This window comes from Variovorax saccharolyticus (assembly GCF_030316765.1).
Classification (GTDB): domain Bacteria; phylum Pseudomonadota; class Gammaproteobacteria; order Burkholderiales; family Burkholderiaceae_C; genus Variovorax; species Variovorax saccharolyticus.
In genome coordinates, this window is the sequence record NZ_JASZYT010000006.1 from 279,656 (window position 1) to 335,037 (window position 55,382).

The window sequence follows — 55,382 nt, forward strand, 5'->3', positions numbered from 1 at the left end:
CGTAGAGCGGCCAGGCTTCGGCGGGAGCGACCGTGCGCTGCGCCGCCAGCAGCGCCGGCGCCAGGCGCAGCATCGCGCCGGCGGTGGGCAGCACCTCGTGGCGCGCCGCGGCCCGCGGCAGCCGGTCGCCGTAGGCGGCGAAGGCATTGCCGGCCAGCGCCCAGCCGTCCGGGACCACGACGCCCTCGGGCGCCAGCAGCTCGGCTTCGCTGGCGCTGATCTCGACCCCGAAGTCGTAGCCGGCTGCATAGACCTGGTCCATGCGCGCATCGAGGACCGCCACCACGCGCGTGCTGCCGAAGCGATGACGGGCTTCCTCGGCCACGGCCTGCAAGGTGTCGATCGGCAGCAGCCGGACGCCGGCCCCGAACCCGAGGCCCTGCGCCACCGAGCAGGCGGTGCGCAGGCCGGTGAAGGAACCAGGGCCGCGGCCGAAAGCGATGGCGTCGAGTTCGCCCAACGTCAGTCCGGCGGCAGCCAGCAGTTGCTGGATCAGCGGAATCAGGCTCGCCGACGACTGCGCGCCGCCCGCGCCGCTGTGCTCGAGCAGCAGTTCACCGTGAAGCACCGCGATCGACAGCGCCTCGGTGCTGGTGTCGAACGCCAGCAGCCTAGCCATCGATGCGCCCTCCCGGCGTGCCCGCCACCGCGACCGCCGGGACCGGCCGACCGCCGGCAGCGCCGCTGCGCTGGACGCCGAACAGGATCCCCGCCGTCACCAGGAGCACGCCCGCGACCAGGTTCCAGTAGAGCGGCTCGCCCAGGAAAGCCACCGCCCCGAGTGCCGACAGGCCAGGCACCAGCGCCGTGATCATGGTGGACCGCACCGGGCCGAAGTACTGGATCATCAGCGTGAAGGCGATGCCCGAGATCACCACCGAGCCGACGCCCTGGAACAGCATCTGGAACAGGATTTCGCCTGCCGGCGCGCTGGCCAGCCGGCTCGTGACCAGGCCGGCCGCGGCCAGCAGCGCATAGGCGGGTACGAAGGTGACGAAGGCGAACACGGTGATGGCGATGGTGGCCCGCACGGCCTCGAGCCCGTGGCGGCGGACGACGATGCTATAGCAGGCCCAGCTGAAGGCGGCGCCCATGAACAGCAGGTCGCCCTTCCAGACGGCGCCGCCGTCCAGCGCATGCAGGAGGCTGGCGCCGCCGACGAACAGGTCGCCGAGGACGATCAGCGCCAGCCCGAGCGCGCGCAGCGGCGTGATGCGGTCGCGCAGCACCAGCGCGGCCAGCAGGGTGGTCCACAACGGCAGGCTGCCCGGCATCAGCACCGCGGCGTGGCTGGCCGGCGCGAAGAAGAAGCCGGTATAGGCCAGCAGGGCGTAGGCGAGGCCGCCGAAGACCCCCGCCAAGGCCGTCAGGCGCAGCGGCAGCGGCGAGAGGCCGAAGAAGGAGCCGGCGGCCGATCCTTCGGCGCGCGCCCGCGTCACCAGCCAGGCACCCCAGGGCAGCAGCACCAGTGCGGCGCCGCAGATGCGGGCGAAGGCGATATCGAACGGCGCCAGCGAGCGCCCCGCGGACGCGCGCGCGATCACGATGAACGCGGTCCAGACCCCGACCGTGACGACGGCCGCGCCGATGCCGATCGTGCGGGCTGAGAAACGGGGGGCTGCGGGCATCGGGAGATTATCGACGCCCCCCGGGGCCGGGACCCGGGGCCGGGATAATCCCGCGATGTTCCAGCCCCTCGCCATGCGCCGCCTTTCCCTCGGATTCGTCCTCGCGCTCGCCGCTGCCCTGCCGGCCACGGCCCAGAGCCTGCCGAACGAGGTCGAGGCCGCGCTGGCGCGCGCCAAGGTGCCGCGCGAGGCGGTGACGATGCTGGTGGCCGATGCGGACGGCGTGCGCGCGCCGCGGCTCGCCTGGCGCTCCCAGGTGCCGGTGAATCCGGCGTCGATCATGAAGCTGGTCACCACCTACGCGGCGCTCGACCTGCTGGGACCGGCCTTCACCTGGACCACGCCGGTCTACGTCGACGGCCCGGTGCGCAACGGCATGCTCGAGGGCAACCTCTACATCAAGGGCCAGGGCGACCCCAAGCTGGTGATCGAGCGGCTCTGGCTGCTGCTGCGGCGGGTGCAGGGGCTCGGCATCCAGGGCATCAACGGCGACATCGTGCTCGACCGCAGCGCCTTCGAGGTGGCCGAAGCCGATCCGAACGCCTTCGACGGCGAGGGCCAGCGCCCCTACAACGCCGCGCCCGATGCGCTGCTGGTGAATTTCAAATCGGTGGTGATGAACTTCTCACCCCAGCGCGGAGCGCAGCTGGCCCAGGTCAGCTACGAGCCGCCGCTGGCCGGCGTCGCCATGCAGGCCACGGTGCCGCTGGCGGCCGGCGAATGCGGCGACTGGCGCAGCACCCTGGCCGGCGAGTTCGCCGATCCGGCGCGGCTCGGTTTCGCGGGCAGCTACCCGGCGGCCTGCGGCGACAAGACATGGGCGGTGGCCTACGCCGACCCGCGCGGCTACGCGGCCCGCGCGATCGGCGGCCTGTGGGCCGAAATGGGCGGCCGGCTCAAGGGCCAGGTGCGCGACGGCCGCGTCCCGGCCGAGCTGCGGCCGGCCTTCGAGGCGAGCTCGCCGCCGCTGGCCGAGGTGATCCGCGACATCAACAAGTACAGCAACAACGTGATGGCGCAGCAGCTTTTCCTGACGCTCGGGCTGCAGCAGAAGAAGCGCGGCACGCTCGACGCTTCGCGCGCGACGATGCGCCAGTGGTGGAACGACCGCATCGGCACCGGCGAGGGCCAGCCGGTGTTCGACAACGGCTCGGGCCTCTCGCGCGACGAGCGCATCAGCGCCGCCGCGCTGGCGAAGATGCTGCAGCAGGCCTGGCGCTCGCCCGTGATGCCGGAACTGGTGTCCTCGCTGCCGGCCTCCGGGGTCGACGGCACGCTGCGCAAGCGGGCGCTGCGCTCGGGCGGCGCGGCCCACCTGAAGACCGGCACCCTGCGCGATGCCGCCGGCGTGGCCGGCTACGTGCATGGCGCCAGCGGCCGGCGCTGGGTGGTGGTGGCGATCGCCAACCACGGCAATGCGGCCGCCGCGCGCCCGGCCTTCGATGCCCTGGTCGATTGGGCGTCGCAGGACTGAGCCGTTCGTGTAGGCCGGCGCCGCTTGCGCGGCGGCCGGGCGCTGCCCAGAATCTAGCGGCGCCCCGAAACCCGCAGGAGACATATTCCATGAAAAAACTCCCCGCCATCGCCCTGTCCGGCCTCGCCCTGGCCCTTGCGGCTTGCGGAGGCGGCGGGAACGACGGGTTCTCCATCAACGTGCCGGCCACGGTGGACAGCGGACGCGGCTCGGTCGTGACGATACCGCCCGAGCGGGTGCAGCGGATCTCGACCGACGAGTTCACGGCCCTGCTGCAGGCCAACCCGCAGGGCAAGGCGCTGCAGAACGTCGCCGGCGCCCCCAAGTGCGGCGTCGATGTGCGCTATCTCGAGTACCGCACCATCGGCGGCCAGGGCGAAGAGACCAACGCGACCGCCGCGATCATGGTGCCCTCCGGCACCGATGCCGCCTGCAACGGGCCCCGCCCTGTGGTGCTGTATGCGCACGGCACCACCGCGGCGCGCGACTTCAACATCGCGCGCTGGACCGATGCGACCCAGCCGGCCGCAGGCGAAGGCGTGCTGGTGGCCGCGATCTTCGCGGCCCAGGGCTACATCGTGGTGGCCCCGAACTACGCCGGCTACGACAAGTCGACCCTGGCCTACCACCCCTACCTCAACGGCGACCAGCAGGGCAAGGACATGGTCGATGCGCTGACCGCGGCACGCAAGACCTTCGCCCTGATCAACGCCGACGCAGCCGCCTCGCTGTTCGTCACGGGCTATTCGCAGGGCGGCTACGTGGCGATGGCGGCGCATCGCGAGCTGCAGGCCACCGGCAGGACGGTGACCGCCTCGGCGCCGCTGTCGGCGCCCTCCGCCATCAGCCTGCTGGCCGACTACAGCTTCAGCGGCTGGCCGGCGCTCGGCGCCACGCTGTTCACGCCGCTGCTGTCGACCAGCTGGCAAAAGCAGTTCGGCAATGTCTACACCGCCACCAGCGACATCTACGAAGCCCCCTACGCCAGCGGCATCGACACGCTGCTGCCGAGCCTGACGCCGATCAACACGCTCTACGCCACCGGCAAGCTGCCCCCGCTGGCGCTCTATCCGCCGAACGCGATGCCGGGGCCAGTCGATCCGTCGCTGGCGGTCTTCTACGCGCCCAACAACCTGGTCCGGCAGAGCTACCTGACGCAGGCCGCCAACGACATCCTGGCCAATCCCTGCGCCGGCAACGCGCTGCCGGCGACGGCGGCCTCGCTCAACACCAGTTCCCCGCTGGGCTGCCAGCCGCTGCTCGGCTTCCGCAAGGCGGCCGTGGCGAACGACTTGCGCAACTGGCTGCCGCTGCGGCCGATGCTGATGTGCGGCGGCGCCAACGACCCGACCGTGAACTTCCTGAGCACCCGCGCCACCGCCGGCTACTTCCGCGCCCGCGGCATGCCGGCCTCGGCGCTGGCCGTGGTCGACCTCGAGGACGTCAGTGCCAGCGACGCCTTCTCGACCGCACGCGCCGGCTTCGCCCAGGCCAAGATCAGCACCGCGACCAACGCCGGCGGCACCGCCGCGCAGCAGCAGCAGGCCGTGGTCCAGGCCTACCACGGCACGCTGGTGCCGCCGTTCTGCATGGTGTCGGCGCGAGGGTTCTTCGCGGGGGTGCTGGCGGCCGGCGGGTAAAGAGGGAGAGTAAGCGCCTGGGCCGGCGCAGCCGCGCCCATGTTGGTGAAACACCGCGGAACTGGCTCTGCCAGGCCGCTGGTGTTGCCCCCGGCAGGGGGTGGGCGCCCGGACACGAAGTGCCGGGCAACCTGGGGGCGAGCAACATCAAGCCGCCGCTCGCGAAAGGCGGTCGCGCACGCCTTCCCATTCGGGGTCGGGTGGCGGGGTCTCGACCCAGATCAGCTTGACGCCCTCGGCGTCGAAGGCCCGCAGCACGGCGAACAGCTGCTGCGCGGCGGCGGCGGCGTCGTCGGGCATGCGCCGCTGCACGATGCGCTGCGAGCGGCTGCTCAGCACCGTGCGCGACCAGACCGCGATGTTGGCTGCATTGGCCCCGAGCACGTCGAGGCCGGTCTGCAACGCCTTGGCGTCCATCAGGCGCAGCTTGGCGCTCGGCGCGTAGTGCGACTCCAGCGTGCCGGAGGCCTTGGGGTCGGGCGCGCCGAGCGTGTGCTTGTCGCGCAGCGGCTCGCCGCCAGCCGCCTCGATCTGCGCCCGCGTGATCGCGCCGGGCCGCAGCAGCACCGGCGCGCCGCGGCTGCAGTCGACGATGGTCGATTCGATGCCGACCGCGCAGGGGCCGCCGTCCAGCACCAGCAAGCTGTCGCCGAACTCATGCTGCACGTGCAGCGCGGTGGTCGGGCTCACGCGGCCGAAGCGGTTGGCGCTCGGCCCGGCAACGCCCAGCACGCCCAGTTCGGCGCAGGCCGCCAGCAGCGCCTGGGCCACCGGATGGGCCGGGCAGCGCAGGCCGATGGTGTCCTGTCCGCCCGCCGCCGCGGCGCCGACGCCGGGCTGGCGCTCGACGATCAGGGTCAGCGGGCCGGGCCAGAAGGCGCGCACCAGTTTCTGGGCGAAGGCCGGCAGCGGCCGCGCGAAGTGCGCCAGCGCCTCGGTGCCCCTGGCGCCGGCCGGCACGTGCACGATCAGTGGATGGTCGCTGGGCCGGCCCTTGGCTTCGAAGATGCCGGCCACGGCGGTATCGCTGCCGGCGTCGGCGCCCAGGCCGTAGACGGTCTCGGTCGGGAAGGCGACCAGACCGCCGGCACGCAGGACCTGCGCGGCCTCGGCGATCGCTTCGGGTGCGCTGCCGTCGCGAATCATCACTTGGGCTCCGTTCATTCCGACAGCGGAATCGGCAGCCCGAGCAGCGCGGCGGCGAAGTCGGCCGTGCTGCGGACCGTGTCGATCGCGTCGCCGGTGATGTTGAGGTGCCCCATCTTGCGGCCGCGGCGGGCCTCAGTCTTGCCGTAGAGGTGAAGGTGGGTGCCGGGCAGGGCCAGCACGTCGGCCCAGCGCGGCTCGCTCGGTACATCGCCGTCGACGAACCACAGGTCGCCCAGCAGGTTCAGCATGATCGCCACGCTGTGCTGGCGCGGCGGATTCAGCGGCAGGCCGGCCAGGGTGCGCACCTGCAGCTCGAACTGCGACACGTCGCTGGCGTTCAGTGTCCAGTGGCCGCTGTTGTGCGGCCGTGGCGCCATCTCGTTGACCACCAGCTGGCCGTCGCCGAGGACGAAGAACTCGACGCACAGCACGCCGACATAGGCCAGGCCTTCGGCGATCGAGCGGGCTGCGGCCACGGCACGGCGCGCGGTCGACTCCGGCATGCTTTGCGGATGGACTTCGGTGACGGCGAGGATGCCGTCACGGTGCAGGTTGCGCTGCACCGGGAAGTTGACCATCTGCCCATCCTCGCCGCGGGCGACGATCACCGAGCATTCGAAATCCAGCGGCAGCAGCTTCTCGAGCACGCAGGGCACGCCGCCGGCATCGTTCCATGCCGTGTCGAGCTCGGCCCGCGTCGCCACCCGGCGCTGGCCCTTGCCGTCGTAGCCGAGCCGCGCGGTCTTGAGGATGCCCGGCAGCAGGTCGGCCGGCACCGCCGCCAGGTGGGCGGCCGTCTCGATCACGGCGTAGGGAGCGCATTCGACGCCGCAGCGCACGAAGTGGGCCTTCTCGCGGATGCGGTCCTGGGCGATCGCAACCGCGTCGGCGGCCGGCGCCACCGGCCGCGCCGAAGCCAGGTGCTCCAGCGAGGGCGCCGGCACGTTCTCGAACTCGGTCGTCACCGCATCGGCCAGCCCGGCCAGCCGGGCGAGGCCATCGACGTCGGCGTAGTCGGTGTGGATGTGGTGGTGGCTCACCCGTCCGGCCGGACTGTCGGGATCGGGGTCGAGCACCGCGGTGAAATAGCCCATGGTCTGGGCCGCGTGGACGAACATCCGCCCCAGCTGGCCGCCCCCGAGCACCCCCAGCGTGGCGCCCGGCAACACGACCGTCATTTCGACACCTCCGCGCTGCGCGCTGCGGTGTTCGCCTTGGGAGCGGCCCGGCGGCTCACAATGCCCCCCCGCCCTGTGGCGAGAACGGCGACACCGGCTCGGCGTCGCCCGGCGGCAGGGTCATGGCCTCGGCGGCCTGGGTCTGCCGGAGCCGGAAGGCGTCGAGCTGCGCCCGCAGCGCCGGATCGCCGACCGCCAGCATGGCAACCGCGAACAGCGCCGCGTTGGCCGCGCCGGCGTTGCCGATCGCGAAGGTCGCCACCGGCACGCCCTTGGGCATCTGGACGATGCTGTAGAGCGAATCGATGCCCTGCAGGTGCCGGCTGGCGACCGGCACGCCGAGCACCGGCACCGTGGTCTTGGCCGCCAGCATGCCGGGCAGGTGGGCGGCCCCGCCGGCGCCGGCGATGATCGCGGACAGCCCGCGCGGCGCCGCGCTTACGGCGTAGGCGAACAGTTCGTCGGGCATCCGGTGGGCCGAGACCACCCGGGCTTCGTGGGCGATGCCGAATTGCTGGAGAATCTCGACCGCGTTGCGCATCGTCTCCCAATCGGAGTTTGAGCCCATCACCACGCCGACCTGAATTGCTTGCTTCATGGTTCCAATTTTACGTTTCACCCCCACCTTCCCGCGATGATCGACATCACCCTCGAAAATTTCCAGTCCGAGCTGATCGACGGCTCGATGACCACGCCTGTCCTGCTCGACATCTGGGCCGAATGGTGCGGGCCCTGCAAACAGCTCGGTCCGGTGCTCGAAAAGCTCGAAGTCGAGTACGCCGGCCGCTTCACGCTGGCCAAGCTCGATGCCGACAAGGTGCCGCAGATCTCCGAGCAGCTGAGCCAGATGTTCGGGGTGCGCAGCATCCCCTTCTGCGTGATGTTCAAGGACGGCCAGCCGGTGGACGGCTTCGTCGGCGCGATCCCGGCCGACCAGATCCGCACCTTCCTGGACAAGCACGTGCCGCCGGGCGACGACGAGAACGCGCCGCCGCTGGATGAAGAAGTCTCGGCCCAGCAGGCGCTGGCCGAGGGCGACACCGAGGGCGCGCTCGAGAAGCTGCAGCACGCGGTCGCCACCGACCCGGCCAACGACGACGCCCGCTTCGACTACGTCAAGCTGCTGCTGCAGGAAGGCCGCACCGACGACGCCGAGGTCGCGTTCGCGCCGGTGATCGCCAAGACCTCGCTGGTGCGCCGCTTCGATTCGCTGCAGCGCTGGATGGACGCGATCGACTTCGCGGCTCCGCCCACGGGCGCCGCGCCCGCGCTGGCCGACCTGGACGCCCGCATCGCCGCCAACAAGCGCGACTTCGAGGCCCGCTTCGACCGCGCCCGCCTGCTGATGTCCGACCGGCGCTGGACCGACGCGATGGACGAGCTGCTCGACATCCTGATGCGCGACAAGAGCTGGAACGAAGACCTCGCGCGCAAGACCTACATCGCGGTCCTCGACATCATCGAACCGCCCAGGGTCAAGGTCGCCGATGGCCAGATTCCGCCCGACGACCCGACCGTGGCCAGCTATCGGCGGCGCCTGAGCAGCGTGGTGCTCAGCTAGGGCGAAACATCCCCGGAGCGCCTTCGGTGCCGCGATTGAGTGCGCGGGCGCTGTCGAATACGATGCAGCGAATCTCAATTTGTTGCAGAAGGACACACAGGCCATGCGCTCCCGCCCTGCCGCCATCCCCTTTTTCACGGCCGCCCTGCTGGCGGCCGCGCTGACCGCCGGCTGCGGCAGCGGCATCCCGCTCGACGAGCCGATCGAGGGGCCGGTCTGGCGCCTCGACCAGCTCGGCGGCGAGCCGGTGACGCCGGGCAGCGACCCGCGGCGCGATCCGCAGGTGCAATTCGACCGCCGCAACGGGCGCGTCAGCGGCTCGGGCGGCTGCAACCAGCTGTCGGGCACTTTCGAGCGCAGCGGCAGCACGCTCAAGCTGAGCCAGCTGGCCTCGACCCGGATGGCCTGCACCGATCCGGCGCTCGGCACCAAGGAGCAGCAGTTCTTCGCCGCCCTGCAGGCCACCGCCAGCTACCGGCTGCAGAGCCCGACGCGGCTGGCGCTGCTGGACGCCGGCGGGCGCACCGTGGCGACGCTGAGCGCCTCGCGCTGACCGCCGCCTCCGAGCGCCTCGGCTACCAGCGCGCGGGCAGCTCCTTCAGCAGCACCAGTTGGCGCTGCGCCACCGCCACGTAGCCGCCCTGCTCCAGGTCCTTCAGCAGCCGGCTGACCATTTCGCGCGAACAGCCGATCTCGCTGGCGATGGCCTGGTGGGTCAGCCGCTCGGCGATATGCCGCGAGCCGTCGGGGTTCGGCGCCGAGCGATCCTCGAGCAGCCGCTTCAGGCGCGAATAGACGTCGAGCAGCGCCATGCTGCGGGCGCTCTCGGTCGCCAGCCGGGCGCGCTTGATCAGGCGCACGATCAGCGCCAGCGCGAAGTCCGGATGCTCGGCGATGTGATGCAGCAGGGTCTCGCGGGTGACGACCGCGCAAACCGTGGGCTCGACCGCCTCGACGCTGGCGGAACGCGGGCCGCCATCGAGCGACATCTCGCCGACGTACTCGCCAGGGCCGTGCAGGCTCAAGGTGATTTCGCGCCCTCGGGAATCGGACAGGAAGGCCCGCAGCCGCCCCGACAGCACGATGTAGACCGAGCCGCCCTGCTCGCCCTCCTCGATCAGCAGCGCCCGCGTGCGGTAGCGGCGCTGGACGCCGCGCTGCGCGAGCTGCAGCAGCGCCGTGGGCAAAGCGGGGGATTCGACGACGGATGCAAGGGGCATCCGTCGAATATACGGGCTCCGCCGGGACTCAATCGACCAGGCGCAGGGCAGACACGATCTGCGGCATGCGCGAGACACGGTGCACCACCTCGCGAATGCTGCTGCTGCCCGTCTTTTGCCGCACATTCTTGATGTGAGTGCGCACTGTGGACATCCGGATGCCCTCGAGGCAGGCGATCTCCTCGGCGCCATGGCCGGCGCAGAGCCGGGCCAGCACGTTCTGCTCGGCCCGCGTCAGGTGCCGGGCACGGGCGAACATCTGCATGGTCAGCATCTCGCAGCCGGGACGGCGGCTGCAGATCACCAGCACCGTATCGACCGTTTCGCTGCCGTGCACCGCGGCCAGCGGGATGAAGGCGACCGACAGGGCGTCGCTGCCATCCTCGAGTTCGACGATGCTGCGGCAGTCGCGCTCGGCGTCCTTCAGGGCCTGGCGGATCTTCGCCTGGGAGGCCGGGCTGCCGGCGCACAGCATGCCGTCGCCGCTGCGCAGCGCGCGCGCCGAGGACAGCTCGCGCCGGGCCGGGAAGTTCGCGTGGAGGATGCGGCCGGTCAGGTCCAGCAGCAGCAGGCCATGGTCGATCTCGTCGAGCACCCGCGCCAGCATCCCGGGCTGCAGGGCATCGGGCGGTGCGGCCGTGACGTCGCGGGCGAAGCCTTCGACGTAGGAAATCTGAAAGTCGGCTGCGGTTTCCATGGTGCTCTCCTCATCTGGGGGGATGAAAAGAGTGTGGAAGACTGCGACCCTGTCGTGCGGTGACTATTGCCGCGGAATTTGTGATCTATTTACATTCCGCGGGCCCGGGTGAGCCGGTCAGCCGGTCAGCCGGTCAGGCGCTGCAGCGCCTCGCGGTACTTGGCCGCCGTCTTCTCGATCACCTCGGCCGGCAGCCGCGGCGCCGGCGGCGTCTTGTCCCAGGGCTTGCCGTTGATCTTCGTGGCCTCCAGCCAGTCGCGCACGAACTGCTTGTCGTAGCTCGGCGGATTGGCGCCGGCGGCCAGCGCCGCCTCGTAGCCCTCGACCGGCCAGTAGCGCGAGCTGTCGGGGGTCAGCACCTCGTCCATCAACACCAGCGTGCCGGCCTCGTCGAGGCCGAACTCGAACTTGGTGTCGGCGATGATCATTCCCTTGGTCAGCGCGATCTCGGCGGCGGCCTCGTAGATCGCGATGCTGGTCTCGCGGATCTGCTGCGCCAGCGCCGGGCCGACCACCTCGACCACCTTGTCGTAGCTGATGTTCTCGTCGTGCGCGCCCGCCGCGGCCTTGGCCGCCGGCGTGAAGATCGGCCGCGGCAGCTTGCTGGCGTTGGTCAGGCCCTCGGGCAGCGGCACGCCGCAGACCGCGCGGTTCTCCTGGTATTCCTTCCAGCCGCTGCCGGCCAGGTAGCCGCGCACCACGGCCTCGACCGGGATCGGCGTCAGGCGCTTGACCAGCATCGAGCGGCCCTCGACCTGGGGCACCTCCTCGGGCGTCACCACGCTCTCGGGGGCGTCGCCGGTGAGATGGTTCGGGCACAGGTGGCCGAGCCGGTCGAACCACCAGAGCGCCATCTGCGTGAGGATCACGCCCTTGCCCGGAATCGGCTCGCCCATGATGACGTCGAAAGCCGAGAGACGATCGCTCGCGACCATCAGGATGCGGTCATTGCCGACCGCATAGTTGTCGCGCACCTTGCCGCGCGCCAGCAGCGGAAGGCTTTGGATGGAGGAGGTATGGACGGTGGTCATGGCGAAATGGATGAAGCGGGGCGGGTGACGCCGGAGATTGTGCGCGCCCTGCGGCCGGCGCAGAAAAAAGCCACCGCGAAGGTGGCTTTCAGGCGCAAGCGAAGGGTCAGACCACTTGTTGCGCGAGCTCGCCCTTGGCGTACTTGGCGGCGACCACCTGCAGGGTGTCGCCCTTGATCTTCGGGCCCTGGCCTTCGCAGCCGAACTCGAGGTAGCGCTGCTTGCAGATCAGGCGCGCGGCTTCGCGCGCCGGCTTGAGCCATTCGCGGGCGTCGAACTTCTCGGGGTTCTCGGCCAGGAACTTGCGCACCGCGCCGGTCATCGCCAGGCGGATGTCGGTGTCGATGTTGATCTTGCGCACGCCGTGCTTGATGGCTTCCTGGATTTCCTTGACCGGAACGCCGTAGGTTTCCTTCATGTTGCCGCCGTACTGGCGGATGATCGCCAGCAGCTCCTGCGGCACGCTCGACGAGCCGTGCATCACAAGGTGGGTGTTCGGGATGCGGCGGTGGATTTCCTTGATGCGGTCGATCGCCAGGATGTCGCCGGTGGGCTCGCGGGTGAACTTGTAGGCGCCGTGGCTGGTGCCGATGGCGATCGCCAGGGCGTCGATCTGGGTGCGCTTGACGAAGTCGGCGGCCTGCTCGGGGTCGGTCAGCAGCTGCTCGCGCGTCATCGTGTCGTCTGTGCCGTGGCCGTCTTCCTTGTCGCCCTTCATGGTCTCGAGCGAGCCCAGGCAGCCGAGTTCGCCCTCGACCGTGACGCCGACCTTGTGCGCCATGTCGGCCACCTTGCGCGTCACGTCGACGTTGTAGTCGTAGCTGGCGATGGTCTTGCCATCGGCTTCGAGCGAGCCGTCCATCATGACCGAGCTGAAGCCGAGGTCGATGGCGCCGCGGCAGACGTCGGGGCTCTGGCCGTGGTCCTGGTGCATCACCAGCGGCACCGTCGGGTAGGCCTCGATCGCGGCCTGGATGAGGTGCTTGATGAAGGCTTCGCCCGCGTACTTCCGGGCGCCGGCGCTGGCTTGCAGGATGACGGGCGCGCCGACTTCCTTGGCGGCCTCCATCACGGCTTGCACCTGTTCGAGATTGTTGACGTTGAAAGCCGGAATGCCGTAGCCGTTGGCGGCGGCATGGTCGAGCAGTTCGCGCATCGAGACGAGTGCCATGGAAATACCTCGCGGGAATCTAGGGATGAAGACAAAAGAACTCCCGGGATTCTACCGAGGGCCCCTGTAGGACGGCTCCGATGGCCCTGAGGAATCTGCGGCGGGCTAGCTGACGCGGCAGATTTTCAGCATGTTGGTGCCTCCCGGCGCCCCCATCGGCTCGCCGCAGGTGATCGCGTAGACATCCCCGGCCTGGACGAGGCCGCGCTTCTTCAGGTGGGCCTCGGCCTGTTCGAGCGCGGTGTCGCGGTCGCTCTCCGAGTCCATCAGCAGCGGCCGCACGTTGCGGTAGAGCGCCATCTTGCGCTGGGTCGAGAGGCGCGAGGTCAGCGCGTACATCGGGATATGGGCCCGGTGGCGGCTCATCCACAGCGGGGTGGAACCCGACTCGGTCAGCGCGACGATCGCCTTGGCGCCCAGGTGGTGCGCCGTGAACAGCGCCCCCATCGCGATCGACTGGTCGATGCGGCTGTAGCTCTTGCCGCTGAAGTCGGCGTCCAGCTGCAGGTCTTCGGCGGCTTCTGCGGCCTCGCAGATGCGGCTCATCTCCTGCACCGTCTCGAGCGGGTAGCGGCCGGAGGCGGTCTCGGCCGAGAGCATCACGGCGTCGGTGCCGTCGAGCACCGCGTTGGCGACGTCGCTGACCTCGGCGCGCGTGGGCACCGGGTTGGTGATCATCGACTCCATCATCTGGGTCGCGGTGATGACCACCTTGTCCATCTCGCGCGCCATTCGGATCATCTTCTTCTGCAGCGCCGGCACCGCGGCATTGCCGACTTCCACGGCCAGGTCGCCGCGGGCCACCATGATGCCGTCGCTGGCGCGCAGGATCTCCTCGAGCTTGGGGATCGCCTCGGCGCGCTCGATCTTGGCGATCATCCCGGGCTTGTGGCCGAACTCGGCCGCCGCCACGTTGCACAGCTGGCGCGCCATCTCCATGTCGGTGGCGGTCTTAGGGAAGCTCACGGCCACGTAGTCGGCCTGGAAGCTCATCGCGGTCTTGATGTCCTCCATGTCCTTGGCGGTCAGCGCCGGCGCGGTCAGGCCGCCGCCCTGCTTGTTGATGCCCTTGTTGTTGGACAGCTCGCCGCCCAGGCGCACCGTGGTGTGGACCGCGTCGCCCTTGACCGCGTCGACCGTCAGCACGATCAGGCCGTCGTTCAGCAGCAGGCTGTCGCCGGGCTTGACGTCGCGCGGCAGGTCCTTGTAGTCGAGGCCCACCGCCTCGACGTCGCCCAGCTCGGTGCGCGAGGCGTCGAGCACGAACCTGGCGCCGGCCTCGAGCCAGACCTTGCCTTCGGCGAACTTGCCGACCCGGATCTTCGGGCCCTGCAGGTCGGCCATGATCGCGACCTCGCGGCCGCTGCGGCGCGCCGCCTCGCGCACCATCGCGGCCCGGTCGATGTGGTCCTGCGCGGTGCCGTGGCTGAAATTGAGCCGCACCACGCTGACCTTGTAGTGGATCATCCGTTCGATCAGCTCGATCGTGTTGGTGGCCGGGCCGAGGGTGGCGACGATCTTGGTGGCATGGCGGGGCAGGCGGGGCGTGCTCATCTGTGTCTCCTTCTATTCAGTTGGGGACAGAGCAAAAATGACTGCGTCATTTCTTGGTCTGCCCCGCAAAGTATTTGTATGCCGTACTGTATACACTTTAAAGGAGTACCGGAAGAGGTTTATCCACCCGCCGCGCGCTTGGCGAGGATCTCGAAGGCCGGCAGCGTCTTGCCTTCGAGGATTTCCAGGAAGGCGCCGCCACCGGTCGAGATGTAGCCGACCTTGTCCTCGATGCCGTACTTGGCGATCGCCGCCAGGGTGTCGCCGCCGCCGGCGATCGAGAAGGCCTTGCTGGCGGCGATGGCCTGGGCGATGGTCTTGGTGCCGTTGGCGAAGGCGTCGAACTCGAACACGCCCACCGGGCCGTTCCAGACGATGGTGCCGGCTTCGCGCAGCTGGGCGGCCAGCAGTTCGGCGGTCTTCGGCCCGATGTCCAGGATCAGGTCGTCGTCGGCGACGTCGCTGGCGTCCTTGACGGTCGCCGCCGCATCGGCTGCGAAGGTCTTGGCCGTCACCACGTCGACCGGGATCGGCACCGCCGCGCCGCGCGCGCGCATGGCCTCGATCACGGCCTTCGCCTGGTCGATCAGGTCGGGCTCGGCCAGCGACTTGCCGATCTTCAGGCCGGCGGCCAGCATGAAGGTGTTGGCGATGCCGCCGCCGACGATCAGCTGGTCGACCTTCTCGGCCAGGCTCTTCAGGATGGTCAGCTTGGTGCTCACCTTGGAGCCGGCGACGATCGCCACCAGCGGCCGCTGGGGCTGCGCCAAGGCCTTGGTGATGGCATCGATCTCGGCCGCCAGCAGCGGGCCGGCCGAGGCGAGCTTGGCGAACTGGGCGATGCCGTAGGTGGTGGCCTCGGCCCGGTGCGCGGTGCCGAAGGCATCGTTGACGTAGATGTCGGTCAGCGCCGCGAGCTTGCGCGAAAGCGCCTCGTCGTTCTTTTTCTCGCCCTTGTTGAGGCGGCAGTTCTCGAGCAGCACGACCTGGCCCGGCGCGACCTGCACGCCGTCGACCCAGTCCGACACCAGCGGCACCTCGCGGCCGAGCAGCTCGCCCAGGCGGGCGGCGACCGGCGCCAGCGAATCCTCGGGCTTGAACTGGCCTTCGGTGGGCCGGCCGAGGTGCGAGGTGACCATCACGGCAGCGCCGGCGTCGAGCGCCGCGCGGATGCAGGGCACCGAGGCGCGGATGCGGGTGTCCTCGGTGATGCGGCCGCTGTCGTCCTGCGGCACGTTGAGGTCGGCTCGGATGAAAACGCGCTGGCCGGCGACTTTGCCTTGCGCACAGAGGTCGGTGAATCGAAGGACGTTCATGGGTGGCGATCAGGTAACGAAGAAAGGGGGCCTCGACGGGCAGCGCCCATTGTAGGTTTCAGCCCGCGATGCCCGGCTGGTGCGCGAACTGCTGCAGCCGCTCGACGAAGCTCGCCGCCGCCGGCGACAGCGAGCGCTTGGCGGCCCCGTAGACGCAGACCTCGCGATGGAAGTCCGGCTGGTCGAGCCGCACCATCTGCAGGCCGTGGGCCCGCACCAGCGAGGCCGAGTAGGTCGGGCAGACCGTCAGGCCGAGCCCCGAGGCGACCATGCCGAGCGCGGTGGTCATGTACGAGACCTCCTGCGTGGTCGCGCGCAGCATCAGCTCGCGCGCGTCGGCGGCCAGTTCGGGCAGCACGCGCTGGCGGAAGTCGCGGGTCGGCGCGATGAAGGTGTAGGGGCCGAGCTCGCTCCAGCGCACCTTGCGCCGGCGCGCGAGCGGGTGGCCGGGCGGGCAGATCAGCCAGTGGCGGTCGCGGAACAGCGTGCGGCGCTCGACCAGCGCGGCATCGACCGCCACGTCCTGGCCGACCGCCAGCTCGACCTCGCCCGACAACAGGCCGTCGAGCAAATGCTCCGGCAGCGTATCGGCCAGCCGGACGTCGATGTCGGGATGCGCCTCGCGGTAGGCGGCGATCACGCGCGGCATCAGCGTGCAGGCCATGAGCTGCGGCGCCGCCAGGCGCAGCACGCCCTTCTTCTTGTCGCGCAGGTCGGTGACGCCGGCCACCGCGCCGGCCAGATCGGCCAGCAGGCGCTGCACCGAGGGCTGGAACTCGCGGCCCGCTTCGGACAGCAGCACGCGCCGCGTGTGGCGATCGAACAGCTGCACGCCCATCTCGCGCTCGAGCTCCCGCACCAGCACGCTGAGCGCCGACTGGGTCAGGTGAAGCGTCGCGGCGGCGGCGGTGAAGCTGCCGGTCTCGGCCACGGCGGCGAAGGCGCGCAGCTGGCGCAGGGTCAGATTCATGGTCTTACTTCATCAATCGATGAATTTATTTCGATTGAATCATAAGAAGAATCGCGGCCCAATGCGCAGCTCGTGACCTTGCGGGACAGACCAACAAAACTGCGCAGCAGTTTTTTGCTCTGTCCTCGACCAACCTGAGACTTTGCGGGACAGACCAAGAAACTGCGCAGCAGTTTTTGCTCTGTCCTCAACTGACTAAAGAGAGACAGACCATGTCCCACCCTCCACCCGTACCCGTGCGCGGCCTGCACCATTTCGCCTGGCGCTGCCGCGACAGCGAGGAAACCCGCCGCTTCTACGAAGACCTGCTGGGACTGCCGCTGGTGCACGTGATCAAGAGCGACCACGTGCCGAGCACCGGCGAATACTGCCCCTACGTCCACATCTTCTTCCAGATGCGCGACGGCTCGTACATCGCCTTCTTCGACCTCGGCGACGACGTCGCCGCGCTGCCTTCGCCGAACACGCCGGCCTGGGTCAACCACATCGCGCTGCGCGTCGACTCGGAGGCCGACCTGCTGGCGGCCCAGGCCCGGCTCCAAGCGGCCGGGGTCGAGGTGCTGGGCCCGACCGACCACCACATCATCGAATCGATCTACTTCTTCGACCCGAACGGCATCCGCGTCGAGCTGACCACGCCGACAGTGCCGCAGGCCGAGATGGACGCGCATGCGCTGCACGCGCGCGCCGACCTCGATGCCTGGACGCTGCGCAAGGCCGGCCTGCGCGCCGCAGGAAAGGCGCCGCATGCCTGAGCTGCAACTCGCCGTCATCGACGTCAAGCCGGGCGCCTCGCTCGAGAGCCAGTCGGGCCTGCAGATGCTGCGCCCGCGCATCTACGGCGCCTACCAGCAGCCGGCCGGGCCAAAGAAGATCGCCGCGATCGTGATGCATCCGACCAGCAACTTCATGGGCCACTACCTGATCGGCCCGCTGGCCGCACGCGGCATCTGCTGCATGGGGCTCAACTCGCGCTACATGGGCAACGACACGGTGCTGCTGATGGAGCGCGCGATCCAGGACCTGGGCGCCGGTGTGCAGTTCCTGCGCGCCGCCGGCTACGAGAAGGTGCTGCTGGTCGGCAACTCGGGCGGCGCCGCGCTGGCGAGCTTCTACCAGGCGCAGGCCGAGCACCTGACCGCGCACGCCTTTCCCGATGGCGACCCGACCCACCTGCACCCGGACGACCTGCCGCCGGTGGACGGCATCGCGCTCTGCGCGGCGCACCTGGGCCGCTCGCGGCTGCTGCGCGACTGGATCGATCCGTCGGTCACCGACGAGCACGATCCGCTGTCGGTAGCTCCGGAACTCGACATGTACGACGCCCGCCATGCGGTGCCGTACAGCAGCGAGTTCCTGGCACGCTTCAGTGCCGCCCAGCAGGCGCGGCTCGAACGCATTGAGCACTGGGCGCTCGAGCGGCTGCGCCAGCTGCGCGGCACGCCGGGCGCACCGCGCGACCAGGCTTTCATCGTCTACCGCACGCATGCCGATCCGCGCTGCGTCGACCTGTCCATCGACACCAACGACCGCGCGCCCGGCAGCGTCTGGGGCGATGCGCGGCAGGTCAACTACTCGGCCAACGCGATGGGGCGCACGACCTCGCTGACCGCCTTCCTGTCGCAGTGGTCGTCGCGCTCGCAGGCCGATGGTCCGACCAACCTGGCGCGCACCACGGTGCCCAAGCTGCTCCTGACCTATACCGGCGACCAGTCGACCTTCCCGAGCACGCGCGATGCCTGGCTGGCCGCCGGCGGCGCACGCATCCGCAACGTCGACATCGCCGGCGGCAACCACTACCTGGCGGGCCAGCCGCAGCGGGTGCAGGAAGCCGCCGACGCGATCGCCGAATGGGCGCACGCGCTGTGAGCATCGAGATGGAAAGCTACCACTTCGCACCCGAATACGAACTGCCGAACTGGCCCTTCGTGGCGCCGCCCGAGATCGGCAGCGAAACGGTCGTGCGCCACCCGATCGTGATCGTCGGCGCCGGCCCCGCCGGCCTCACGCTGGCCTGCGACCTCGCGCGCCGCGGCGTGCGTGCCGTGCTGCTCGACGAGGACGACACGGTCGGCGTGCGCGGCGCTTCGTCGCGCGGCATCTGCTACGCGCAGAAGAGCCTCGAGATCTTCGCCCGCCTGGGCATCTACGAGCGCATCGCCGCCAAGGGCATCACCTGGTCCTTCGGCCGCACCTTCTCGGACCAGCAGGAGGTCTACAACTTCAACCTCAAGACCGACAGCGTCTCGGTGCAGCCGCCCTTCATCAACCTGCAGCAGTTCTACGTCGAGTGGTTCCTGGTCGATCGCATCCTCGAGCTGGGCCTGACCGACCTGCGCTGGAAGAACCGGGTGACGCAGGTGACGCCGCTGGCCGACGGCGTCCGCGTCGAGGTCGAGACGCCGGCCGGCAGCTACACGATCGACGCCGACCACCTGATCGACGCCACCGGCGCCAACAGCCCGATACGCACGCAGCTCGGCATCGACGCGCATCCGTCGCGCAGCACCGACCGCTGGTGCATCAGCGACGTACGCTTCAAGAAGCCGCTGCCGACCGAGCGCTGGACCTGGGTCGACGCGCCCTTCAACGAGGGACGCGCCGTGTGGCAGCACCTGATGGGCGACGGCGTCTGGCGCATCGACTACCAGATGCCCGAGGACTGCGACACGGCCCACATCAGCAAGCCCGAGGTGGCGGGCGCGCGGCTGCGCGAGCAGCTCGGGCCGGGCGTGGAGTTCGAGTTCGTCTGGATCGGGCCGTACGGCTACCGCGACCACCTGCTCGACGACTTCCGGCATGGGCGCATCCTCTTCATCGGCGACTCCGCGCATGTGGTGAGCCCCTTCGGCGCGCGCGGCGGCAACAGCGGGATCCAGGACGCGGCCAACCTCGGCTGGAAGCTGGCGCTGGTCGCGACGGGCCAGGCCGGCGACGCGCTGCTCGACAGCTACGACGCCGAGCGCCGCCCCGCCGCGGTGGAGAACCTGCGCGTCACCAGCCGCTCGGCGCGCTTCCTGGCGCCGCGCACGCCGGCCGAGCACACGCTGCGGCGCGCGGTGGTGGCGCTGGCCTCGCGCCATGCCTTCGCCCGCGCGCTGGTCAACACCGGCCGCATGTCGGTGGCCAACGACTATCCGGCAGCGCCGCACTTGCCCGAAGGCGCGCGGACCGTGCAGAACCTGCCGCTGCGCCAGCTCGACGGCACGCCGACCACGCTGATGGAACTGCTGGCCGAGGGCACGCGATGCCTCGGCCTCTGGTTCGCGCCGGGACGCGCCCAAGCCCGGGCGGCGGCCGACATCGAGGCCTCGCTGCCGCTGCGGCTCGTCGCCGTCGGCGGCGACAGCGGACTGCCGACGCTGCAGCCCGACACCAGCCTGGCGCGCCATCTCGGCGAGCCGCCGAACGGCAGCCTCTTGATCGTGCGCCCGGACGCCTACCGCGCCGCACTGCTGAAAGACCCCACGCCGGCATCGATCTCGGCCGCGGTCCGCACCGCGCTGGCGCATCGCTGACCGAAGAAGAGAAAGAACAGGACGACCTCGATGATCACCGAGCCCCACATCCCCGATCCGGACGGCTTCTACGCGGCCTGGGTCGGCGCCCACGAAGGCCTGACCGAAGCACAGAGCGCCGACTTCAACGCCCGCCTGGTGCTGCTGCTGGCCAACCAGTGCGGCGACCAGGCAGTCCTGCTGGACTGCATCGCCGCCGCGCGCGACAGCGGCGAGCCCTCCCTCCCCACGACCCAAGACCACGCATGAACGCACCCGTCTCCTTCGCCTCCGCCTCCGACACCCGCGAGCAGAAGCCGCAGCTGCGCGAACTCGCGCCCAACGTCTACGGCTACATCAGCGACTTCGATCCGAACTGCGGCTTCATCGTCGGCGACGAGCACGTGGTGCTGATCGACACCCGCCCGACACCGCGCATGGCGCGCGATTTCCTGGCCGACATCCGCACGGTCACCGACAAGCCGATCAGGTTCATCGTGCTCACGCACTACCACGCGGTGCGCGTGATGGGCGCCAGCGCCTTCGACGAGGTGCAGGCGATCGTCGCCAGCCGGGGCACGCTCGACTGGGTGCGCGAGCGCGGCCAGGCCGATTTCGATTCGGAGGTCGGACGCTTTCCGCGCCTGTTCGCCGGCGTCGAGGAGATCCCCGGGCTCACGGTGCCGACGATGAGCTTCGAGCGCGAGATGAGCCTGTGGCTGGGCCCGCGCGAAGTGCGCCTGATGTGCCTGGGCCGCGGCCACTCGGGCGGCGACACGGTCGCCTGGCTGCCCGACTGCGGCGTGCTGTTCTCGGGCGACGTGGTGGAAAACCGCTGCGGCGTCTATGCCGGCGACGCCTACATCCGGGACTGGGCCGGCACGCTCGATGCGGTCGCGGCGCTGAAGCCCGAGGTGCTGGTGCCCGGCCGCGGCGCGGTGGTGCGCGGCACGCCGGCTTGCCTCGAGGCGATCGAACTCACCAAGGCCTTCCTGTCGACGCTGCTGGCCAGCGTGCGCGCCGGCATCGACGCCGGCGACGGCCTGCGCGGCTGCTTCGAGCGCGCCGAGCAGGCGATGAAGCCGCGCTTCGGCGACTGGCCGGTGTTCCAGCACGTGCTGCCCTTCGACGTCTCGCGCGCCTACGACGAACTGCGCGGCGTCGAGCACCCGGTGGTCTGGACCGCAGAGCGCGACCGCGAGCTGTGGCAGACCCTGCGCGGCTGACTCACGAGATTCCCCTTTTCAACTCCGGAGACAAAGACGATGAAGCGATTTCTGCAACTGCTGGCCGCGGGCCTCACGCTCGCGCTCGGCAGCCATGCGCCGGCCCAGACCGCCTACCCCAGCCAGCCCGTGCGCTGGATCGTGCCCTACGTGGCCGGCGGCGGCACCGACAACCTGGCGCGCGCGCTGGCCGAGGCGATGCAGCCCTCGCTGGGCCAGCCTCTGATCATCGACAACCGGCCTGGCGCCTCGACCAACATCGGCGTCTCGGTGCTGATGCAGTCCAAGCCCGACGGCTACACGATCATGCAGGCCGAGAACGCGGCGCTGCTGTTCAACGAGTACATGTTCGCCAAGCTGCCCTACAAGCCGGCGAGCGACTTCACCTACATCGGCGCCATCGGCCGCTTCCCGGTCGCGCTGGTGGTCCATCCGGACTTCCCTGCAAAGACCGTTGCCGAGTTCGTGAGCTACGTGAAGGCCCATCCCGACAAGGTCAGCTACGCCTCGCCCGGCAACGGCTCGCCGCACCACATGGCGATGGAGCTGTTCAAGCAGAAGGCCGGCATCAACGTCCAGCACGTGCCCTACAAGGGCGCCGCGCCGGCAATGACCGACGTCATGGGCGGCCAGGTGCCGACCATGATGCTGGACCTGGCTTCGGGCCTGCCGATCATCAAGTCGGGCAAGGTGCGCGTGCTGGCGATCGCGCTGCCGCAGCGCGCCGGCGCGCTGCCCGACGTGCCGACCTTCGCCGAACTCGGCTTCAAGGACGTCAACGCCTATGCCTTCCACGGCCTCATCGGCCCGGCCGGCATGCCGCCGGAGGCGGTCAGCCGCATCAACAGCGAGCTCAACAAGGCCATGCAGGCACCGAAGGTGGTCAAGCTGTTCTCGGAGTTCGGCTTCGAGGCGCTGCCCGGCACGCCGCAGGACTTCTACAAGCTGTCGCGCGCCGAGAGCGAGCGCTGGGGCCGGATCATCAAGACCGCGGGCGTCCAGCTGGACTGACCGGGCCGGCGGCAGAACCGCTACCAGCCCAAGCCAAGATGCAGGGGCAGGTAGACCGCCATCCCCACCAGCATCGTTCCAAGCACGCCGCGCCGCCAGAAGAAATAGGCGGTGCCGGCGACGGCCCCGTAGAGCCGGGCGTCGTGCAGGGTCGAGATCAGGTGGCCCTGCGTCATGACGATCTCGGGCGCGATCACCGCCGCCAGCGCCGCCGCCGGCGCATAGTGCAGCGCCCGGTGGGCCCACTCCGGCAGGCCCCAGGGCCGGTCGAGGATGAAGAAGAAGCAGCGCGTGATCAGGGTGACGCCGGCCAGGCCGAGGATCACGGCCAGCGTCCAGAGATCCGTGCCGCCGAACAGGGCGCTCACTTCTGCCCCCACGCTCGGCACTGCGTGTCCTCGCTGCCCCCCGAGGGGGCGCGAGCTTGCTTGGGGCGGCCCGGCGCGGCGCTCACTTGTCGTCCTCCGCATCGACGTCCAGCCCGAACTGCTTCTCGAGCCAGAAGCAGGCCAGCACCGCGACGCCGATGGCGACCACGATGTTGAGCTTGAGCGGCAGCGCATAGGCCGCGACCGCGGTGGCCGAGGCGATCAGCACCGCCAGCAGCCGCAGCCGGGTGGTCGCCATCGAGCACACGATCGCCACCAGGCTCAACACGCCGGCGAAGCCCAGGCCCCAGCTCTGCGGGATCATGTTGGCCAGGCCGATGCCGAGCAGGCTCATGCTCATCCAGGCGCACCAGGTCACGCAGTAGTTGCCCGTGAGATAGGCCTCCTGCGCCTGCTCTTCGGCCCGCGTGGCAGGCGGCTGCGCGTACTTGCGCGTGAACAGCGCGTAGCTCATGTCGGCCGTGAGATAGCCGTGCGTGATGCGCCGCCAGCGCGGCATGTGCATCAGGTAGGGCCGCAGGTGCAGGCTGAAGACCACGAAGCGCAGGTTGACGCAGAAGCCCGTGGCCAGGATCACCCACGCCGGCGCGCCCGCGATGAGGAGCGGAATGGCGGCCAGCTGAGAGCTGCCCGCATACACCAGCAGCGTCATCGCGACCGACTCGAACACGCTCATGCCCGACTTGAGCATCGCCACGCCGGTCATCAGGCCCCAGGCGCCGATGCCGACCGCGACCGAGGACATGTCGCGCACGCCCTGGAGGAATTCCGGCTGGCGCCGTATCGCAGAGGACAGGAACATCAGGAACGGTGCATCAGCCGAACACCTGACCTGTCTTGACGTCGAAGCCCCGCAGGAAATCGGCGACCGCCAGGCGCTTGCCGCCGGCGCGCTGAAGTTCGGTGGCCCTCAGGACCGAATCCTTCGCCGCCACCTCGATGCCCGAAGGCGTCACCGCCACCACCGTGCCTGGCGCCGCGCCCGTCCCGCCGGACCTGGCCTCGGCCGCCCAGAACTTGATCGTCTCGCCGTCGAGCACGCTGCTGGCGCCTGGAAAGGGGTCGAAGGCGCGCACCCGGCGCGCCAGCGTGCCGGCATCGAGCGACCAGTCGATGTGGGCCTCGGCCTTCTCGATCTTGTGCGCGTAGGTCACGCCTTCGGCCGGCTGGGGCTCGGGCCGCAGCGCGCCGGCTTCGGCCTGGCGCAGCGCCTCGACGATCATCCGCCCGCCCATTTCGGCCAGCCGGTCGTGCAGCCGCGCGGTCGTGTCGTCGCCGATGTCGAGCGCCTCGCGCAGCAGCATGTCGCCGGTATCGAGGCCGGCGTCCATCTGCATGATCGTGACGCCGGTCCGGGCGTCGCCGGCCTCGATCGCCCGGTGGATCGGCGCCGCGCCGCGCCAGCGCGGCAGCAGGCTGGCGTGGATGTTGAGGCAACCGAGGCGGGGTGCATCCAGCACCCACTGGGGCAGGATCAGCCCGTAGGCCGCGACCACCATGACATCCGCCCCGGCGGCCTCGATCGCCTCGCGCGCGGCGGCCGCATCCTCCGGGTACTTGCCGTCCAGCCGCAGGCTGCGCGGCTGCGCCACCGGCCAGCCGCGGGCGACCGCGAACTGCTTCACCGGCGAGGCCTGCAGCTTCATGCCGCGGCCGGCCGGGCGGTCCGGCTGGGTCAGCACGAGGACGACCTCGAACCCGGCCGCCGCGATCGCCTCCAGGGCGACGCGGGCGAACTCGGGCGTGCCCGCGAAGGCGAGCTTCATGGCGTCCTCATTGGTCGGTCATCAGCCGCCGCTGGTCGTCGGCCGTGTGATAGTGGTCGACCACGCCGTCCGGATCGATGTAGATATGGAACAGGCGCGGGTTGTTCAGCGACTGGTAGTGCCAGGTCCAGATGTCGCCGTTGAACGCCAGCACCTGCGAAACCTCGAACGGCCGGCCGTAGCTGCGCAGCACGTCGTCGACGCGCCAGACGCCGGGCTTGACCGTGATGTCGAACATGCCGTCCTCGAGCTCCTGGCGGATCGAGACCACCCGGCCGCTGGCGTCGAGGTCGACGTTGTTGACCGTGACCCCCGCCGGCGCGCGCGAATACTGGAGCCGCTCGCCGCCGCCGGGCATCGCATAGGTGGCCGTCGGGTTGCCGAGCTTCTGCAGCGTTTCAGCCCGGGTGCTCCCGAGCGGCAAGCGAGTGGGGTCCAGTGCGCAGCCGGACAGCGCGAGCACCAGCGCCATCGCCACGGGCCATAGGCGCCGCATGCTCAACGCCGCCCTTCGCGCTGATCCGCCTTCTGATCTTCGCGCTGCTGCTTGAGCAGCTTGCTCTTGATGCGGTTTCGCTTCAGCGGCGACAGGTACTCGACGAACACCTTGCCCAGCAGGTGGTCCAGCTCGTGCTGGATGCAGACCGCGAGCAGGCCCTCGGCCTCGATCGCCTGCGGTTCGCCTTCGGCATCGAGCGCGGTCACACGCACGGAGGTCGAGCGCTCGACGCCGTCGTAGATGCCCGGCACCGAGAGGCAACCCTCTTCGTTGAGCACCTTGTCGTCGCTGGCCCAGACGATCTCGGGGTTGATCAGCACCAGCGGCTTGTCGCGCTCTTCGGAGATGTCGATCACGACCAGCCGCTCGTGGACGTCGATCTGGGTCGCCGCCAGGCCGATGCCGTTGGCGTCGTACATGGTCTCGAGCATGTCCGCGACCAGCGTCTTGATGCGCGCATCGACGCCCTGTACCGGCTTGGCCACGGTATGCAGCCGCGGGTCCGGGTAACTCAAAATGGTTCTTTTAGCCATGAAAGCGAGGAAAAGTTGTCGCTATTTTCGCCATTTCCGCGACGCTGCGCCGGCCAACTCCCCGAATACGTTGCCCTATCAAGGGCTTCAGCGCAAAATTCGTAGCAAATTGTGAGGATTCGTACATCCTGCGTGGCGTAGTGTGTGCACACCATAAACATGACCAAACTCCGAATCAGCGAAAGCCTGCGACCCAGCCTCCTGGCCACCCTGGCGACCGTGGCCCTGGGGGTTACCGGTGCCACCGCCAGTTTTGCGCAGAACTATCCGATCACGCCACAGCAGCGCGCCACGGCCCAGGCGACCGCCCAGACCGGCATTCCGATCAGCGAACTGGCCCCCAACGCGCCCGACGAGTACACGGTCAAGCCCGGCGACACGCTGTGGGCGATCTCGCGCCTGTTCCTGCGCAGCCCGTGGCGCTGGCCCGAACTCTGGGGCATGAACATCAGCGAGATCTCGAACCCGCACCGGATCTATCCGGGCCAGGTTCTCTATCTGGAAAAGAGCGGCGGCCGGGCCCGCCTCAGCGCCCGCCGCGGCGGTGCCTCCGACGGCACGATCAAGCTGTCGCCGCGCACCCGCTACGAGTCGATGGCAGGGATGGCGTTGCCGACCCTCAATCCGAGCCTGATCGAGCCCTTCCTGAGCGAGCCGATCATCGTCGACGAGAACACGCTCCAGACCGCGCCCCATATCGTGGCCGGCAACGACAGCCGCGTGCTGCTGGCCCGCGGCGACCGTGCCTATGCACTGGGCGACGCCAACTCGCCGCTGATCGAGACCGCCGGCCCGATCAAGACCTTCCGCATCTTCCGCAACGCGACGCCGCTGCAGGACCCCGCCACCGGCGAGCTGCTCGGCTTCGAGGCCGCCTACCTCGGCAAGGCCCAGCTCAAGCGCAGCCAGAGCATCGAGAGCCAGCTGGTCGACGGCAAGGAAGTCGCGAACGTGGTGCCTGCCACCATCGACATCGTGTCGGCGCGCGAGGAGATGCGGGCCGGCGACCGCCTGCTGCCCGAGCCCCAGCGCCAACTGCTGAGCTACGCGCCGCGCGCGCCCGAACAGGTCATCAACGGACGCATCGTCTCGGTCTACGGCAACGCGGTGCAGTTCGCGGCCCAGAACCAGGTGGTGGTGATCAACAAGGGCACCCGCGACGGCATCGAGGCCGGCCACGTGCTGGCCATCCTGAAGAACGGCGACACCATCGTCGATCGCGCCGGGGCGCCCAACAACACCGGCAAGGGAGTGCTCAAGCTGCCGAACGAACGCATCGGCCTGCTGATGGTGTTCCGCCCCTTCGACAAGGCGTCCTACGCGCTGGTGCTCGAGATCAACGACACCCCGCGGATCGGCGACCTGCTGGTCAACCCCTGACGCGAGCGTCATCTTGGCGTGGAACGTGAGGAACTCGCGAGCTGGCTCCGCCTCTCGCTGACGCCAGGCATCGGGAACGCCACCGCCCGCACGCTGCTCGCGGCCTTCGGACTGCCGGCCGCGATCTTCACGCAATCGCACGAGGCCCTGCTGCAGGTCGTCGGCAGCGCGCAGGCCCTGGCGCTGCAGCGCGTGCCGGCCACGCTGGCCCCGCTGCTCGAGCGCACCTTTGACTGGCTTCAGGGCAGTGACGACCAAGGTGCCGCCCGCCGCCTCCTGACCCTCGGCGACCCGGGCTACCCGGCCTCGCTGCTGGAAACGGCCGATCCGCCGCTGCTGCTCTATCTGCTCGGTGCGCCCGGCTTCGAGCTCGCGCAGCTGGATCGCAGCATCGCGATCGTCGGCAGCCGGAATCCGACGGCGCAAGGGACCCAGAATGCAAGGGCCTTCGGACGCGCGTTCGGCGAAGCCGGGATTCCCGTGGTCTCGGGGCTGGCGCTCGGCATCGACGGGGCCGCGCACGAAGGCGCGCTCGAAGCCGGCGGACCCGGCCGGCTGGCCACGGTGGCGGTGGTCGGCACCGGGCTCGACCGCGTCTACCCGGCCCGCCATCGCGAGCTCGCGCACCGGATCGCCGGGCGTGGCCTGATCGTGAGCGAGTACCCGCTGGGCACGCCGCCGCTGAACCAGAACTTCCCGAAGCGCAATCGGATCATTGCCGGGCTCGCGCGCGGCACCCTGGTGATCGAGGCCGCACTGCGATCCGGCTCGCTGATCACGGCCCGGCTCGCGGCCGAGCAGGGGCGGGAGGTGTTCGCGATTCCGGGCTCGATCCACTCGCCGCAATCGCGCGGCTGCCACGAACTGATCCGGCAGGGCGCCAAGCTGGTCGAATCCGTCGGCGACGTGCTGGAGGAGCTGCGGCTGGGGGATGAGCCTGCGCGACCCCGCCCCTCCGTCTCCGCCAGCCCCGCCGATTCCGGTGCCGATGCCGACGCCGACTCGGCCGAACCGGCGCTGCTGCGCGCTGTAGGCTTCGACCCGGTCAGCCTCGACGCCTTGTGCGCCCGCACCGGTTTCTCCCCGGCCACGCTGCAAGTCCGTCTGCTCGAACTCGAGCTTTCCGGCCATATCGCGCGGCTGCCGGGCGGATTGTTTCAGCGCATCGCGGTTGGTTGAATGGCGCCACGCGCGGCGAGAAAGAATCAAAAGCGATAACGAGCGCCAACATAAATCTCGTGGCTGACCAGTTTGGCCTTCATGTTTTCATCGCGCAAGCCACGGGCATTGGCAAAATTGTTCAAGCCGCTTTCAATGCGGCCCATATCGACATAGCGGTAACCCAGGTCGAGCGAGATTTTTTTCACCGGGGAATACGTCACCCCTGCGCCTACCGAGTAGGCCAGGTTGTTGACGGTTTTGCTTTCGAATTGACGGGCGACATTGCCCTGCCAACCGGAAGACTTGACTTTGGCCCAGCCAAGACCGGCAGAAGCAAACACGGCGATATTCTCCTTGACGGGCAAGTCGTAATAGGCATTGGCCATCATGCGCTGGGCATCCACTTCATGGTGATTAAGGCTGCCACGAAATCGCCCTGCGACGTCGCTGGTGTACTCCTGTTTCTGGGGCAAGGTGTATTCCACCTCGGCACGCCAGCCAGCGCCAAACTGGTAACCCAGCCCGAAGGAGCCATTGACAAATTCTTGCTTCGTCTCCTGCGGCAGCACCGCGCCTGCCGGACGCAACGAATCTTCCATGTCGCTGACGCGCTGGGAAGTTTGAGCGGCCTTGATGGAGCCATACAAACCCAACTCCTCGTTTGGCGTTGCGATGGCAACCGGAGCCGCCAGAATTCCACACATTGCGCTGATTGCGGACAGCGTCATTTTCACCTTCACGGAGATACCTTCCCTGTTTTCCGATTGAACATGCCATCATGGCCATGACCTTGCCGACGCATCGTCTTTTGAATGCAAGACGTCAAGGCCGATCAGAATTATTTCGAAGAAGGCGCTGCACCGATATTCGTGCGAATACGCGAAGAGTCCGTATTACTACGGAACGTCCGCAGGAATTGATCCCGACAGAATTGGCTGTTTCATCCGAATACCGAGCAGCAAGCGAAGGAAGTCTTGCACCATTTCCTGGGGCATCACCCGGCGCGGCCCCCTCGCGCTCCCTCCGCGTGTGCGTCGCAGCCCCCGAGGGGGCAGCCGGACGCCGGACCGGTCAACGTCGCGTCGGCGCAACGTTCTGCGGGCGACGCGTCCCGCTGGGCTATATTGAACCCATGTTCGAAGTGCTCGTGTATGTCTACGAAAACTACTGGCGCGGCGACGCTTGCCCCGAACCCGAGCAGCTGGGGCGCAAGCTCAGCGCGCAAGGCTTCGATGCCGACGAGATCCGCGAGGCGCTTCACTGGCTCGACGGCCTGAGCCTGGCGACACGGGGCGTCCAGCTCAGCCGCCACGCCGACGGCATCAGCGCCACGGTGCTGCCGGGCGTCGCCGCCGAGACCGCGATAGCGCAATCGGCCGATGCGATGCGCGTCTATTCGACCGCTGAGCAGGAACACATCGGCGCCGAATGCCTGGGCTTCATCAGTTTCCTCGAGTCCGCGGGCGTGCTGCCGGCAGGCATGCGCGAAATCGTGGTCGAACGCGCCATGGCCACGCCGGGGGAGCCGCTGGCGCTCGACGAACTCAAGATCATCGTGCTGATGGTGCACTGGAGCACCGGCGTCGAACCCGACGCCCTGGTGCTCGACGAGCTCTGCGACGATGCGACGCTTCGCGTCGCGCACTAGGCTCGCCCCCAGGTCGGGCTCACTTCGTGTAGCCCTCCCACCCCCTACCGGGGGCGCAGTCAGCGGCCCGGCAAAGCCGGTTCCGCGACTGCCCACCAACGGGCGGGCGCTGCGCGCCGCCGGAGCACAAACCATCGCGCCAGTATTCACCGGCCGGCGCAGCCAGGCCCGTTGGTGAAACACCGCGGAACCGGCTTTGCCGGGCCGCTGGTGTTGCCCCCGGTAGGGGGTGGGCGTCCGGACACGAAGTGCCGGACAACCTGGGGGCGAGCTAATTCAACAGGCGCTCGGGGTTGGCGTCCAGCTTGGCCAGCGCCTCGCGCGTGGCGCGCACGGTCAGGGTTTCTTCTTCGGCCGGCACCAGCAGTCCGGCCTGCAGGTAGGACGCCAGGCGCCCGACCTGGATCAGGAAGCTGCGGCCGTCGCTCGATGCGAACAGGTGCAGCTGCTTGCGGTCGCTGCGCCAGACGAACTGGACCTGGCTGACACGGTCGTTGTGGTCGAGCATGAACCAGGTGCCGACCTGGAGTTCGTGGGCCCAGGCCAGCATGTCCTCGCTGACCTTGGTGCCGGTGTCGGGCACCACCTCGATCGAGGCGGCATCGACGCCGAGCAGCAGTTCGATGCTCGCGGCGTCCAGCGGCAGGTCGGTCGTTCCCTCGTCGGAGACGAAATCCTCGAGGTTGGCCAGGCGCTTGGCCATGGCCTCGATCTTGGCCGGCGGGATCGCCTCGGTCTTCGACAGGAAGGCATCGGACAGGGTCACGCCGATAGTCTTGATGTGCGCTTCCTGCGGTTCGCCCACGATGCCCAGCAGCGTCATGCCCTGGCGCAGCCGCTGCAGCAGCTTGGGCAGATCCTGGATGACACGGGTGCGGTCGTTGCGGTTCGGCTTGGCGCTGGCAGCCCACACCAGGTCGGAGGCGACCCGCTTCAGGGTCACGGTCTGTTCGTCCTGGGCGCCATAGCGCAGCGCGGCGATGGCAAGCACCTCAGCCCAGACCTTGAACAGGAACTCCCGGATCTCCTCGCGCACCGGCATGTCGTTGAGCATCTTGCGCAACTCGATGGTGTACTGGATCGCCATCGTCTCCTTCTGCTCGACCTGCTGCGCCACGCTCATCACCCGCTGGGTGGTGTCGCTCTGCGTCAGGTACTTGTTGAGGAAGGCGACGAATTCGTCGAACACCAGCTTGAACACGCGCTGGCCGGTTTCCGGGTATTGCTCGATCACCTGGACCACGCGGCGGATCTCGCCCTCGAGGGCGCTGCCCGAGATGGCGGCGGCATCGAATCCCATCACGCAGGACCCCATGCGGTCGATCAGCATGCGCGCCGGGTGCTGCAAGGTGCCGAAGAACTCGGGCTCGGCGATGGCGACGCGCAGCACCGGCATCTGCAGCCGCGCGAACCAGACGCGGGCCGAGAACGGGATCCGCTCCTCGGCCAGGATGGCCTGGAACATCAGCGCCACGATCTCGACCGTGGCCTTGTCGGCGGTGGTGGGCGCCTTCTTCTTGAGTTCGCTGGTGCGCCGGCGAAGTTCGGCCGAGGCCTGATGGATGGCCGTGGCCTCTTCGCCCACGACGTACTGCGAAGCCGCGACCTGGTAGGCCGCCTCGGCGTCGGCGATTGCCGCGACGAAGGCCGGCGAAGCACCGCCAGCGCCCATGGCGCCGACTCCGACCCCGCCCGCCATCTGGCTGCCGCCCGGTGCGCGCGGCTGGGTGAAGTCGCCGCCGATGCGCGCAGTCACGAAGCGCTTGAGATTGAGCAGCACGCCCTGGGCCCGCTGGCGTGCCAGCAGCAGCGGCGAGCCGCCGGTGGCGACCATGGTGTCGCCGCCCGCCTGGCCGGGACCGGCCGTGCCGCGGCCGACGCCGATGGCGGCCGGAGCGAAGCCCCCGGCGGGCGCACCGTAGCCGCCCGGCGCCATCTGGGGCTGGCCGGAGAAACCCATGGAAGCACTGCCGCCCGCGAAGCTGCCGCCCAGGGCCGCACTGCCGGAAGCGACCGCGCCACCGGTGCGCCGGACGAAGCTCTTGAGGTCGATCTCGGGCATCACTTCCTTGCCGACCAGGAAGGCGTTGGCGTCCTTGTAGGCCTTGGCCACCGGCTCGACCATGTGATGCTGGACCTGGTCCTGGACCTTGGTCCAGAGGCCGCGGCTCAGACCGGTGGCGAGCCACTGGTCGACCAGGACCTTGGCCAGCGCCTCGGGCTTGAGGATGTCCTTGGCGCCCAGCTCCTGGGTGCCCTCGAGGTGCTGGATGCGCAGCCGCAGGTCATTGAGCTCGAAGCTGGCCTTGTCCTGGATGGCCTGCGCCAGCCGCGACGAGAGGATGCTGGTCTCGACCACCTCGTCGCCGATCAGTTCGAGGCGCGAGAGCGAATTGGAGGCCGGCCCCTCGGCCGTGCTGGCGGCCAGCGCCTTGCGCCAGGCCTGCTGCGACAGCGTCACCCAGTTGGCGCCCTGGGCCTGGAAAGCCAGGAAACCGTCGCGGTTCTCCTGCATTTCGCGCGCATTGCCGGTCTGCGAGGCCAGTGCCGTCAGGCGTTCGCGGATCGCGTGGCCGACCGGTGCGATCAGCGGTTCGGTGGCGGCGACGAAGCGCTCGCGCGTCTCGCGGGAGAGTTGAAGAGAGGCTGCGTGGGACCGCGGGGTCATGGATGGTCAGGACGGCAATTGTTTCGTTTTCGACGACAGGCGGAAGCTTGCATCGGGAAGCGTAACCGCACAAGGGCCCGCCATGCTCGGCTACCCCAAGATCAGACGGTCGCGCCCGCGTTCGGATCGTTCGGATCGCCGTCCCGCTTGACCGGTCCCTTGACCAGGTCCTCGCGCTTGACGCCCAGCCACATCGCGATCGACGCCGCCACGAAGGCCGACGAATAGATGCCGAAGCAGATCCCGATGGTCAGGGCCAGCGCGAAATAGTGCAGGGTCGGACCGCCGAAGAAGAACATCGAGAGCACCACCAGCTGGGTCGAGCCGTGGGTGATGATGGTCCGGCTGATGGTCGAGGTGATCGCGCTGTCGATCACCTCGGGGGTGCTCAGCTTGCGGTAGCGGCGGAAGTTCTCGCGCACGCGGTCGAAGATCACCACCGACTCGTTGACCGAATAGCCCAGCACCGCCAGCACCGCCGCCAGCACCGCCAGCGAGAACTCCCACTGGAAGAAGGCGAAGAAGCCCAGGATGATGACCACGTCGTGCAGGTTGGCCAGCACGGTGGCCAGCGCGAACTTCCACTCGAAGCGGAAGGCCAGGTAGATCATGATGCCGACCACCACCATGCCGAGCGCCTTGAGGCCGTTGGTCGTCAGTTCCTCGCCGACCTGCGGGCCGACGAACTCGTTGCCGCGGAGAACCGCGGTCGGGTCGACCGCCTGCAGCGCGGTCATGACCTGCTGGCTTTGCTGGGCCGAGGTCTGGCCCTTTTGCACCGGCAGGCGGATCTGAACGTCGCGCGAGGTGCCGAAGTTCTGCACCTGCACGTCCTGGTAGCCCAGCTTGGCGATGGTCTCGCGCACCTTGCCGACGTCAACCGACTGCTGGTAGGCGACTTCCATCACCGTGCCGCCGGTGAACTCCACCGACAGGTGCAGTCCGCGATGGAACAGGAAGAAGACCGCCAGTGCGAAGGTGATGAAGGACACCGCGTTCAGCACCAGCGCGTGGCGCATGAACGGGATCGTCTTGTGGATCCGGAAGAATTCCATGGCGCGTGCCCCTTATTTCGTCTCGGCCACGGCCGTGGTGTCAGGCCTCCAGACGGTGCCGATCGACACCGTCTTGAGCTTCTTCTTGCTGCCGTACCAGAGATTGACCAGCCCGCGCGAGAAGAACACGGCCGAGAACATCGAGGTCACGATGCCGATGCAGTGCACCACCGCGAAGCCGCGGATCGGCCCGGAGCCGAAGGCCAGCAGCGCGACGCCCGCGATCAGCGTGGTGACGTTGGAGTCGAGGATGGTGCCCCAGGCGCGCTCGTAGCCGGCGTGGATCGCCGCCTGCGGCGAGGCGCCGGCACGCAGTTCCTCGCGGATGCGCTCGTTGATCAGCACGTTGGAGTCGATCGCCACGCCGATGGCCAGCGCCATGGCGGCGATGCCGGGCAGGGTCAGCGTGGCCTGCAGCATCGAGAGGATCGCCACCAGCAGCAGCAGGTTGACCGCCAGCGCGATCGACGAGAAGACGCCGAACAGCGCGTAGTACAGGCACATGAACACCATGATCGCGGCGAAGCCGTACATCACGCTGTCGAAGCCCTTCTTGATGTTGTCGGCACCCAGGCTCGGACCGATGGTGCGTTCCTGGATGATCTCCATCGGCGCCGCCAGCGAGCCGGCGCGCAGCAGCAGGGCCAGGTCGGCGGCCTCGACCACGCTCATCGAGCCCGAGATCTGGAAGCGGTTGCCGAGTTCGCCGTTGATCGAAGGCGCGGTCAGCACCTCGCCCTTGCCCTTCTCGAAGATCAGCATCGCCATGCGCTTCCTGAAGTTCTCGCGGCTGACGTCGCGCATGATGCGCCCGCCCTTGGCGTCCATGGTCAGGTCGACCTTGGGCTGCTGGGTCTGGGAGTCGAAGCCGGGCTGGGCGTCGGTGAGGTTCTCGCCGGTGACCAGCACCTGCTTCTTGACGATCACCGGGCGGCCCTGGCGGTCGAGGAACTTCTCCGAGCCGAAGGGCACCGGACCGGTGCCCATCTCGGCCGCGCGGCCCTCGGCGCTCTCGTCGACCAGGCGCATCTCAAGGGTGGCGGTGCGGCCCAGGATGTCCTTGGCCTTGGCCGTGTCCTGCACGCCGGGCAGCTGGACCACGATGCGGTCCAGGCCCTGCTGCTGGATCACGGGCTCGGCCACGCCGAGTTCGTTGATCCGGTTGTGCAGGGTCGTGATGTTCTGCTTCAGGGCCGCGTCCTGCAGCCGGCGCACGGCTTCGGGCTTGATCGAGGCGACCAGCTTGAAGTCGGTGCCTTCCTGGCTTTCGACGCCCGTCAGGTCGGGGAACTGGTCCTGCAGCAGCCGCTTGGCGGCTTCCAGGCCGGCGGCATCGCGGAAGCGCATCTCGATGGTCTGGCCGTTGCGGCTGACCGCGCTGCCGCGCACGCTCTTGTCGCGCAGGCCGGTGCGCAGGTCGCTGGCAAAGGATTCGGCGCGCTTGTCGATGGCGCCCTTCATGTCGACCTGCAGCAGGAAGTCGACGCCGCCGCGCAGGTCGAGGCCCAGGTACATCGGGAAGGCGTGCAGCGCGGTGAGCCAGCTCGGCGAACGCGAAACCAGGTTCAGCGCCACCGTGTAGGGCGGGTCGCTCGGATCGGGCACCAGCGCGCGCTGCAATACGTCGCGCGCCTTGAGCTGGTCGTCGGTGGTGGCGAACCGGGCGCGCACCGAGGTGGCGTCGAGCGTCAGCAGGTCGGGCGTCAGCCCGGCGGCCTTGAGCGCCTCGCCCACGCGGACCTGCGTGCCGGCGTCGACCTTGACGGTCGACTTGGCAGACGACACCTGCACCGCAGGCGCCTCGCCGAAGAAATTGGGCAGGGCGTAGATCAGCCCCACGAGCAGCACGATCACGATGATCGCGTACTTCCAGACCGGGTAACGGTTCATCGATTCAACCTTCAGGGGCGCGCGGCGTCCGGCGCCCGTGTTGTGGCACTACTTACTTGATCGCGCCCTTGGGCAAGACCTGGACCACGGCGCTGCGCTGGATCTGGACTTCGACGCCCTTGGCGATCTCGATCGTCAGGTACTGCTCGCCGATCTGGGTGATCTTGCCGAGCACGCCGCCGGCGGTCGCGACCTCGTCGCCCTTGGCCAGGGCTTCGATCATGGCGCGCGCTTCCTTCTGGCGCTTCATCTGCGGGCGGATCATGACGAAGTAGAGGACCACGAACATCAGCACCAGCGGCAGCATGCTGCCGAGCGAGGACATCATGTCGCCGCCACCGGCAGCGGGCGCGGTCTGGGCGAAAGCAGAAGAAATGAACAAGGGAGTCTCCAACAGAGGGAAAGAAGAGGAGCGCCGGCCCTGGATGGAAAAGGGGCCGGCGGTTCCGCGGCCGCACCCAGCGGCCACGCAGCGCGGGGCATGGCCGCCGCGCACAGCACCGGGCATTGTATAGAGGGCAGACGACCCTATTCCGGGGCCGTGCTTGGGGTTTTCGGGGCTATGCAGGCCCCGCCGGGCTCAGGCCGCCGCCGGGCCGCCCCAAGGCGGACTGCCCCCCTCGGGGGGCAGCGAGTACACGAAGTGACGAGCGTGGAGGCTCAGGCCGCGGCGCGCGCCGCCCCGGGGTTGCGCCACTTGGCCATCAACTCGGCCCAGCGCACCCGGGCCGCGGCCAGGTTGCGCTCCTTGACATGGCCGTAGCCGCGGATCTGCTCGGGCAGGGCGGCGATTTCGAGCGCCGTGGCGTGGTTGGCGGCACTCAGGCCGGCGACCACCTCCTCGAGGCTGGCGCGGTATTCGCCGATCAGAGCGCGCTCGGCGCGGCGCTCCTCGGTGCGGCCAAAGGGATCGAGCGCCGTGCCGCGCAGGCCCTTGAGCCGGGCCAGCAGCTTGAAGCCGGTCAGCATGGCCGGGCCGAACTTCTGCTTCTGCAGCTCGCCCTTGGCGTTCTTTTTCGCGATGATCGGCGGCGCCAGGTGGTAGTTGAGCTTGAAGTCGCCCTCGAACATGCCCTCGACCCGGTCGAGGAAGCTGCGGTCGGTGTGCAGCCGCGCCACTTCGTACTCGTCCTTGTAGGCCATCAGCTTGAACAGGTAGCGCGCCACGGCTTCGGTCAGGCCGGTCTTGCCGAGCGCCGACTCGGCCTGCTGCACCTTGGCGACGAAAGCCTTGTACTCGCCCGCATAGGCGGCGTTCTGGTAGCCGGTCAGGAAGTCGACGCGGCGGGCCACCAGGCCCTCGACCGTGTCGCGCTTCTTGAACTCGATGACCTGGCCCGGCTGCACGCGTTGCCGCAGTTCGGTCGGACGCTCGGCGGCCTGGCGGCCCCATTCGAAGGCGGCCTTGTTGTTGTCGATGGCCACGGCGTTGAGCTCGATCGCCCGCATCAGCGATTCGTGCGCGAGCGGGACCCAGCCCTTTTGCCACGCGAAGCCCAGCAGCATCGGGTTGGCATAGAGGCTGTCGCCCATGAGCGCGGTCGCGGCGGCGTCGGCATCGAAGGAGCCGAGCGCGCCGGCGCCCACCACGCGAGCGATCTCGCCGGCGCAGTCGTCCTGCGGATTGACCCAGTTGGCGTTGCGCACGAAGGCCGCGGTCGGCGAGCTGTGGCTGTTGAGCGCAACGTGCGTGCGGCCCTCGCGCATGCGCGCAGTGGTCTCGGCGTTGACCGCCACCAGCGGATCGGCCGCCAGCACCAGGTCGGCCGCGGCGGTGCCGACGCGGGTGGTGCGGATCGCGTCCTGGGTGTCGCCGATCAGCACATGGCTCCAGGTGGCGCCGCCCTTCTGCGCCAATCCGGCCGCGTCCTGCGTGACGATGCCCTTGCCCTCGATGTGCGCCGCCATGCCCAGCAGCTGGCCGATCGTGATGACGCCGGTGCCGCCGACGCCGGCCACCACCACGCCCCAGACCTGGCCGTCGCCCAGTGCCGGCACCACCGGGTCGGGCAGCGCGCCGAGTTCGGCCGGCGAGGCGCCCTTGCTCTTCGATTTCTTCTTGAGCTGGCCGCCCTCGACCGTCACGAAGCTGGGGCAGAAGCCCTTCAGGCAGCTCATGTCCTTGTTGCAGGTGCTCTGGTTGATGGTCCGCTTGCGGCCGAATTCGGTCTCCAGCGGCTCCACCGACAGGCAGTTGCTCTTGACGCTGCAGTCGCCGCAGCCTTCGCAGACCAGCTCGTTGATGACCACCCGCACCGCCGGGTCGACCGCCGTGCCCCGCTTGCGGCGGCGCCGCTTCTCGGTGGCGCAGGTCTGGTCGTAGATGATGGCGGTGGTGCCCTTGATCTCGCGGAACTCGCGCTGGATCTCGTCGAGCTCGTCGCGGTGGCGCACCTTGACGTTCTCGCCCGGCACGTTGACGCCTTCGTACTTCTCGGGCTCGTCGGTGACCACCACCACCCTGACCGCGCCTTCGGCATGCAGGCTCTCGGCGATCTGCAGCACCGAATGGCCCTCGGGCCGCTCGCCCACCTGCTGGCCGCCGGTCATGGCGACCGCGTCGTTGTAGAGGATCTTGTAGGTGATGTTGACGCCGGCCGCGATGCTCTGGCGGATCGCCAGCAGGCCGCTGTGGAAGTAGGTGCCGTCGCCGAGGTTGGCGAAGATGTGCTGGTCGGTGGTGAAGGGCTGCTGGCCGACCCACGGCACGCCCTCGCCGCCCATCTGCGTGAAGCCGATGGTCGAGCGGTCCATCCAGGTCGCCATGAAGTGGCAGCCGATGCCGCCCATCGCCCGCGAGCCTTCGGGCACCACGGTGCTGGTGTTGTGCGGGCAGCCCGAGCAGAACCAGGGCTGGCGCGTGGCGTCGGCGGCACCGAGCGACTTGGGCGCGGCCATCGCGCGCTCCTTGGCTTCGAGGATCGCCAGCTGGGCGTCGATGCGGGCCGCCATGTCGGCGCCGGCCGCGGCCAGCAGGCCGGTCTTCCTGAGGCGCTGGGCGATCGCCTTGGCGATCAGCGCCGGGCTCAGGTCGGCGTTGGCGCGCAGCAGCGTGTGCTCGGTCGGGTTCGGCATCGACCATTCGCCGCCCGAATAGCCCTCGGCCTCGTGCACCTCGCCCTCGTCGAACTTGCCGACCACGTTGGGCCGGACGTCGCCGCGCCAGTTGTAGAGCTCTTCCTTGAGCTGGTATTCGATGACCTGGCGCTTTTCCTCGACCACCAGGATCTCCTGCAGGCCGGTGGCGAACTCGCGCGTGAGCTGCGCCTCGAGCGGCCACACCACCCCGACCTTGTGCAGCCGGATGCCGAGCTGGCGGCAGGCCGCGTCGTCGAGGCCGAGGTCGATCAGGGCCTGGCGCGTGTCGTTGAAGGCCTTGCCGCTGGCCATGATGCCGAAGCGGTCGTTCGGGCCCTCGATCACGTTGTGGTTGAGCCGGTTGGCGCGGATGTAGGCGAGGGCGGCGTACCACTTGTAGTGCATCAGCCGCGCTTCCTGCTCGAGCGCATGGTCGGGCCAGCGGATGTGCAGGCCGCCGGGCGGCATCTGGAAGTCGGTCGGGATCACGATCTCGACCCGCTCAGGGTCGATCATCGCGGTGGCGCTCGACTCGACGATCTCCTGGATCGTCTTCATGCCCGACCAGATGCCGGCGAAGCGGCTCATCGCGAAGGCGTGGATACCGAGGTCGAGGATTTCCTGCACGTTGGCCGGGAAGAACACGGGCGTGCCGCAGGCCTTGAAGATGTGGTCGCTCTGGTGCGCCGCGGTCGAGCTCTTGGAGATGTGGTCGTCGCCGGCCACCGCGATGACGCCGCCGAACTCGGTCGTGCCGGCCATGTTGGCGTGCTTGAAGACGTCCGAGCAGCGGTCCACGCCCGGGCCCTTGCCGTACCAGATGCCGAAGACGCCGTCGAACTTGTTGGTGCCCGCCGGCGAGAAGCCCAGCTGCTGGGTGCCCCATAGCGCGGTGGCGGCCAGTTCCTCGTTGACGCCGGGCTGGAAGACGATGTTCTGCTCTTTCAGGAACTTGCTGGCCTTCCACAGCGCTTGGTCGTAGCCACCCAGCGGCGAGCCGCGGTAGCCGCTGATGAAGCCGGCCGTGTTCTTGCCCTGCTGCTGGTCGCGCAGGCGCTGCAGCATCGGCAGCTTGACCAGCGCCTGGACGCCGCTCATGAAGGCGCGGCCGTAGTCGAGGCTGTACTTGTCGTCGAGCGTGACCGTTTCGAGGGCGCGGCGGATGTGCTCGGGAAGCGGGGCGTTCATCGTGTCTGTCTCCAGTGGCTGGGCCTTGTGGGCGTGGCGTGCAAGGCATCCGGGTCGGACACCCCTCGGCCATCATCACGCAAAGTGTATGCCTGCAGCCTCGACAGGTGTTTGCGTTCTCTGCCTTTCGAACCCTCCCTTTTGAAAGACTCTTGCTTAAAATGGCATGAAATGGAAAACATTGACAAGTTCGACCTCGCGATCCTGCAAGAACTGCAGGCCGACGGCCGCCTGACCAACGCCGAGCTTTCGCAGCGCGTGGGCCTGTCGGCGGCGCCTTGCTGGCGGCGGGTCCGTGCGCTCGAGGAAGCCGGCTACATCAAGGGCTACCACGCCGAGATCGACCGCCACAAGATCGGGCTCGGCGTGCTGGCCTTCGTGCGCGTCGACACCGAGCGCTCCTCGGGCGAGGCGACGCGCGCGCTCGAGGACGCGATCCGCAAGCTGCCCGAGGTGATCGCCTGCCACTACATCAGCGGTACCGGCACCTTCGAGCTGCAGGTGGTTTCACAGGACCTCGACAGCTTCTCGCGCTTCGCGCTCAAGCACCTGCTGAACCTGCCGAACGTGAAAGACCTGCACACCAGCTTCTCGCTCGGCGAGGTCAAGGCCAGCCGGTCGCTGCCGCTCGCGCACCTCGCGCCTGCGCGCCCGGCCGAAACCGGAGGCCGGCAGGGGCGCCGACAATAGACCGCGATGCCGATCTCGCCCCAGGAAAACCCCGTCGCCCCCAACCCGGTGCCCGCCCCGCGCGTCGGGCCCCTCGAACCGCTCCGGATTCCGGTGTTCCGCATGTTGTGGAGCACCTGGCTGATCGCCAACGTCTGCATGTGGATGAACGACGTCGCGGCGGCCTGGATGATGACCTCGCTGACCACCTCGCCGATCTGGGTCGCGCTGGTGCAGTCGGCCTCGACGCTGCCGGTGTTCCTGCTCGGGCTGCCGAGCGGCGCGCTGGCCGACATCCTCGACCGCCGGCGCTGGCTGGTCGCGACCCAGTTCTGGCTCGCCGGCTCGGCGGTGGTGCTGTGCGCGGCGGTGGTCTTCGACCTCATGAGCGCGCCGCTGCTGCTGGCGCTGACCTTCGCCAATGGCATCGGCCTGGCGCTGCGCTGGCCGGTGTTCTCGGCCATCGTGCCCGAACTGGTGCCGCGCAGCCACCTGCCCGCCGCACTGGGCCTCAACGGCATCTCGATGAACGCCTCGCGCATCATCGGCCCGCTGGTTGCCGGCGCGCTGATCGCGAGCGCGGGCACCGTGTGGGTGTTCGCGTTCAACGCGGTGCTGTGCGTCGCCTCGGGCTTCGTCGTGCTGCACTGGCGCCGCGAGCACACGCCCAACCCGCTGGGCCGGGAGCGCCTGATCAGCGCGATGCGGGTCGGCGTGCAGTTCGTGCGCCAGTCGCACCGCATGCGCGCGGTGCTGGCGCGAATCTCGATCTTCTTCCTGCATTCGACCGCCCTGCTGGCGCTGCTGCCGCTGCTGGCGCGCAACCTCAAGGGCGGCGGTGCCGGCACCTTCACGCTGCTGCTGGCAGCGATGGGGTCGGGCGCGATCGTGGCGGTGCTGTTCCTGCCGCGGCTGCGCCAGGCGCTGGTGCGCGACCAGCTGGTGCTGCGCGGCATGCTGCTGCAGTCGGGTGCCACCGCCGTCATGGCGGTCGCGCCGAATGCCTGGGTGGCGGTGCCCGCGATGTTCCTCGGCGGCATGGCCTGGATCACGGTCGCCAATTCGCTGTCGGTGTCGGCGCAGCTGGCGCTGCCCGACTGGGTGCGCGCACGCGGCATGTCGATGTACCAGATGGCGATCATGGGCGCCAGCGCCCTCGGCGCGGCGCTCTGGGGACAGGTGGCGGAACTCAGCTCGATCTACATCAGCCTGGGGATCGCAGCGGTCACCGGCGTGCTGGGCATGGGGCTGGCGCTGCGCTACGTGACCGACGGCGCAGGCGAGGACGACGACACCAGCCCGGCGCGGCACGGCTGGGCTGCCGGTCCGCCGGCCAGCGCGCCGGACGAGGCCGGCCGGGTGGTGATCACGGTCGAATACCTGATCGATCCGGCGCGCGCCGCCGCCTTCCACCTCGTGATGCACGAGACCCGGCGCGCGCGGCTGAGCCAGGGCGCGATCGGCTGGGAGCTGCTGCACGACATCGCCGAGCCCGGCCGCTACCTGGAGCAGATCGTCGACGAGTCATGGACCGAGCACCTGCGCCGCTTCCACCGCGCGACCGCGGCCGACATGGCGCTGCGCGAGCGGCGGCTGGCCTTCCACAAGGGCGAGACGCTGCCGGTCGTGACGCGCTATATCGTTCACCGCTGAATTTCGCAGGTCGAAAAAGGCTGCGAATGGTCCGGAAGCGAAACCTACGGTACAACCGGAGAACCGAACCACGCAATTCCCGGCAAGGAGCCTCTACATGGCCACCGTTCAAATCAATCTCCCGGACGCACTGGCGCAGCGGGCGCGCAGCGAAGGCTTGCTGTCCGACGACGCCATTCAGCGGCTGCTCGAAGACGCCATGCGTCGCCAAGCCGGCCGCAGGCTGATGCAGGTGGCCGAGCGCCTGCATTCGGCCGGCATCGAACCCATGACCGAGGAAGAGATCGACGGCGAGATCCAAGCCGCGCGCGCCGAACGGCGCGCAGCCCAAACCAGGCCACCGCATTCTCAGTGAAGCTCGTCCTGGACACCAACGTCATCGTCTCGGCACTGATCTGGGGCGGTGAGCCCTACAAGTTGATCCGAGCGGCCACTGAAGGCGATATCGAGTTGTACGCATCTCCAGCGTTGCTGGCCGAACTGCGGGACGTGCTCGGACGTGAACACCTCGCCCTGCGCCTGCAGCAGCAGCGCTCTTCGGTCGAGCAGGCCATCGACCTGTATGGCGAACTGGCTATCGTCGTCTCGCCGCTGGCCACTCCGCGCGCAGTGCCGGATGACCCGGACGACGACCACATCATCGCCGCAGCCGTCGCCGGCCGGGCCGACTTGATCGTCAGTGGCGACCGACACCTGCTGAGCATGGGCAGTCACGACGGAGTCGCCATCGTGACCGTCCGGGATGCAGTTGACCGAATCCCGCGCTGACGGGCCCTGAGAGAGGGTACATTCAGCAACTGTTCAGTGGAAGAACAGCAGCCGCGTCAGCAGCGTGTGCCCGGCCTCCGCGAACATCAGCCCGACCAGCACCAGCAGGCACAGCGGCGGCAGCAAGATTGCGTAGACCAGCGCCATCCGCTCCCAGGCCATGTGCATGAAGACCGCCACGATCAGCCCTGCCTTCAGCAGCATGAAGACGATGATCAGGCCCCAGCGCAGCAAGCCCTGGAAGTGGAAGTAGTCGACCAGGTACGACAGCGTGCTGAGCACGAACAGCAGCCCCCAGATCTTGAGGTAGAGGCTGATCGGATGTTGCTGGCCGGTGCCCGGATTCATGATCGACCTCACCACAGATAGAACAGCGCGAAGATGAACACCCACACGAGATCGACGAAGTGCCAGTACAGGCCGGCGATCTCGACGATCTGGTAGTTGCCGCTGCGGTCGTAGTCGCCGCGGATCAGCTTGAAGGCCACGATGAACAGGAAGATCACGCCGCCCGTGACGTGCAGTCCGTGGAAGCCGGTGATCATGAAGAAGGCCGAGCCGAACTGCGCCGCTCCCATCGGATTGCCCCAGGGCCGCACGCCCTCCTCGATGATCAGCTTGGACCACTCGAAGGCCTGCATTCCGACGAAGATCTCGCCGCAGGTGGCGGTCACGAGCATCAGCGTGGCGGCGTTCACGCGGTCGTGCCGGTAAGCGAAGTTGACGGCCATCGCCATGGTGCCGCTGCTGCTGATGAGCACGAAGGTCATGATCGCGATCAGCAGCAGCGGAATGTCGGCCCCGCCCACATGGAGCGCGAACACCTCGCTCGGATTGGGCCACGACGCGGTGGTCGACACGCGCACCGTCATGTAGCCGGTGAGGAAGCAGCTGAAGACGAAGGTGTCGCTCAGCAGGAAGATCCACATCATCGCCTTGCCCCACGAGACGTGGAAGGCCTGGCGGTCGGAAGACCAGTCGGCGATCAGGCCGCGCCAGCCGTCCAGGCCGATGCCTTGCAAGGGTGGGGGTGCCGCGATGGAAGCGCTGTGCATGGATGCCTCCTCAAGCCGTGCCGCAGATGAAGCGCGCCACCTCCGGCGTGACCCAGGCGAGCAGCGCGAACAACACGAGCCACACCGCCAGCATGAAATGCCAGTAGCGGCCACAGAGCGCGATCCGCCAAGCGGCCTCGGCAGGCCGGCGCCGGACGGCGCGCGCGATCCACGCCCAGGCGGCCAGGCCGCCGGCGAGATGAAGCCCGTGCATCGCGGTCAGCAGATAGAAGAAGCTTCCTGCCGGATTGCCGGCCGGCATCACCTGCGCGCTCCACAAGGCTTGCCAGGCCCACAGCTGCGCGCCCAGGAACATCAGCGCGAACAGGCCTCCGGCCCACAGCAGCCGGCGGGCCCGCGACGAGTCGGCGGCGCGCGCGGCGCGGCGTGCCTGTTCCAGCGCCACGCTGCCGGCGACCAGCAGCGAGGTGCTGAGCCACAGCTGCCAGGGCAGGGCGAGGCTCACGGCGTCGCTGCTGTTCATGCGCATCACGTAGGCCGTGATGAAGAGCGAGAACAAGGCGGTGGCGACGCCCATGAAGACCCACAGGCCGATGCTGGCCGCGCTGGCGCGCGCATCGCGCCGCGGGCTGCTGCGGTCGGCGCCGGCCAGGACGAGCGACGCCGTCATGCCGGAGCACCTCGGGTTTCGCCCGCGTCGCCCGGGTCGCCATGGGCCTCGGGTTCCAGGCCGCCGGCCTCGGGCGGCGCATTCTGCGGGATGAAGTCCTCCTTCGCGCCCGGCACGCCGTAGGCGTAGGCCCAGCGGAAGACCACCGGCAGCTGCGGCCCCCAGTTGCCATGGCCCGGGGGCGTCTCGGGCGTCTGCCATTCGAGCGAAGCGGCACGCCACGGATTGGCATCCGCGGGCCTGCCGCGCCAGGCACTCCATGCGAGGTTGACGATGAAGAGGGCCTGGCCCACGCCGACGATCAGCGCGACCACCGTGATGAAGGCATTGAGGCTGAATGCCGACGGCGGGATGAAGGCGTAGCCGTCGAAGTTGTAGTAGCGCCGCGGCATGCCCAGCACGCCGAGGTAGTGCATCGGGAAATAGATCGCGTAGGTGCCGAGGAAGGTGATCCAGAAATGCCAATGGCCGAGGCGGTCGTCGAGCATGCGGCCGGTGACCTTGGGGAACCAGTGGTAGATGCCGCCGAACACGACCAGCAGCGGCGCCACGCCCATCACCATGTGGAAGTGCGCGACCACGAAGTAGGTGCCCGACAGCGGGATGTCGACGCTCACGTTGCCCAGGAACAGCCCGGTCAGCCCGCCGATCGCGAAGGTGCAGACGAAGGCCAGTGCGAACAGCATCGGCACCGACAGGTGTATGTCGCCGCGCCACAGGGTCAGGAGCCAGTTGTAGACCTTGATGGCGGTGGGCACGGCGATGATCAGCGTGGTGGTCGCGAAGAAGAAGCCGAAGTACGGGTTCATGCCGCTCACGAACATGTGGTGCGCCCAGACCACCACGCTGAGTCCGCCGATCGCCACGATGGCCCAGACCATCATGCGGTAGCCGAAGATGCTCTTGCGCGCGTGCACGCTGATCAGGTCGGACACGATGCCGAAGGCGGGCAGCGCCACGATGTAGACCTCGGGATGGCCGAAGAACCAGAACAGGTGCTGGAACAGCAGCGGGCTGCCGCCCTTGTAGCTCGTCACCTGCCCCATCGACACCAGCGCCGGCATGAAGAAGCTGGTGCCGAGCGTCCGGTCCATCAGCAGCATCACTCCGCTGACGAACAGCGCCGGAAAGCCCAGCAGCGCGAGGATGGTGGCCACGAAAATGCCCCAGACGGTCAGCGGCATGCGCAGCAAGGTCATGCCTTCGCAGCGGGCCTGGAGCACGGTCGTCACGTAGTTGAGGCCGCCCATCGTGGTCGCCACGATGAAGATCACCAGCGACACCAGCATCAGCACGATGCCGCCCGAGTGGCCCGGCGTGCCGGGCAGGATCGACTGCGGCGGATACAGCGTCCAGCCCGCGCCGGTAGGTCCGCCCTCGACGAAGAAGCTCGCCATCAGGACCACCACCGACAGCAGGTAGACCCAGAAGCTCAGCATGTTGAGGTAGGGAAAGACCATGTCCCGCGCGCCGACCATGAGCGGAATCATGTAGTTGCCGAAGCCGCCGAGGAACAGCGCCGTGAGCAGGTAGATCACCATGATCATCCCGTGCATGGTCACGAACTGGTAGTAGCGCTCGGGGTTGATGAACTCGAACTGCCCGGGGAAGCCGAGCTGCAGCCGCATCAGGTTGGACAGCACCAGGCCCACGACGCCCACCGCGATGGCGGTGCAGGCGTACTGGATAGCGATCACCTTGTGGTCCTGGCTCCAGACGTAGTGCGTGAGGAAGGCCTTGGTTGCGGGCTTCATCGCTGGCCCCCCTGTCCGGTCGAGGCCTGCGCCGGCGGGCTGCCCAGGCTCTGGATATAGGCCACCAGCGCCGCCAGCTCTTCTTCGCTCAGCTCGATCTGCGGCATCACGGGCGCGAAGCCCTTGACGCGGCGGGCCTTCGGGTCGCGGATGAAGGCGCGCAGATAGCTTTCGTCGACCAGCGCGGTCGAGCCGTCCGCCATGGTTTCGGTCTTGCCGTAGAGCCCCTTCCAGGTCGGCCCGACGCGCGGGCTGCCGTCGATCGTGTGGCAGGCCGCGCAGCCCTTCGCGTCGGCCAGCGCGCGGCCCTGCTCGACCCGGGAGCCGGCACCGCCGCCGGCCGGGGCGGCCAGCTTGACCTGGGTGTCGGCGAAGGTGGGCAGCGCCGCCTGCCAGGCCTTGAAGACCGCGGCGTCCTCCACCACCACGAAGCCGCGCATGTTGGGATGGCCGACGCCGCAGAGCTGCGCGCAGAGCGCCTCGTAGCGTCCGGCCACCGTCGGCGTGAACCAGAAGCGGCTGACCTGCCCCGGCACCGTGTTCATGCGGGCGCGGAACGATGGCACGAAGAAGTCGTGCAGCACGTCGTGCGAACGCATCAGCACCAGCACCGGCTTGCCGAGCGGCAGATGCACCTCGTCGGCGCCGACCAGCAGGTCGTCCTGCCCGGCCGGGTCGGCGGGGTCGAGCCCGAACGGATTGCCGGCACTGACGAAGCGGGCATCCGTCGCACCCAGCCGGCCGTCAGGGCCCGGGAAACGGAAGCGCCATTGCCATTGCTGGCTCACGACCTCGAGCACCAGGGAATCGTGCGGCTCCCTCACGTAGTTCGCGTAGACCACCAGGCCGGGGGCCAGCAGCGCCATGATGCCGATCGTGGTGCCGCCGATCAGCCAGCGCTCCAGCCGCTTGCTCTCGGGCTGCGCCGGTGCCCGGCGACCTTCCGTGTGGCGGAAGCGGAGCAGCGTGTAGACCATGAACAGATTGATGGCGACGAAGAAGGCGCCGGTGATCACCAGCGTGATCGTCAGCGTGTCGTCCATCGGCTGCCAGTTCGACGCCAGCGGCGTGGTCCACCACGGGTTGAAGACGTGAAACAGCAGCGAGCCGATCACGATGAGCAACAGGGCGGCCGCCATGATCATGTGCGTGTCCCCGGCTCCTCATCGGCGTCCAGCCCCGCCCGCCCGCTTCAGCGGAACGCCGGGATCTGCCCTTCCTCGCCCTCGAAACGGGCCTCGGGATGGGCGGTCTGCAGCATGTCCTCGACCTCCCGCACGCGCGCGGCCGGCAGGTCCACCATGAGCAGGATCTGGCCTTCTGCGATCGCGCCCTCGAAGCGCTGCAGCCGCGGACTCGGGATCGATATGCCGACCATGCTGGCCGACCAGGCGCCGACCGCGCCGCCCAGCACGCCGACCAGCGCCGCAAACTCCCATTCGGGGCCTTCGCCGAAGAGCGGGAACACCAGCGCCGCCACGAGGCCGGCGGCGATGCCGCAGGCGGTGCCGAGCAGCCACCCGGTCTTGGCGGCATGGACGACATCCGAGGTCTGCCACACGTTCGCCGCGTGGAGGCCGGTCATGTCCATGCCCTCCGGGCCGGCGAAGTGGATGTGCGCGACGTCGACGCGGGCCTGCCGCAGATCGTGCATGGCTCGCCTGGCGCTCGCCAGGTCCGGCATCAGCCAGTAGATGCGTCTCTTCATGGCACCCTCCTTTTCGTCAGGCGACGGGTCAAGGAACCATGGATGACTTATAGGCCCATGGGGAAGCGTTATCAAGTGGGCGCCGCGCCGCCCTTCGGCCCGGGAGCGCCCCAGACGCAGTCATTTGACCGAATGCTCTGATTTCAGTTGTCGCTTGCGGCTTGTTGCAAAGTCCCGTTGCTTTTCTCGGGTAAACGATAGCTCGTCTTTTTTTACCGAATGGATAATTTAGCTTCCTTCACGATGCAGGAGCGCCCTTCATGCCATCCGCCCGCCCGCGCAGCCGCTACTGGTCCGACCTGACCAGCGAAGAATTCTCCCGCCTGGACCGCGCCAACCTGATCGCGGTGCTGCCGGTCGGCGCCACCGAGCAGCACGGCCCCCACCTGCCGATGTCGACCGACACCGCGACCATCGACGGCATGGTGCGCGCGACCCTCCCGCACCTGCCGGACGACCTGCCGGTGCTGTTCCTGCCCACGGTGGCCTACGGCAAGAGCAACGAGCATTCGCGCTACCCCGGCACGCTCACCGTGTCGGCCTCGACCTTGATCGCCCAGTGGACCGACATCGGCGCCTGCGTCGCCCGCGCGGGCGTGCGCAAGCTGGTGCTCTACAACAGCCACGGCGGCCAGATGTCGATCATGGACATCGTCGCGCGCGACCTGCGCGAGTCGCACCAGATGATGGTGGTGGCGGCCAACTGGTACACGCTGGGCCTGCCCGAAGGGCTCTTCACGGCCCACGAAGGCAAGCACGGGGTGCATGCCGGCGACCTCGAGAGCTCGGTGATGCTGCACCTGACGCCCGACCATGTGCGGCCAGAGAACTTCCGCAACTTCCACTCGCTGACCGAAGACCTGGCGCAGGAGAACCGCTTTCTCTCGATCACGCCGACCGGCAAGCTCGGCTGGCAGATGCACGACATCAATCCGGCCGGTGCGGCGGGCGACGCCACGCGGGCCACGGCTGCCAAGGGCGCGGCCGTGCTCGACCACGTCGGGCGCAACTTCGTGCAGCTGCTGCAGGAAGTCCACCGCTTCCCGATCGAGCGGCTGGCCAACGAACCGGCGTGGAGCTGAGCATGGCCGACGCCACGCCATCCGCCTCGCCGCTGGTCAGCCTGCGCCAGGTCAGCAAGCGCTTCGCCAACGGCACGCTGGCATTGCAGGGCATGTCGCTGGACTGCGGCGAGCACGACTTCATCAGCTTCCTCGGCCCCTCGGGCTGCGGCAAGAGCACGGCGCTCAGGCTGATCGCCGGCCTGACGCGCGCCAGTTCGGGCGAACTGGCCTGGTCGCGCGCCGGCAGCGGCACGTCGAGCAGCGACCGCGAGCTCGGCTTCGTGTTCCAGGAGCCCACGCTGATGCCCTGGGCCAAGGTCTTCGACAACGTCTGGCTGCCGCTCAAGCTGGCCGGCATGAGCCGCGACGCGGCGGCACCGGTGGTCGCGCAGGTGCTCGAGATGGTCGGCCTCTCGCGCTTCGCCGACGTCTATCCGCGCGAGCTCTCGGGCGGCATGAAGATGCGGGTGTCGATCGCCCGCGCGCTGGTCACGCGGCCGCGGCTGCTGCTGATGGACGAGCCCTTCGCGGCGCTCGACGAGATGACCCGCATCAAGCTCAACAACGACCTGCTGGCGATCTGGCGCGAACACCGCTTCTCGGTGATCTTCGTCACCCACAGCGTCTACGAGTCGGTCTACCTGTCGAACCGCATCGTCGTGATGGCGCCGCGGCCGGGCCGCGTGGTCGACGAGATCCGCATCGACGAGCCCTACCCGCGCGGCGAAGCCTTCCGCACCTCCACCCGCTACAACGCGCACTGCACCGCGGTGTCGCAATCCCTGCACGGAGCCCTCCATGGCGTCGACATCGATCACTGACAACCCGGCGCTGGCCGCACTCGGCGATGCGCCCTCGGCAGCCGACCTGCAGCGGCGCGACGAGCGGCTGCGGCGGCGCGAATCGCTGCTGCGCACCGCGGTGCCGATCGCGGTGGTGGTCGGACTGCTGCTGCTGTGGGAGGTTCTGGTGCGCGTCAACAACGTGCCGCACTACATCATCCCGGCGCCCTCGCTGATCCTCACGACGCTGGTCGACAACTGGGAGACGCTCTCGAGCGCCCTGTGGTTCACGGTCAAGCTCACGCTGCTCTCGCTGGCCGCGGCGATCGTCGGCGGCGTGCTGCTGGCGATCGCCTTCGCGCTCTTCAAGTGGGTCGAGATCGGCCTCTTTCCGATCGCCGTGATCCTGCAGGTGACGCCGATCATCGCGATTGCGCCGCTGATCCTGATCTACGTGTCGAGCACCACCGCGGCGCTGCTGCTGTGCGCCTGGATCGTGGCCTTCTTCCCGATCCTGTCGAACACCGTGATCGGCCTGAAGAGCGCCGACAGCAACCTGCGCGACCTGTTCCAGCTCTACAAGGCCTCGCCCTGGCAGACCTTCCGCTACCTGCTGGCGCCCAGCGCGCTGCCCTACTTCATGGCCGGCCTGAAGATCGCCGGCGGCCTGAGCCTGGTCGGCGCGGTGGTGGCCGAGTTCACGGCCGGCACCGCGGGCCGCGAGACCGGGCTGGCCTCGCGCATCCTCGAATCGAGCTTCCGCACCGAGATCCCGATGATGTTCGCGGCACTGCTGCTGGTGTCCCTGCTGGGCATCGTGATCTTCATCGTCTTCGCCGCACTGTCGCGGGCGGTGCTCGGCCACTGGCACGAGAGCGAGATGAGGAGGGAAAGATGAGCGCCGTGCTGAAACCACCGGCGCGGCCGGCTGCCGTCGACTGGGAGGCCGTGAAACGCGACCTGCACGGCTTGAACGTGATCGAGTCGCCAAACCAGCGCAAGCAGCTGTCGAAGGACTTCTACTGGTACAGCCCGATCCTCACCGAGCGGCTCGCCGGCTGCGTGGCCGACCTGGTGGTCAAGGTCTCGACCGAGGACGACGTCCGCCAGGCCGCCGCCGTGGCCGCCAAGTGGAAGCTGCCGCTCACGGTGCGCGCCGGCGGCACCGGCAACTACGGCCAGTGCGTGCCGCTCGAAGGCGGCCTGGTGCTCGACGTCACGCCGATGAGTCGCGTGCTGGAGATCGGCGACGGCCGCGTGCGGGTGCAGGCCGGCGCGCGCATGCACGACATCGAGCTTGCGGTGGCCGAGACCGGCCAGGCGCTGCGCATGTGGCCCTCGACCTGGCACGTGGCCTCGATCGGCGGCTTCATCGCCGGCGGCTTCGGCGGCATCGGCTCGATCCGCCACGGCATCCTGCGCGACCCGGGCAACCTGCTGCGGGCGCGCATCATGACGGTCGAGCGCGAGCCGCGCGTGATCGAGCTGCACGGCGACGAGATCCAGCAGGTGCACCACGCCTACGGCACCAACGGCATCCTGACCGAGGTCGAGGTGGCGCTGAGCCCGGCGGTCGAGTGGGTGCACTGCATCGCGCTGTTCGACAGCTACCGGCGCGTGCTCGATTTCGGCGTGGCGGCGAGCACGCCCGCGCTCGAACTTTTCCTGCTGTCGGCGGTCGACGCCCGCTTCTCGCCCTACTACGCGAACCTCGGCGACCACTTCCCGCCCGATCGCCATGCGATGTTCGCGATGGTCGCGCCGGACTCGATGCCGGCCTTCCGCGCACTGGTGGCGGCGCACGGCGGCACGGTCTCGCTCGCCGGCACCGAGGCCGAACTGCAGGCCGCCGGCCTGCCGCCGGCCTACGAATGCGCCTACAACCACACGACGCTGCAGGCGCTCAAGGTCGACCGCAGCTGGACCTACCTGCAGGTGGCCTATGCGCAGCCCTTCGACCCCGCGGTGGTCGATCGCCACATCGCGGTCTTCGGCGACGACGTGCTGCAGCACCACGAGTTCGCGCGCGCCGGCGGCGAGTACGGCACCTTCTCGATCCTGCTGGTGCGCTGGAAGGGCGAAGCCCACCAGTACGAGGTGATTCGCGAGCTCGAATCGCAGGACGGCTGCCAGGTCTTCAACCCGCATGTCGTGACCATCGAGGACGGCGGCATGAAGACCATCGACACGCAGCAGATCGACTTCAAGAAGCGCAGCGACCCGATGGGCCTCATGAACCCAGGCAAGACGCGCGGCTGGCACCCCGACATGGCGCTGGAATGCTAGCCCCCACGCTCCCCCACTGCGTGTGGGTCGCTGCCCCCCGAGGGGGCCGCAGGCCGCCTTGGGGCGGCCCGGCGCCGGCCTGATTCCGCAACCGATCAACAGAGACACAACCGAAGGAACCACGATGCGACTCGAATCCCGCTTCATCGCCCGCACCCTGCTGGCCAGCCTGCTCGCCGGCACCGCCCTGGCGGCCATCGCGCAAGACAAGGTGACCATCGCCACCAACTGGCGCGCCCAGCCCGGCCACGGCGGCTTCTACCAGGCGCTGGCCGACGGCACCTACAAGAAGTACGGGCTCGAGGTCGACATCCAGCAGGGCGGCCCGCAGGTCAACAACCGGCCGATGCTGCCGGCCGGCAAGATCGACTTCCTCATGACCGGCAACATGCTGATGGCCTTCGACAACATCAAGCAGAAGGTGCCGACCGTGGTGGTGGCGGCCTACTTCCAGAAAGACCCGCAGGCCATCATCGCCCACCCGGGCCAGGGCTTCGACAAGTTCGCCGACCTCGCCAAGGCCAAGACCGTGCTGCTCGCCAAGGACGGCCAGATCAGCTACTGGCAATGGATGAAGAAGGCCTACGGCATGCGCGACGAGCAGGTGCGCCCCTACAACTACAGCCTGTCGCAGTTCCTGGCCGACAAGCAGGCGGTGCAGCAGGCTTACGCCACCTCGGAGCCGCTGGCGGTCGAGAAGCAGGCCGGCTTCAAGCCGGTGGTGCTGTCGCTGGCTGACGCCGGATGGTCGACCTACGGCATGGTCATCGAGACCCGCCAGGACCTGGTCAAGACCAAGCCGGACGTGGTCCGCCGTTTTGTCGAGGCGACCAACATCGGCTACGCCAACTACCTCTACGGCGACCGCAAGGCGGCCGACGACCTGATCAAGAAGATCAACCCGGACATCAGCGACGACTACATCGAGAAATCGATCCCGATCCTGCGCGCCCACATCGACGTCGGCGATGCGACCACCAAGGGCATCGGCGCGATGAGCGACGAGCGCATGAAGGACTTCTACGACAAGACGGTCGCGGCTGGCCTCTACAAGCCCACCGATTTCGACTATCGCGACGCCTACACCACGCAGTTCGTCAACAAGGGCGCCGGCGTGGAGATCCGCAAGGCCGCCGCGAAGTGACGATCCGGCGATGACCGAGCGCAATCTCACCGTGCGGGTGGCGCGTATCGCGCGCCAGACGCCGGAGATCCTCTCCTTCGAGCTGGTGCATCCGGCCGGCCGCGCGCTGCCGGGCTACCAGGCCGGCGCCCACATCGACGTCCACATGCCGGGCGGCTTCTCGCGCCAGTATTCGCTGGCCAGCGATGCCGGCGCGGAAGGCGTCGACGCCTCGCGCTACCTGATCGGCGTCAAGCGCGAGGCCGCGAGCCGAGGCGGCTCGGCCTCGATGCACGGCCGCGTCCTCGTCGGCGACCTGCTGCCGATCAGCGCGCCCCGCAACAGCTTTCCGATCCGCAGCGAGGCGCGTCGCCACCTGCTGCTGGCCGGCGGCGTCGGCATGACGCCGCTGCTCGCGATGGCGCAGGCGCTGGCGCGCGCGGGGGCCGATTTCACGCTCTGCGTCTTCGTGCGCAGCGAGGAGCATCTGGCCTTCGCCGAAGCGCTGCGCGAGCCGCTGCTGGCGCCCCATGTCCGGCTGCACTTCGATGCCGGCACCGCCGCCCAGAAGATCGACCTGCGCGATCTGCTCGCAGTGCGCGCGGCTGGCACCCAGCTCTATGTGTGCGGCCCGGGCGGCTTCATGCAGGCGGTGCGCAGCGCCGCCGCGCACTGGCCCGAGGATGCGATCCACACCGAATACTTCGCGGCCCCCGCCGATGCGGCGGGCGCCCCGGGCAAGCCCTTCGTGCTGCGCCTCGCGCAGCGCGGCATCCGCGTGCCGGTCGCCGCCGACCAGAGCGCGGTCGATGCGCTGCATGCGGTCGGCATCGACATCCCGGTGTCCTGCGAGCAGGGCCTGTGCGGCACCTGCGTGGTCGGCGGCGAAGGCGAGGGCGCGGAGCATCGCGATTTCTGCCTGACCGGCAGCGAGCGTGTCCGCAAGGTGGCGCTGTGCTGTTCGCGGGCCCGTGGCGAGGAACTGGTGATCGACCTCTGAGCCGCCCGGGCGGCCACTCTGGCACCATGCAACGATGACTCCCGAAGCGAACAGCGACACGCCGAACGCGTTGGACGAGGTGCTCGACGCGCCCGCCACGCGCGGCCGGGCGCGCAAGTACACGCAGCTGCAGGCCGTGATCCACCGGGCCGCGGTCGAGGTGTTCGCGAGCGAAGGCCTGGCCGGCGCCTCGACCCAGGCGATTGCCGACAAGGCCGGCCTGTCGAAGGCGCAGCTGCACTACTACATCGAGAGCAAGGAGGCGCTGTACCGCCAGGTGCTGCAGGGCATCATCGACGACTGGATCGGCGTCTTCGGCTTCAGCGACGAGGCCTTCGGCCCGCGCAAGGTGCTCGGCGACCTGATCCGGCGCAAGATGATGTTCTCGTTCGAGCACCCGCTGCGCTCGCGGATCTTCACGGCCGAGATGATGCGCGGCGCGCCGGTGCTGCGCTCGATGATGAGCCACAGCCAGGAGCGCACCGACCAGGCCGCGGCGGTGATCCAGAACTGGATCGACCAGGGCCTGATGGACCCGGTGGACCCGATGCTGTTCCTCTTCCACCTGTGGGCCGTGACCCAGTTCTATGCCGACCACGCGATGCAGGTGGCGATGTTCAGGAAGGTCGCCGAAAGCGACGACAAGGACCGCCGCTACCTGATCGAGCAGGTGACGGAGTTCATGCTCAAGGGCGCGGGGGTTCGATAGGAGCAAGGACGGCGGCGCGTGCCGACGTGACCTCGGACACGTAGTGGAGGTTGACCGGCTTGACGCGGATGATGCCGCGCCCGGGCACGTCGATTTCGGAGATCACCAGGAACGACAGCGAGATCGTCATCGGCAGCACCAGGAACAGCCCCGCCCTGCGCCGCAGGTGACGGGCGTTGTAGCCCACGAGGGCGTTGCAGAACACCGCGATCGTGGTCAGCAGCAGCCAGGCCGCCAGCGGAATCTGGGCGCGCCAGCCGGCGTAGGTTTTCTGCTGCGCGCTCAGTACCTCGTTCACGCCGGCGACCACCAGCGACGTGATCGGATTCTTCTGCGCGACGGCGGCCGCGCTGGTCGCCGTCCACAGATCGTCCTGCAGTTCCTGCGCGGCACGGCGGCTTTCGGCGTAGGCGCGAGGGTCCGCGCTCTCGTAGAAGCGGAGACGCTCGCCCAGGTAGGCCGACAGCATGCTGCGCAGATGTTCTCCCTCGGCCTGGGGCAGCAGGTCGGCGCGCAGGTAAGCGGTGCGGATGGCCCCGGCCTCGGCCTCCTCGCCGGCCTGGCGGCTGTTGAAACCGCTGATGGCCATGGACAGCGTGAAG

At 68.8% G+C, this 55,382-nt stretch carries 54 protein-coding genes (2 of these 54 running past the window's edge); 24 read left to right on the forward strand and 30 right to left on the reverse strand.

Features of this window, described 5'->3' with window-relative positions; genetic code table 11:
- A protein-coding gene (gene tsaB / locus QTI45_RS19840) for a tRNA (adenosine(37)-N6)-threonylcarbamoyltransferase complex dimerization subunit type 1 TsaB (protein WP_286655603.1) crosses the window boundary here: on the reverse strand, positions 1-619 show its 5' portion. The gene continues 59 nt to the left of window position 1, outside the view; 619 of the gene's 678 nt are visible here — the first part of the coding sequence; it begins with the start codon at positions 617-619; its stop codon lies beyond the left edge, outside the window.
- Entirely contained in the window at positions 612-1,628 is a 1,017-nt protein-coding gene (locus tag QTI45_RS19845; RefSeq protein WP_286655604.1) for a DMT family transporter, read from the reverse strand. Before QTI45_RS19845 ends, tsaB begins: the two co-directional genes overlap by 8 nt.
- 55 nt (positions 1,629-1,683) lie before the next feature.
- Here QTI45_RS19845 and dacB point away from each other — a divergent pair, with 55 nt between their 5' ends.
- Both dacB and QTI45_RS19855 read left to right on the forward strand, forming a co-directional pair.
- On the forward strand, positions 1,684-3,102 hold the full coding sequence (dacB, locus tag QTI45_RS19850; protein ID WP_444813294.1) for a D-alanyl-D-alanine carboxypeptidase/D-alanyl-D-alanine endopeptidase: 1,419 nt from the start codon (positions 1,684-1,686) through the stop codon (positions 3,100-3,102).
- Between the two features lie 89 nt (positions 3,103-3,191).
- Entirely contained in the window at positions 3,192-4,742 is a 1,551-nt protein-coding gene (locus QTI45_RS19855) for an alpha/beta hydrolase family protein (RefSeq protein WP_286655605.1), read from the forward strand.
- Positions 4,743-4,889: 147 nt separating this feature from the next.
- Here the strand turns inward: QTI45_RS19855 and QTI45_RS19860 are convergent, their stop codons facing one another.
- Genes QTI45_RS19860 through purE form a run of 3 tightly spaced genes read right to left on the reverse strand, consistent with a single transcriptional unit; the run spans position 4,890 to position 7,667 of the window.
- On the reverse strand, positions 4,890-5,888 hold the full coding sequence (locus QTI45_RS19860; RefSeq protein WP_286655713.1) for an L-threonylcarbamoyladenylate synthase: 999 nt from the start codon (positions 5,886-5,888) through the stop codon (positions 4,890-4,892).
- A gap of 14 nt (positions 5,889-5,902) precedes the next feature.
- Complete coding sequence (locus QTI45_RS19865) at positions 5,903-7,069, reverse strand: 5-(carboxyamino)imidazole ribonucleotide synthase (protein WP_286655606.1); 1,167 nt, start codon at positions 7,067-7,069, stop codon at positions 5,903-5,905.
- Positions 7,070-7,124: 55 nt separating this feature from the next.
- On the reverse strand, positions 7,125-7,667 hold the full coding sequence (gene purE, locus QTI45_RS19870; RefSeq protein ID WP_286655607.1) for a 5-(carboxyamino)imidazole ribonucleotide mutase: 543 nt from the start codon (positions 7,665-7,667) through the stop codon (positions 7,125-7,127).
- A gap of 36 nt (positions 7,668-7,703) precedes the next feature.
- On the opposite strand from purE, the gene QTI45_RS19875 reads away from it, so the two are divergent.
- Together QTI45_RS19875 and QTI45_RS19880 are read left to right on the forward strand one after the other, a co-directional pair.
- A complete protein-coding gene (locus QTI45_RS19875) occupies positions 7,704-8,630 on the forward strand; it encodes a tetratricopeptide repeat protein (RefSeq protein ID WP_286655608.1) in 927 nt (308 codons plus the stop codon).
- Positions 8,631-8,733: 103 nt separating this feature from the next.
- Positions 8,734-9,183: an META domain-containing protein gene (locus tag QTI45_RS19880; RefSeq protein ID WP_286371717.1), complete on the forward strand. Its 450-nt coding sequence runs from the start codon at positions 8,734-8,736 to the stop codon at positions 9,181-9,183.
- A 22-nt stretch (positions 9,184-9,205) separates the two neighbouring features.
- Here QTI45_RS19880 and QTI45_RS19885 read toward each other — a convergent pair whose 3' ends face one another.
- The 7 genes from QTI45_RS19885 to QTI45_RS19915 form a co-directional block, all read right to left on the reverse strand.
- Complete coding sequence (locus tag QTI45_RS19885; protein WP_286655609.1) at positions 9,206-9,850, reverse strand: Crp/Fnr family transcriptional regulator; 645 nt, start codon at positions 9,848-9,850, stop codon at positions 9,206-9,208.
- Between the two features lie 28 nt (positions 9,851-9,878).
- Positions 9,879-10,547 carry a helix-turn-helix transcriptional regulator gene (locus tag QTI45_RS19890; RefSeq protein ID WP_286371719.1) on the reverse strand — a complete coding sequence of 223 codons (669 nt, stop codon included), beginning with the start codon at positions 10,545-10,547 and terminating at the stop codon, positions 9,879-9,881.
- A 125-nt stretch (positions 10,548-10,672) separates the two neighbouring features.
- Positions 10,673-11,578, reverse strand: coding sequence for a phosphoribosylaminoimidazolesuccinocarboxamide synthase (locus QTI45_RS19895; protein WP_286655610.1), 906 nt, complete (start codon positions 11,576-11,578; stop codon positions 10,673-10,675).
- A 106-nt stretch (positions 11,579-11,684) separates the two neighbouring features.
- Positions 11,685-12,749 (reverse strand): class II fructose-bisphosphate aldolase, encoded by a 1,065-nt coding sequence (gene fba / locus QTI45_RS19900; RefSeq protein ID WP_286371721.1) that lies wholly within the window; start codon positions 12,747-12,749, stop codon positions 11,685-11,687.
- A gap of 105 nt (positions 12,750-12,854) precedes the next feature.
- Positions 12,855-14,303 carry a pyruvate kinase gene (pyk, locus tag QTI45_RS19905; RefSeq protein ID WP_286371722.1) on the reverse strand — a complete coding sequence of 483 codons (1,449 nt, stop codon included), beginning with the start codon at positions 14,301-14,303 and terminating at the stop codon, positions 12,855-12,857.
- Positions 14,304-14,422: 119 nt separating this feature from the next.
- Entirely contained in the window at positions 14,423-15,619 is a 1,197-nt protein-coding gene (locus tag QTI45_RS19910; protein WP_286655611.1) for a phosphoglycerate kinase, read from the reverse strand.
- Positions 15,620-15,677: 58 nt separating this feature from the next.
- On the reverse strand, positions 15,678-16,589 hold the full coding sequence (locus QTI45_RS19915; RefSeq protein WP_286655612.1) for a LysR family transcriptional regulator: 912 nt from the start codon (positions 16,587-16,589) through the stop codon (positions 15,678-15,680).
- 212 nt (positions 16,590-16,801) lie between these two features.
- On the opposite strand from QTI45_RS19915, the gene QTI45_RS19920 reads away from it, so the two are divergent.
- The 6 genes from QTI45_RS19920 to QTI45_RS19945 are packed head-to-tail and all read left to right on the forward strand — an operon-like array spanning position 16,802 to position 22,323.
- Positions 16,802-17,344 carry a VOC family protein gene (locus QTI45_RS19920; RefSeq protein ID WP_286655613.1) on the forward strand — a complete coding sequence of 181 codons (543 nt, stop codon included), beginning with the start codon at positions 16,802-16,804 and terminating at the stop codon, positions 17,342-17,344.
- Positions 17,337-18,458, forward strand: coding sequence for an alpha/beta fold hydrolase (locus QTI45_RS19925; protein WP_286655614.1), 1,122 nt, complete (start codon positions 17,337-17,339; stop codon positions 18,456-18,458). The genes QTI45_RS19920 and QTI45_RS19925 overlap by 8 nt, the downstream gene beginning before the upstream one ends.
- 8 nt (positions 18,459-18,466) lie before the next feature.
- Positions 18,467-20,107, forward strand: coding sequence for an FAD-dependent oxidoreductase (locus tag QTI45_RS19930; protein WP_286655714.1), 1,641 nt, complete (start codon positions 18,467-18,469; stop codon positions 20,105-20,107).
- Between the two features lie 30 nt (positions 20,108-20,137).
- A complete protein-coding gene (locus QTI45_RS19935; RefSeq protein WP_286655615.1) occupies positions 20,138-20,356 on the forward strand; it encodes a DUF2783 domain-containing protein in 219 nt (72 codons plus the stop codon).
- Positions 20,353-21,312: an MBL fold metallo-hydrolase gene (locus QTI45_RS19940; protein ID WP_286655616.1), complete on the forward strand. Its 960-nt coding sequence runs from the start codon at positions 20,353-20,355 to the stop codon at positions 21,310-21,312. Before QTI45_RS19935 ends, QTI45_RS19940 begins: the two co-directional genes overlap by 4 nt.
- 39 nt (positions 21,313-21,351) lie before the next feature.
- Positions 21,352-22,323 carry a Bug family tripartite tricarboxylate transporter substrate binding protein gene (locus tag QTI45_RS19945; protein WP_286371729.1) on the forward strand — a complete coding sequence of 324 codons (972 nt, stop codon included), beginning with the start codon at positions 21,352-21,354 and terminating at the stop codon, positions 22,321-22,323.
- A 20-nt stretch (positions 22,324-22,343) separates the two neighbouring features.
- Here the strand turns inward: QTI45_RS19945 and QTI45_RS19950 are convergent, their stop codons facing one another.
- The 5 genes from QTI45_RS19950 to def form a co-directional block, all read right to left on the reverse strand.
- Positions 22,344-22,691 carry an AzlD domain-containing protein gene (locus tag QTI45_RS19950; protein WP_444813295.1) on the reverse strand — a complete coding sequence of 116 codons (348 nt, stop codon included), beginning with the start codon at positions 22,689-22,691 and terminating at the stop codon, positions 22,344-22,346.
- 82 nt (positions 22,692-22,773) lie between these two features.
- Complete coding sequence (locus QTI45_RS19955; protein ID WP_286371730.1) at positions 22,774-23,514, reverse strand: AzlC family ABC transporter permease; 741 nt, start codon at positions 23,512-23,514, stop codon at positions 22,774-22,776.
- Positions 23,515-23,527: 13 nt separating this feature from the next.
- A complete protein-coding gene (fmt, locus tag QTI45_RS19960; RefSeq protein ID WP_286655617.1) occupies positions 23,528-24,478 on the reverse strand; it encodes a methionyl-tRNA formyltransferase in 951 nt (316 codons plus the stop codon).
- A gap of 7 nt (positions 24,479-24,485) precedes the next feature.
- A complete protein-coding gene (locus QTI45_RS19965) occupies positions 24,486-24,974 on the reverse strand; it encodes a hypothetical protein (RefSeq protein ID WP_286655618.1) in 489 nt (162 codons plus the stop codon).
- Between the two features lie 2 nt (positions 24,975-24,976).
- On the reverse strand, positions 24,977-25,510 hold the full coding sequence (gene def, locus QTI45_RS19970) for a peptide deformylase (protein WP_286655619.1): 534 nt from the start codon (positions 25,508-25,510) through the stop codon (positions 24,977-24,979).
- Between the two features lie 159 nt (positions 25,511-25,669).
- On the opposite strand from def, the gene QTI45_RS19975 reads away from it, so the two are divergent.
- Both QTI45_RS19975 and dprA read left to right on the forward strand, forming a co-directional pair.
- On the forward strand, positions 25,670-26,890 hold the full coding sequence (locus tag QTI45_RS19975; RefSeq protein ID WP_286655620.1) for a LysM peptidoglycan-binding domain-containing protein: 1,221 nt from the start codon (positions 25,670-25,672) through the stop codon (positions 26,888-26,890).
- Positions 26,891-26,908: 18 nt separating this feature from the next.
- The gene (gene dprA, locus QTI45_RS19980; RefSeq protein ID WP_286655621.1) at positions 26,909-28,069 is read left to right on the forward strand and encodes a DNA-processing protein DprA; all 1,161 of its coding nucleotides are present in this window, start codon (positions 26,909-26,911) and stop codon (positions 28,067-28,069) included.
- A gap of 26 nt (positions 28,070-28,095) precedes the next feature.
- On the opposite strand, the gene QTI45_RS19985 is transcribed toward dprA, so the two are convergent.
- Entirely contained in the window at positions 28,096-28,779 is a 684-nt protein-coding gene (locus QTI45_RS19985) for an outer membrane protein (RefSeq protein WP_286371736.1), read from the reverse strand.
- Positions 28,780-29,183: 404 nt separating this feature from the next.
- Between QTI45_RS19985 and QTI45_RS19990 the strand changes: the two genes are divergently transcribed.
- Positions 29,184-29,699 carry a Smg family protein gene (locus QTI45_RS19990; RefSeq protein WP_286371737.1) on the forward strand — a complete coding sequence of 172 codons (516 nt, stop codon included), beginning with the start codon at positions 29,184-29,186 and terminating at the stop codon, positions 29,697-29,699.
- A gap of 271 nt (positions 29,700-29,970) precedes the next feature.
- Here the strand turns inward: QTI45_RS19990 and QTI45_RS19995 are convergent, their stop codons facing one another.
- From QTI45_RS19995 to QTI45_RS20015, 5 genes are all read right to left on the reverse strand, one after another.
- The gene (locus QTI45_RS19995; RefSeq protein WP_286655622.1) at positions 29,971-32,367 is read right to left on the reverse strand and encodes a DUF1631 family protein; all 2,397 of its coding nucleotides are present in this window, start codon (positions 32,365-32,367) and stop codon (positions 29,971-29,973) included.
- 101 nt (positions 32,368-32,468) lie between these two features.
- Positions 32,469-33,422 (reverse strand): protein translocase subunit SecF, encoded by a 954-nt coding sequence (gene secF / locus QTI45_RS20000; protein ID WP_286371739.1) that lies wholly within the window; start codon positions 33,420-33,422, stop codon positions 32,469-32,471.
- A 12-nt stretch (positions 33,423-33,434) separates the two neighbouring features.
- Positions 33,435-35,312, reverse strand: coding sequence for a protein translocase subunit SecD (gene secD / locus QTI45_RS20005; protein WP_286655623.1), 1,878 nt, complete (start codon positions 35,310-35,312; stop codon positions 33,435-33,437).
- 52 nt (positions 35,313-35,364) lie between these two features.
- Positions 35,365-35,694, reverse strand: a complete 330-nt coding sequence (yajC, locus tag QTI45_RS20010) for a preprotein translocase subunit YajC (RefSeq protein WP_286371741.1) — start codon at positions 35,692-35,694, stop codon at positions 35,365-35,367.
- Between the two features lie 278 nt (positions 35,695-35,972).
- The gene (locus QTI45_RS20015) at positions 35,973-39,578 is read right to left on the reverse strand and encodes an indolepyruvate ferredoxin oxidoreductase family protein (RefSeq protein ID WP_286655624.1); all 3,606 of its coding nucleotides are present in this window, start codon (positions 39,576-39,578) and stop codon (positions 35,973-35,975) included.
- 171 nt (positions 39,579-39,749) lie between these two features.
- Between QTI45_RS20015 and QTI45_RS20020 the strand changes: the two genes are divergently transcribed.
- The 4 genes from QTI45_RS20020 (at position 39,750) to QTI45_RS20035 (ending at position 42,668) form a co-directional block, all read left to right on the forward strand.
- Positions 39,750-40,268 (forward strand): Lrp/AsnC family transcriptional regulator, encoded by a 519-nt coding sequence (locus tag QTI45_RS20020; RefSeq protein WP_286655625.1) that lies wholly within the window; start codon positions 39,750-39,752, stop codon positions 40,266-40,268.
- A 6-nt stretch (positions 40,269-40,274) separates the two neighbouring features.
- Positions 40,275-41,900, forward strand: a complete 1,626-nt coding sequence (locus QTI45_RS20025) for an MFS transporter (RefSeq protein ID WP_286371744.1) — start codon at positions 40,275-40,277, stop codon at positions 41,898-41,900.
- Positions 41,901-41,997: 97 nt separating this feature from the next.
- Positions 41,998-42,255 carry a hypothetical protein gene (locus QTI45_RS20030; RefSeq protein ID WP_286655626.1) on the forward strand — a complete coding sequence of 86 codons (258 nt, stop codon included), beginning with the start codon at positions 41,998-42,000 and terminating at the stop codon, positions 42,253-42,255.
- On the forward strand, positions 42,252-42,668 hold the full coding sequence (locus tag QTI45_RS20035; RefSeq protein WP_286655627.1) for a putative toxin-antitoxin system toxin component, PIN family: 417 nt from the start codon (positions 42,252-42,254) through the stop codon (positions 42,666-42,668). Before QTI45_RS20030 ends, QTI45_RS20035 begins: the two co-directional genes overlap by 4 nt.
- A 33-nt stretch (positions 42,669-42,701) precedes the next feature.
- Here QTI45_RS20035 and QTI45_RS20040 read toward each other — a convergent pair whose 3' ends face one another.
- Genes QTI45_RS20040 through QTI45_RS20065 form a run of 6 tightly spaced genes read right to left on the reverse strand, consistent with a single transcriptional unit; the run spans position 42,702 to position 47,816 of the window.
- Positions 42,702-43,016 (reverse strand): cytochrome C oxidase subunit IV family protein, encoded by a 315-nt coding sequence (locus QTI45_RS20040; RefSeq protein ID WP_286655628.1) that lies wholly within the window; start codon positions 43,014-43,016, stop codon positions 42,702-42,704.
- 8 nt (positions 43,017-43,024) lie between these two features.
- Positions 43,025-43,723 (reverse strand): heme-copper oxidase subunit III family protein, encoded by a 699-nt coding sequence (locus tag QTI45_RS20045; protein ID WP_286655629.1) that lies wholly within the window; start codon positions 43,721-43,723, stop codon positions 43,025-43,027.
- A 10-nt stretch (positions 43,724-43,733) separates the two neighbouring features.
- On the reverse strand, positions 43,734-44,354 hold the full coding sequence (locus tag QTI45_RS20050; protein ID WP_286655630.1) for a cytochrome c oxidase subunit 3: 621 nt from the start codon (positions 44,352-44,354) through the stop codon (positions 43,734-43,736).
- Positions 44,351-46,108: a cytochrome c oxidase subunit I gene (gene ctaD, locus QTI45_RS20055; protein ID WP_286655631.1), complete on the reverse strand. Its 1,758-nt coding sequence runs from the start codon at positions 46,106-46,108 to the stop codon at positions 44,351-44,353. Before ctaD ends, QTI45_RS20050 begins: the two co-directional genes overlap by 4 nt.
- On the reverse strand, positions 46,105-47,253 hold the full coding sequence (locus QTI45_RS20060; protein WP_286371749.1) for a cytochrome c oxidase subunit II: 1,149 nt from the start codon (positions 47,251-47,253) through the stop codon (positions 46,105-46,107). The genes ctaD and QTI45_RS20060 overlap by 4 nt, the downstream gene beginning before the upstream one ends.
- A 47-nt stretch (positions 47,254-47,300) precedes the next feature.
- Positions 47,301-47,816, reverse strand: a complete 516-nt coding sequence (locus QTI45_RS20065; RefSeq protein ID WP_286655632.1) for a DUF1269 domain-containing protein — start codon at positions 47,814-47,816, stop codon at positions 47,301-47,303.
- A 260-nt stretch (positions 47,817-48,076) separates the two neighbouring features.
- Here QTI45_RS20065 and QTI45_RS20070 point away from each other — a divergent pair, with 260 nt between their 5' ends.
- The 7 genes from QTI45_RS20070 (at position 48,077) to QTI45_RS20100 (ending at position 54,780) form a co-directional block, all read left to right on the forward strand.
- Complete coding sequence (locus tag QTI45_RS20070) at positions 48,077-48,898, forward strand: creatininase family protein (protein WP_286371751.1); 822 nt, start codon at positions 48,077-48,079, stop codon at positions 48,896-48,898.
- A gap of 2 nt (positions 48,899-48,900) precedes the next feature.
- Entirely contained in the window at positions 48,901-49,701 is an 801-nt protein-coding gene (locus tag QTI45_RS20075; RefSeq protein ID WP_286655633.1) for an ABC transporter ATP-binding protein, read from the forward strand.
- Positions 49,679-50,560 carry an ABC transporter permease gene (locus QTI45_RS20080; RefSeq protein WP_286371753.1) on the forward strand — a complete coding sequence of 294 codons (882 nt, stop codon included), beginning with the start codon at positions 49,679-49,681 and terminating at the stop codon, positions 50,558-50,560. The genes QTI45_RS20075 and QTI45_RS20080 overlap by 23 nt, the downstream gene beginning before the upstream one ends.
- Positions 50,557-51,948, forward strand: a complete 1,392-nt coding sequence (locus tag QTI45_RS20085) for an FAD-binding oxidoreductase (protein WP_286655634.1) — start codon at positions 50,557-50,559, stop codon at positions 51,946-51,948. The genes QTI45_RS20080 and QTI45_RS20085 overlap by 4 nt, the downstream gene beginning before the upstream one ends.
- Positions 51,949-52,072: 124 nt before the next feature.
- The gene (locus QTI45_RS20090; protein WP_286655635.1) at positions 52,073-53,092 is read left to right on the forward strand and encodes an ABC transporter substrate-binding protein; all 1,020 of its coding nucleotides are present in this window, start codon (positions 52,073-52,075) and stop codon (positions 53,090-53,092) included.
- 10 nt (positions 53,093-53,102) lie between these two features.
- Positions 53,103-54,071 (forward strand): PDR/VanB family oxidoreductase, encoded by a 969-nt coding sequence (locus QTI45_RS20095; RefSeq protein WP_286655636.1) that lies wholly within the window; start codon positions 53,103-53,105, stop codon positions 54,069-54,071.
- A 34-nt stretch (positions 54,072-54,105) separates the two neighbouring features.
- Positions 54,106-54,780 carry a TetR family transcriptional regulator C-terminal domain-containing protein gene (locus QTI45_RS20100; protein ID WP_286655637.1) on the forward strand — a complete coding sequence of 225 codons (675 nt, stop codon included), beginning with the start codon at positions 54,106-54,108 and terminating at the stop codon, positions 54,778-54,780.
- Here QTI45_RS20100 and QTI45_RS20105 read toward each other — a convergent pair.
- Positions 54,758-55,382, reverse strand: partial view of a bestrophin-like domain gene (locus QTI45_RS20105; RefSeq protein WP_286655638.1) — the 3' portion only. It continues 227 nt past the right edge of the window; 625 of the gene's 852 nt are visible here — the last part of the coding sequence; the start codon falls outside the window, past its right edge — the gene reads right to left on this strand; the stop codon is at positions 54,758-54,760. The genes QTI45_RS20100 and QTI45_RS20105 overlap by 23 nt on opposite strands.

Bases quoted from the DNA above. Each gene is read 5' to 3' on its own strand.
- QTI45_RS19845 (WP_286655604.1), bottom strand. From the start codon at position 1,628: ATGCCCGCAGCCCCCCGTTTCTCAGCCCGCACGATCGGCATCGGCGCG.
- dacB (WP_444813294.1), top strand. From the start codon at position 1,684: ATGTTCCAGCCCCTCGCCATGCGCCGCCTTTCCCTCGGATTCGTCCTC.
- QTI45_RS19855 (WP_286655605.1), top strand. From the start codon at position 3,192: ATGAAAAAACTCCCCGCCATCGCCCTGTCCGGCCTCGCCCTGGCCCTT.
- QTI45_RS19860 (WP_286655713.1), bottom strand. From the start codon at position 5,888: ATGATTCGCGACGGCAGCGCACCCGAAGCGATCGCCGAGGCCGCGCAG.
- QTI45_RS19865 (WP_286655606.1), bottom strand. From the start codon at position 7,069: ATGACGGTCGTGTTGCCGGGCGCCACGCTGGGGGTGCTCGGGGGCGGC.
- purE (WP_286655607.1), bottom strand. From the start codon at position 7,667: ATGAAGCAAGCAATTCAGGTCGGCGTGGTGATGGGCTCAAACTCCGAT.
- QTI45_RS19875 (WP_286655608.1), top strand. From the start codon at position 7,704: ATGATCGACATCACCCTCGAAAATTTCCAGTCCGAGCTGATCGACGGC.
- QTI45_RS19880 (WP_286371717.1), top strand. From the start codon at position 8,734: ATGCGCTCCCGCCCTGCCGCCATCCCCTTTTTCACGGCCGCCCTGCTG.
- QTI45_RS19885 (WP_286655609.1), bottom strand. From the start codon at position 9,850: ATGCCCCTTGCATCCGTCGTCGAATCCCCCGCTTTGCCCACGGCGCTG.
- QTI45_RS19890 (WP_286371719.1), bottom strand. From the start codon at position 10,547: ATGGAAACCGCAGCCGACTTTCAGATTTCCTACGTCGAAGGCTTCGCC.
- QTI45_RS19895 (WP_286655610.1), bottom strand. From the start codon at position 11,578: ATGACCACCGTCCATACCTCCTCCATCCAAAGCCTTCCGCTGCTGGCG.
- fba (WP_286371721.1), bottom strand. From the start codon at position 12,749: ATGGCACTCGTCTCGATGCGCGAACTGCTCGACCATGCCGCCGCCAAC.
- pyk (WP_286371722.1), bottom strand. From the start codon at position 14,303: ATGAGCACGCCCCGCCTGCCCCGCCATGCCACCAAGATCGTCGCCACC.
- QTI45_RS19910 (WP_286655611.1), bottom strand. From the start codon at position 15,619: ATGAACGTCCTTCGATTCACCGACCTCTGTGCGCAAGGCAAAGTCGCC.
- QTI45_RS19915 (WP_286655612.1), bottom strand. From the start codon at position 16,589: ATGAATCTGACCCTGCGCCAGCTGCGCGCCTTCGCCGCCGTGGCCGAG.
- QTI45_RS19920 (WP_286655613.1), top strand. From the start codon at position 16,802: ATGTCCCACCCTCCACCCGTACCCGTGCGCGGCCTGCACCATTTCGCC.
- QTI45_RS19925 (WP_286655614.1), top strand. From the start codon at position 17,337: ATGCCTGAGCTGCAACTCGCCGTCATCGACGTCAAGCCGGGCGCCTCG.
- QTI45_RS19930 (WP_286655714.1), top strand. From the start codon at position 18,467: ATGGAAAGCTACCACTTCGCACCCGAATACGAACTGCCGAACTGGCCC.
- QTI45_RS19935 (WP_286655615.1), top strand. From the start codon at position 20,138: ATGATCACCGAGCCCCACATCCCCGATCCGGACGGCTTCTACGCGGCC.
- QTI45_RS19940 (WP_286655616.1), top strand. From the start codon at position 20,353: ATGAACGCACCCGTCTCCTTCGCCTCCGCCTCCGACACCCGCGAGCAG.
- QTI45_RS19945 (WP_286371729.1), top strand. From the start codon at position 21,352: ATGAAGCGATTTCTGCAACTGCTGGCCGCGGGCCTCACGCTCGCGCTC.
- QTI45_RS19955 (WP_286371730.1), bottom strand. From the start codon at position 23,514: ATGTTCCTGTCCTCTGCGATACGGCGCCAGCCGGAATTCCTCCAGGGC.
- fmt (WP_286655617.1), bottom strand. From the start codon at position 24,478: ATGAAGCTCGCCTTCGCGGGCACGCCCGAGTTCGCCCGCGTCGCCCTG.
- QTI45_RS19965 (WP_286655618.1), bottom strand. From the start codon at position 24,974: ATGCGGCGCCTATGGCCCGTGGCGATGGCGCTGGTGCTCGCGCTGTCC.
- def (WP_286655619.1), bottom strand. From the start codon at position 25,510: ATGGCTAAAAGAACCATTTTGAGTTACCCGGACCCGCGGCTGCATACC.
- QTI45_RS19975 (WP_286655620.1), top strand. From the start codon at position 25,670: ATGACCAAACTCCGAATCAGCGAAAGCCTGCGACCCAGCCTCCTGGCC.
- QTI45_RS19985 (WP_286371736.1), bottom strand. From the start codon at position 28,779: ATGACGCTGTCCGCAATCAGCGCAATGTGTGGAATTCTGGCGGCTCCG.
- QTI45_RS19990 (WP_286371737.1), top strand. From the start codon at position 29,184: ATGTTCGAAGTGCTCGTGTATGTCTACGAAAACTACTGGCGCGGCGAC.
- QTI45_RS19995 (WP_286655622.1), bottom strand. From the start codon at position 32,367: ATGACCCCGCGGTCCCACGCAGCCTCTCTTCAACTCTCCCGCGAGACG.
- secF (WP_286371739.1), bottom strand. From the start codon at position 33,422: ATGGAATTCTTCCGGATCCACAAGACGATCCCGTTCATGCGCCACGCG.
- secD (WP_286655623.1), bottom strand. From the start codon at position 35,312: ATGAACCGTTACCCGGTCTGGAAGTACGCGATCATCGTGATCGTGCTG.
- QTI45_RS20015 (WP_286655624.1), bottom strand. From the start codon at position 39,578: ATGAACGCCCCGCTTCCCGAGCACATCCGCCGCGCCCTCGAAACGGTC.
- QTI45_RS20020 (WP_286655625.1), top strand. From the start codon at position 39,750: ATGGAAAACATTGACAAGTTCGACCTCGCGATCCTGCAAGAACTGCAG.
- QTI45_RS20025 (WP_286371744.1), top strand. From the start codon at position 40,275: ATGCCGATCTCGCCCCAGGAAAACCCCGTCGCCCCCAACCCGGTGCCC.
- QTI45_RS20030 (WP_286655626.1), top strand. From the start codon at position 41,998: ATGGCCACCGTTCAAATCAATCTCCCGGACGCACTGGCGCAGCGGGCG.
- QTI45_RS20040 (WP_286655628.1), bottom strand. From the start codon at position 43,016: ATGAATCCGGGCACCGGCCAGCAACATCCGATCAGCCTCTACCTCAAG.
- QTI45_RS20045 (WP_286655629.1), bottom strand. From the start codon at position 43,723: ATGCACAGCGCTTCCATCGCGGCACCCCCACCCTTGCAAGGCATCGGC.
- QTI45_RS20050 (WP_286655630.1), bottom strand. From the start codon at position 44,354: ATGACGGCGTCGCTCGTCCTGGCCGGCGCCGACCGCAGCAGCCCGCGG.
- ctaD (WP_286655631.1), bottom strand. From the start codon at position 46,108: ATGAAGCCCGCAACCAAGGCCTTCCTCACGCACTACGTCTGGAGCCAG.
- QTI45_RS20060 (WP_286371749.1), bottom strand. From the start codon at position 47,253: ATGATCATGGCGGCCGCCCTGTTGCTCATCGTGATCGGCTCGCTGCTG.
- QTI45_RS20065 (WP_286655632.1), bottom strand. From the start codon at position 47,816: ATGAAGAGACGCATCTACTGGCTGATGCCGGACCTGGCGAGCGCCAGG.
- QTI45_RS20070 (WP_286371751.1), top strand. From the start codon at position 48,077: ATGCCATCCGCCCGCCCGCGCAGCCGCTACTGGTCCGACCTGACCAGC.
- QTI45_RS20075 (WP_286655633.1), top strand. From the start codon at position 48,901: ATGGCCGACGCCACGCCATCCGCCTCGCCGCTGGTCAGCCTGCGCCAG.
- QTI45_RS20080 (WP_286371753.1), top strand. From the start codon at position 49,679: ATGGCGTCGACATCGATCACTGACAACCCGGCGCTGGCCGCACTCGGC.
- QTI45_RS20085 (WP_286655634.1), top strand. From the start codon at position 50,557: ATGAGCGCCGTGCTGAAACCACCGGCGCGGCCGGCTGCCGTCGACTGG.
- QTI45_RS20090 (WP_286655635.1), top strand. From the start codon at position 52,073: ATGCGACTCGAATCCCGCTTCATCGCCCGCACCCTGCTGGCCAGCCTG.
- QTI45_RS20095 (WP_286655636.1), top strand. From the start codon at position 53,103: ATGACCGAGCGCAATCTCACCGTGCGGGTGGCGCGTATCGCGCGCCAG.
- QTI45_RS20100 (WP_286655637.1), top strand. From the start codon at position 54,106: ATGACTCCCGAAGCGAACAGCGACACGCCGAACGCGTTGGACGAGGTG.